The following is a 57,671-nucleotide window of genomic DNA, read 5'->3' as shown; positions in this document are numbered from 1 at the left end:
ACCGTGGTCGTCATTTCTTCGACAATAGTGCCCTCCCCCGACAGATGCGCGGTACTTTTCACACCCGATGCACGACGTACCGCGGCAGAGGTCGGCGGCCGCTCATCCCTGCGCTAGCCTTCGGTGCACCAAGGCCGAAGTTCATCGATCGAAAGCAGCCCCCATGACAACATCGACGAGCATCGATGACCTCGTCGAGGAGGTGTATCTGCAGCGTGGTCGCGCTTGGCAAGCAGCGCTGGTCACCACGCAGAACTTTCTCGAAACAATTGCCGACGAGATTCTCGACAATGTCGATCGCGATCGCCTCAATGCCCAGTCTGCGCGAATCAAGGACCCCGCCCGGGCCGCGGACAAGTTGCGTCGCAAGATCGCCGAAGGCCGGATCACCGAGCCCAGCACGGTGGATGAGGTCGTCGATGCCCTCGGTGACCTCATCGGAATCAAAGTCCTGTGCAAAAGCCCCCGCGATCTGCACGCGTTCGTCGAGGCATTGGAGTTGGCTTGTCGGGATCCCGATTGCTCGGTGCGCTTCGCAAAGGACCCGATGAATTACGTGACGTTTCCCAAACCCAGCGGCTATCGGGCGTACCACGCGGTGCTTCTCGTTCGAGTTGCAACGCACCAGGGCGACATGGATGTCAAGGTGGAGGTTCAGGTGAAAACCCGGCTGCAAGACGCCTGGGGCGAGCTGACCCACGAGGACATGTACAAGCCCGGTGAGGCACTCAAGCCGTCGAAGACTCATGAGAATCAAGCTCGACATATGGCCGATCTGCTGCTGCAGGTCGACCTGATGGCAGACGACCTCGCGGCACAACTCGATTCACAGACCACAGCTTCCAAAGATGTTGCCGCCGAACCGACTCCAGTGCCGAAGGATTCCGCGATCATCAGCGCGCGCGTGACCAGGACCGGTCCGCGCTACGCGTTGGCCGTGGGCCCCGACGGTCGACGCGGGCTCATCCCGGCCAGGTCGGTGAAGGCCGTCATCGGCGCCACGGACCGTATCGATGTCGACGACTACCTCGAAGTCGGGGATGTCGTTCAGGTCGTCGTCGAGGATTCCGAAGATGCGCTGTACTACCATCTTTCGTCTCAGCCACCGTCCCGTCGCTCCAGGCGCCGCCGACGCGGGAGGACGGGAGCGGAGCCTGCGGAGTGAGCAAGATAAGACGGGAGCGGAGCCTGCGGAGTGAGTTGGTTCGAGGTGTCAGGACTGTTCGCGTCGGGAGGTCTGTCTGGTGGGTTCGCGTCCGTCGAAGTATCGAAGGAGCGTTTCGTCTTGCGCGTCGGGGTACCAGCCTGGCGCAATTCTGGTCTTTTTTCGACGGCTCGGGGAGCGGCGTTCGCTGCTGACCACGGTGGCACCGATTCCCGCGAGTACGGCGCACGACCCGATTGCCAAGAATGCGATCACGGCTATCTGAAACAGATCCATGTGTTCGGTTCCCCCGCCCCCTGCGAACTCGTCGAACTGTCGTCATCCCGGTTTGCCTGCCCCACCGACCGGATTCGTTCAGCGATGATACTGACACATGTTCCACCGAAGGGGGAACATGTGGGTGCACTGCTACCACGCTGACGCAACAGCCGACGTGTTTCACCTGGGCTTTTCAGGTTTGTCCTAGGTGGGTCGGGTACACCTCTCTTCCTGTGGCAGCCACCGATTTTTCTCCTACTCCTAATGGCAGTAGTTGCCGAGGTACCGGCGATCGGGCGCGGCCGGTTGGGCGCAGAGAGTGTCGTCCCGGTCGCGGCGTTCCTCGTCCTGGCACCTCTGTATGCGACGTTTTCCGTCCTGGGGCATCGCCAACTTCGCATGTCCGGATTCGATCTGGGAATCTTTGTTCAGCAGATTTCGTCGTATGCGAATCTGCGTGCACCGACGTCGGGTCTACTTGGAACCGGTTACAACACCCTGGGGGATCATTTCTCTCCGATTACTGCGCTTCTCGCGCTTGTTTACCGACTGTTTCCTTCGGCTGAGACACTGCTCGTGGCCCAGGCCCTGTTGTTTGCGGCCGCTGTTATTCCGTTGGCGCGCTCATCGGTGTCGTCGTCGCGTCGGCGTACGGGTTGTCCTGGGGTGTGCAGGCGGCGCTGAATTTCGATTTTCACGAGATCGCTTTCGCGATGCCGTTGCTGGCGATGTCTCTGGTTTCCCTTGGTACACGGCGCTGGATGTCCGCGCTGGTCTGGGCCTTACCCCTTGTTTTCGTGAAGGAAGACATGGGCTTGACCGTTGCCGCTATCGGGCTTCTCGTCGCACTGTGGACTGCGGGAAGGACCCGACTTTACGGATTTCTGACTGCACTGTGGGGTCTCGGATGGGTGGTGCTCGCGGTAAAGGTGATCAACCCGCTGATGAGTGCGAACGACTCCTACGGACAGGGGTCGAAGATGCCGCCACTCGGGGCTGGCATTGCCGACACCGCCCACGGGCTCGTCGAAGGAGACTCACGGGCCGCAACTGCATTCCTCCTGCTCGCAGTGTCAGGGTTCGCCGCGATCCGATCTCCCCTGCTGCTGGTCGCACTCCCGACCGTGGCCTGGCGGTTCCTGAGCGACAATTCAAACTTCTGGAAGCCGATCTTTCACTACAACGCCATCTTGATGGTGATCGTGTTCGCTGCTCTCATCGATGCGCTGGTGCGTAGTCGACGTCATGGACAACTTACCGAGCGGGGCGTTCGGACGATAGCGGTCGCGGTTGCTGTTTTCGCTGTCGTTGCCTTGCCTTTTCTGCCGCTGGCTCGACTGGCTGGTGCGGACGGTTGGCGTATCGACCCGCAAACGACGGCAGCGCGTGTGATCTCGGATTCGATCCCCCGCGACGAGCGGATCGCGGCCTCGAACAATCTGGTTCCTCAGTTCGTCGCCACCCATGACATTTCGGTCTTCCCCCAGCGTCCGACCGACACCACGTCACCGGATTGGATCGTCGTCAACCGATCCGATCCAGCAGGCTGGCCGACGGACGAAGAGGGCGACTCGAAGGCGCTCTACGTGGCTTTGAACTCGGGGTACGAGGTCGGGTACGAGGCAAACGGCATCGAAGTTCTCCAGCGAACACCTCTGGGCAGGGATGCCGGGTGATGCTCGACTCTGCGACAATCCCCTCGCAGCGGAACCGAAATCTGGACCGGGCGGCCTATACTTCGCCGTCATGGAATCGGGGACACCAGTTACGACGGACCGGGAGGCGGGTCGCGATATCGACGTACCACTAGCAACCAAATCCACACCGAAACGCACTCCGTGGAATCGCAAGAACCCGTATCAGGCCACCGTGCTGACCAACCGTGTTCTATCCGGCCCGGGTTCGTCGAAGGAAGTCCGTCACTATGCCTTCGCTCTGGGCGACAGCGGTCTCGTGTACGAGCCAGGAGACGGGCTCGGAGTCCGGCCGATCAACAATCCCGAGGTTGTCGATGCGCTGGTCGGTCGACTCGGTGTTTCACCGGACACCACGGTCACGCTCAAGGGATCCGAGCAGCGCCTCGACGAGCTCCTCACGTACTCGTTCGAGATCGGCGTGCCGTCGATGGATCTCATCGAGGCCGTGGCCGAGCGAACCGGAGATGACGAGCTGGGGCATATCCTCTCCACCGGTGATCGCGACTCTCTCGACGCGTGGATCTGGGGCAAGGACGTCCTCGACGTTCTCTCGATCGATCCGAAGCTCGACGTGGAACCGTCCGAGCTCCTCGATTTGTTGCGGCCCTTGCAGCACCGCGTCTATTCGATCGCCTCGTCGCCGCAGGCGCACGAGGGCACAGTGCACGTCACTGTTGCGAGCGTGCGGTATCGGTCCTCGGAACGTAATCACGGCGGTGTCTGTTCGACGTACCTCGCGGATCGGGTCGGCGAAGGCGAGAGTGCCGGTGTCTTCCTCTCCCCCAACAAGTCGTTCCGGCTGCCCTCCGACGACGATGTGCCGGTCGTGATGATCGGCCCTGGTACAGGTATCGCCCCGTTCCGCGCATTTCTGCACGAGCGTCGGGCGCGCGGAGCGTCGGGACGGAACTGGCTGTTCTTCGGAGACCAACATCGACGTAGCGACTTCGCCTACGAGGACGAGTTGACCGGGTTGTCGCGCGAGGGTGTTCTGAACCGGCTCGATCTGGCATTTTCTCGTGATCAGACGGACAAGATCTACGTCCAGCATCGGATGCGCGAAAGCGGCAAAGAGTTCTACAGCTGGCTCGAGGAGGGGGCGCATCTGTACGTGTGTGGCGATGCGACACGAATGGCCAAAGACGTCGATGCGGCGCTGCACGACATCGTCGCCGAACACGCCGGTTGCTCTTCGGATCAAGCCGAGGACTACATATCGAAGCTCAAGCGCGACAAGCGCTATCTACGGGACGTCTACTGACCGGAGGAACCGGTCAGGAGGGTGCGGCGCAAGCCACTCGCTCGTAATACCTGACGCTCGACGCCTGCGCGTACCGCGGCCTCGGTCCCGATGATCCGAACATGCACACGAGCGCGAGTTATCGCGGTGTACAGCAGTTCCCGGGTCAGCAGCGACGACGCCTCGGCCGGCAACATCACCGAGACGGTGTCGTATTGGCTTCCCTGGCTTCGGTGGATGGTCATCGCGTAGACCGTCTGCACCGAAGACAAGACATTCGGATGAACCAACAACGGCTCCGATCCGCGCTGAAATGCTGCCATCAGCGCGCCGTCACCGGTGTCGATGACCACGCCGGTATCGCCGTTGTAGATCCGCGCTTCGTGATCGTTCGCCGTCACCAGCAAAGGTTGGCCGGGATACCACTGCGACGGATCGAGGTAGACACCGGACGATTCCGCCACCCACTCCATCGCCTGCCGCGCCCACCGCTGCACTCCGTAGGGTCCCTGCCTGTGCGCGCACAGCAACCGGTGGGCTTCCAACCCACCCAGAGCGGCCGTCGCGTCGCCCACCCTGGCAGCAGTGGTCACAGCGTCGGCAGTCCGAAGGAGGTCGGTCCGCAGTGCAGACAGGTCGGTGGGCGCATGGAAGGAAAGCTCCTCGCGACCATCGTTCAACAGGCGCATCACTTCCTCGGACTTTCCGTCTCGAACTGCCACTGCCAGTTCTGCTATCGCGCCGCCGAAGCGCCTACCTCGGCTCAGTCGTACGACTCCACTTCGGAGTCGGTTGCGTTCCGCTCCCGACAGCGCGGCCTCGTAAGGATCGTCGACAGCGTCTACGTCACGGCCGATCAATGCATCCAGTTCGGGGTCGGCTTCACCATGAACAGGTCTTGCCACGAGATCCGCCAGCACGGCTCCGGCATCGACCGAGGTCAATTGATCCGGATCGCCGACAAGTATCAACCGGGTATCCGATCTGACGGCTTCGAGCAGCCGACTCATCATTGTCAGCGACACCATCGACGTCTCATCGATCACAATGACGTCGAAGGGCAGTTTGTTCGAGGCATTGTGGCGAAATCGACTCTTGCTTCCACGTTGCCAACCGAGCAGGCGATGCAGGGTCATCGCGGTGAGAGTGTCGGGTAGACCGAGCTGTTCCGATTGCTCGGTCACCGATTCCTGTAGTCGCGCAGCCGCTTTGCCGGTGGGGGCCGCCAATCCGATGCGGATCGAAGGTCCGTACTGGCGGACGAACATCGCCAGCACACGCGCGACAGTATGGGTCTTGCCCGTCCCCGGTCCGCCCGCGACCACAGCTGTCCACGACGTGGCGGCGAGAGCAGCAGCGATGCGTTGCCGATCGGGCGCGGCAGTGGGTTCGCCGTGTTCGTCCACGAAGAGCGTGTCCAGCAGAGTCCTGACCTGATCGGAGTCGACGACCGGACGTGATTGGTCGCGTCCGGCGAGAACCTCGCGGATTGTTCGCTCCTGCAGGTAGTACCGATCGAGGTACAGAAGCTCACCCTCGTCGGTAGCGACGAGCCGAAGAGGCTTCAATGGACCGCGATCTCCGCCGCGTACCAGCGGACTCACACGGAGCGCGGAGGTGATGTCTGCCAGCTCCGGCCATGGGAGGGCATCGAGGTCGACATCCGATTCCTCGTCCACCGTGACCTCGCGAAACCGGTTCAAGTCCAGACATACCGAACCGGACCGGACAGCTCGAACCGCGAGGGCAGCCGCGAACAAAACGTGCTCCGACGGCTCACCGCCGAGGGCGCCCAACCGCAGAGCGACGTGTACGTCTGCTGCCGCCAGGACTCCCGCCGAATTGAATGTGCGCAGGATACCGGTGGCTCGTTGAACCAGTTGTGCGTCGGTCATGATACGGCTGATCCTGCCAGGAGATCGGACACGGACGTAACCAGTTCGGCAGGTGGATTCCATCCGAATACCCCACAACCCGGCGGTGTTTCGGGCCCGACCATGCCGCGTACGAAGTGGTATTGCACCCCACCGAGGTGGACCTCGGGGTCGTACCCGGGCTGGCGCCACCGCAGATATCGATGCAGCGCCACCGCGTACAGCAGCGCCTGCAGCGGATAGTGCGAGCGCAGCATCTCCTGTGCCATTCGTTCTCTGGTGAAATGCATGACGGTCAGATCACCGCGGGACAGCCTGTTCGTCTTGTAGTCGACGATGACGTACTTGGGCCCGGGTATTCGGAGGACGGAGTCGATGCTGCCGGTGAGATAGCCACGCAGCGGCTTCGATTCGAGAACTTCCAACTGATCTGCGTACGCGGCGAGCGCGTCGTCCGCGGGCAGATGAGTGCGGAGCAGTCGCGAAATTCCCCGCAGAGTCACGTTCGTCGTGCCGGGATCGTCGCCGCCGTTCAGCGGCATCTCGAAGTCGAGTTCGGCCAGATGGTCACGAGGAGCTATGTCCGCGAGCGTCCCGAAGCCGAGGGGAGTTCGCAGGACCGGCATCAACGCTGCAGCAAGTGCTGACGGGTCGATCTCGGCCGACCTCTCAGCGACCGCTTCGTTGCATCGAAGAAGCACTTCGGCGTCGAGATCGACCGCTGCGGTGTCGACGTGTTCGAGGATCTCGTGCACAAGCGTGCCGAAGTCGGCTCCCGCAGGCATACCGTTCATCGGAGACGGGATCCCCTCCAGCACTTCGTCGATAGGCCGCGCGTCCGCTGGCTCGTCGTCTTTCTCTGGTTGTTCGGGTTCGCTCGACACCCCCGGCACGTCGTGCGCTGCGGCGGTCAACGCGGAGTACGACGTACGACGCCACAGCATGTCGAGACTACGTGTGAACGTCGCGGCCGCAAGCTCTTCGGTCGTATGTTTCACCGCGCTCCACGTTGGGACTGCACTGCGCCGGCCTACTGTCTCGATGGAAATCCGGCCGCCCGCTTTACCGGCCCAGGACTCGAGCCTGCCCGCCACCGCAACGTCTTCGGGTACCTTGGCCTTCTCCTCGGGCTCGGCCACTCCTGACAACCGGGCGAAGATCAACCGATGCAACGGCGACGCTGCGGTGGAAAATGCCGGCGCCCACCATAGGACGACCTGGCACTGAGCTCTGGTGAGCGCAACGTAGAGCAGCCGAAGTTCTTCGCCCGCTTCTTCCTTGTCTCGAATCAATTTGCGAGCGGCGTACCCGCGACCGGTACGGCCTCCGACATCGAGGACACGCTTGCCGCTCTCGTCGTGCAGAAGGAGGGTGCTGGGATATGGATTCTTCGACGCATCCCACGCATACGGGATGTAAACGACGGGGAATTCCAGTCCCTTGCTCGCATGCACGGTGGCGATCTGTACCGCTGCTTCGTCGCTGTCGAGACGTCTACTGCGGTCGGCGATACTGCCCGATGTCGGATCGTCGATCCTGTCTGCGAGCCAGCGGGTCAGTGCACTCGGCCCGAAAGAGCCCTCGACGGCAGCACGATTGAGCAGTTGGGCTACGTGACGAAGATCGGTGAGGTGCCGCTCACCGGCTCGGAGTGCGAGTAGTCGACCTTCCAACCGTGTTTCGGAAGCGAGCTTTTCGAATACGGCGGCAAAACCTGCATGTGCGAACAACACTGCAAATTCCCGCAATCGAGCACTGACGTCGGATACGGCGTCGTCGCCTCCACTATCCAGCGTCTCCGCGGTCCATCCGAACAGCGGAGTGAGTGCGGCGAGGCGAACACGATCGGCACGGTGTGGCTGTTCGAGCGCCTGCAGAAACCACAACCAGTGGCTTGCGCTGAGCGTGTCGAACACGCTGGACCCGCCGGCCAGTACCGAGGGCACGCCGACACGATCGAGCGCATCACGCACCAGTGCGATCTGTGAGCGTGTCCGCACCAGTACCGCAATGTCTCCCGGAGCAACAGTATCTCCGCGCCGCGGCAGCGAAAGCGGGATCGCGGACTGGAGGAGCTCGACGATGTCGGACGCGACGTCATCGGCGACACGGTCACGAAGCATGCCGACCGCTGGAAACCCCGCTTTGTTGAGCGGGCCTGCACCTGTCCGAGGGAGGTAGCGAAGGCGCAGCGGCGGTACACCGGACATCCGAGAACCGTCGTGTGTCGAGTCCACGGGGTGAGCGATGATGTCGCCATGCCCGAGAGCTGCTCCAGCATAAACATTTTCGAGCGCACCGAGCAGACCGGAATCGCTTCGCCAGTTTCTCGTCAGTTCGAGGTGTCGATCGGCGAGCCCGACAGCATCGAGGTAACTGAGCACCTCAGCGCCACGGAACGCGTAGATGGCCTGCTTGGGATCGCCCACCAGTAGCAGAGTCGACCTGCCGTGAAATGCTCTGCGAAGAATGTCCCACTGCAGCGGGTCGGTGTCCTGAAATTCATCGACGAGCACTACCTGAAATCGCTCGCGCACCCTCGCACACGCGGCGTCACCGTGCTCGGGATCGACGAGAACACGGTGGAGCAAACTCAGTAGATCGTCGAAATCTCTTATCCCGCCTAGCTTCTTGCGACGATGTACTTCTGCACGCGCCTCTTCCGCGAAAATGACGCGATGGCCCGCTTCGGTGTCTTCATCACGCTCCGGGACCAGCTGGGCTTGTCTGTCCCGAACCGCTTCTCGAGCCACTTGACGAGCGTCGGCCGGCCCGATAGGCGGATCGAAGTCTGCACGACTGTATCGCCGCAGGTAGATATCGTCGACCACCTCGCTCGTCAGGTCGTCGACTGCCTCCACAAGAATCGCTTCCGGTTCACGTTCTCCGGTGATTCCCAACCCGTCGAGCATGCGCTGACAGAAGCTGTGGGTCGTCGCGATGGTTCCCGAGTCGAATTCGGACAATGCACGAAGCAACCGTGTGCGACGCAGGGAGACTTCTTCTTCCGTCCCCTCGGCCAGGTGACGGACGAGGGAGTCGCTGCTTGTCGACGAACTGCCCAGCCCTGCGGCGACCTCGGCGAATCGATTGCGCGTTCTTTCACGCAACTCCTGAGTTGCGGCCCTACTGAAGGTGACGAGCAGCAACTGCGAGACATCTGCCAGGCCCTCGGCGATGTACCGGGTCGCGAGACCGACGATAGCGAACGTCTTGCCTGTTCCCGCACTGGCCTCGAGGACAGTGGTCCCCTCGGGTAGTGGACCGAGGAGGTCGAAGTCGGTCATGGCTGGCCCTCCTTTTCCGCATCGAGCAATGGACACCACAGTCGGCTCGCAAGAACTCCGAAGAGCGTCGATTCCTCACCCCGGTGAAGATCTTCGGATCGCACCGGCGTCGACGTCAATACCTCCAGCGAGGCGCCGGCGCCGTACAAGTAAGCGATACTTCGGTCTTTCGCATCACCGAATTTGTCGGACCAGGTCTTCTCGGCCGCCGCGATGGCGTCGTCCACCGATGCACCGCGAAACCGCCGCTCTGCGTAGACCGACGAAGCCCCCGGCGCGATCGGAAGAGGTGACGACAAACCGAGGTCCCGTAGGGCCACGAGCAGTTCCAGTTGCGCGAGTGCGTCCACGGGTGCCGTGATCGTCGATCGCCAAGCCGCTCGGTTCCCTGGACCACGGCCCGTCGTGACAGCCTGCCACGGTCGCGAATCATCCTGTGCTGCAACGACGAGGAGGCGAACCCATGCCGACAAACGATGCTTCGGCGCAAGACGCGAGTACGACGTCCTGGCTATGGTGTCTCCGTGAATTCCGGTGACCGTCCCGCTCAGTCGTCGACCGGATCGCAGTTCGATGGATATGTCGAGTGCGCCTGCGTCACCGGCATGAACTTCTCGGGAAACGTCGACCAACGCGTCCACGGCGCGGGTGATGTCCTGCAATTGCTTTTCGCCGAGATGAAACGGCGGGAGGGTTCCGCGCCGCCATTCTGCAGCACGGAAGTCCGCGACTTCGGTGCCTGCAAGACGCTCGGCGAGCATGCGATCACCGATGTCCCACTTCTGCAGTCCGTCCAATTCGACGGTAAGTGAATCGGACAGATCGTCTTCGATCTCCGGCACGCGAATGCCCATGCGCTGTTTGAGAAATGCAGCAATGGGATGCTCGAGGAAGGCGACAAGATCGCCTAGAGCCACATCACCGTCGCCTCGTGTCGGGAGCGTCGAGGCGAGAAAGGGTGGTGGCGTGACTGGTTCGCGTTGACTCGCTCGCGCTCCGTCGAGCGAGGACTTGTCGTAGCTCAACGGATCCTGCCGATCGAAGTTTCGAGAGTCGAAGGGTTGCAGGGGATGTCGAGTGACCACATCGGCTCCGGCAGTTACCGCGACCACGTCGAGAAGTTCGGTGAGCGGAATTGCCGGTGGCTTCACCGAACCGGACACCGGGTCTGCACCCGTGTAGAACAACAGCAGCTTCTCCCCAGCCGACATCACTGCGTCGAGCAGTAGTTGACGGTCCTCGCTACGGACGTCACGCTCGCCGGGGGCCGGGTCACGAGAAAGAACGTTGTCGCCATCGACACTTCCCGTTCGTGGGAACGCTTCGTCGTCGAGGCCGAGTAGCACCACGATCCGATGCGGAACGGATCTCATCGGAACCATGGTGCAGATCGTCAGCTCGCCGGTACGGAAGTTGGCTCGCGAAGGCCGACCGGCAAGAGCGCGAGTGAGCATTGCTCGCACGTCGGCCAACCTGATGACCGAGTTTTCGCCGTGCTCGGTGGACTCGGTGAGTTCGCGAACTGCTTGCGCGCGCTGCCACGCGTCGGAGGGAGTAACCTCCGCGAGCAGATCGAGCGCTCGAAGGAGTGCGTGGCGCCATTCTGCCGTCCGCTGAGGTCCTTGTAGGTCACGCAGTGTCACCGCAAGACGATCGATGAACTCGGCGAATCGACCGGTCAGGTCGATATCGTTGCCGTCTACGTCGTCGACCGGCAGTGCCAGATCGAGCCACTCGTGCGCGGTTTCGTCCGCAGCTACGCCCAACAACAGACGGTCGACCGCACTGTTGAACGTGTTCTGCCGGAAGCCGCCGAGGCCGAAGCTTTCGCGTTGCCGCGAGTTGATTCCCCACCGAGCACCCGACACCTGCGTCCATTCACGGAGTCGTTCCACATCGTCATCGGAGAAGCCGAACCGAAGGCGAACCGGGTCGGCAGCGACGAGGTCGAGAAGCTGACTGGCCGTCACTCGACCCACAGCAAGGTCGAGCAAGGTCGCGATCACGGCGAGAAGCGGATTGGTCTGCCGTAACCCCCGGTCGGCCAGCCGGACGCGAAGGGTGTGACCGGGATGTGCCAGCCCACCCTGTCCGAAAGTCGCTCTGATCAGCGGCGCGTAGGTTTCGACGTCGGGGCACATGACCAGCACGTCGCGAGGTTCGAGCGTCGGATCTTCGTCGAACAGGTGCAGCAGGGTTTCCCGTAATGCCTCGACTTGACGTGGAGCACCGTGACACGCGTGAACGGCGACGGTTCCGTCCGGTTCGGCGCTCCTGTTCGGGGTCCTGTTGTTCGCGATATCGTGCTGCACTCGGCCCAGCAACGTGTCGGGAAAGCCTGCACTGGGTTCGACCATATCGACGAGGTCACCACCGAGCCCGAGGAGTCGCATCTGCAGTTCACGTACGTCTCGGGCAAGGCCGGCGAGCAGCGGGTGTTCGATCGTCACCGCCGATCGGTCCTCGGATCGCCTGCTGACGCGTTGCTGGTCGACGCGCTGTGTCCACATTCGATCGCTGGGATGCGGAAGCCACACGTGCACGTCGCGATGTTCGGCGATCGCGGCTATCACCTGCAGTTGATCGGTTGTCAGTCTCGTGGCACCGAATATCGACACCCGTTCGGGGAGGTCGAGTATCGACCGGTCGGCGCGAATGGCTGCACATGTATCGTCGAGAAGTTCGGCAGGACTCGCGTGTCCGATGCGGGCGCGTACCGCACGCCACAATTCGGCCTGCCAGCGCAGGTCCTCGGCCAAAGTGCCGCCGACGCCGTCACTGTCGATACCTGCCGACCAGTCGACGATCATCGACGGACGGTCCGCGGCGTAAGTCCGGAACATCTCGGACAAGTGGGCTGCCGTGGACCATCTACGTCCGGCCCGGTACTCGTCCGTTCCGTTACCGAGGTGTTTGGCGAGCACCGCGCACCACGGTACGGCCAGCGAGTCGTCGATGACGTCGAGCGTCGTCCACAGGACGCGTCCGCGTGACCACGGTTCCAGGAGGGGATCGCGTCCGAGGGCCGCCGATCGCGCGTTCTCGACGAGTCGGGTCGGCGAAGGAAACTCGATATTGGCACCGATACCGTCGGCCGATGCCCCACCCAGCGACATCGATAGACGCTGAATCAGCCAACGCTCGACTCCCTTCGCGGGAACCGAAATCACTTCGGCTGCAAATGGATCGGCCAGAGGGCTGGACATCACCTCAGCCAGTGCCGTTGCGAGCGAATCCCCGCGGGTGGCGCGATATAACCTCAGCACCACTGAAATGTCTCCTTCTGCGATCGCTCACTGCACGGACGGTTACTCGACCCTACTCGAGCCGACCGACATACTCCGGTTTCGACATCGACCTGCACGGCACCGACCCGATGAACGGTTCGACGACCTGAATATGTGGACCACCGCGCTGCGGTCGCTACAGTTGGACGGTGACCGACTCCACGGAACCCGAACGATCGACCGAACGCGACTCGACGTTGCGCATCACCGCACCCGACAACGGCAGTCGGGTGAGATAAGTGATTCCGAGATTGCTCCGAGGACTGTGCGACGACGCTACTCTCCTCCAGTCCGGCGACACTCCGCTCGATTCTGCCGTCCAGCAGCATCTTTCGTATCGAGACGCCGCATTCTCGGACCTCGTCGGCCCGTTGATGATCCCTATCCCCCGTCTCGACGAACTCACCTACGTGACCGAATCACTGTCGATATCGCTGATCGCGTCGGGTGGCCCCGCCACAGTCGAGGCCGCGCTCGATCGGATGTATGCGAAGTCGAATCTGACCGTCGCCACGATCGAGGTAGCACTGTCGGACGGGACCGACATCACCGCACTGGGTGCCGTCGACCCTGCTATCGACGTCTACGTCGAGATCCCACGCGGACAACATCGAGCCGAGGTGTTCGACGCCGTGGACGAGCGCGGCTACCACGCCACGTTCCGTACCGGCGGCGTCACCGCGGACGCATATCCTGGCGAGCAGGAACTGGCCGCTGCCATCCACGAGGCTGCGCGACGTGAAATCTCCTTCAAGGCTGTCGCGGGACTTGACCACGCGATTCGAAATACCAACGCTGACACAGGGTTCGAACAGCACGGCTACCTCAACGTCCTACTGGCCGCACAGGCTGCGCACAGCGGCGCCAAGGCCTCGGATCTCGTTACCATCCTCGCGTTGCGTGACCCCGAGGTGCTGGCCCAACACGTTGCGGCGATCGAGACCGAACGCGCTTTCCTCTCGTTCGACACCGGCAACATACGACAGTTGCTGGACGATTTGATTTCGCTGGGTCTCTTACCCCCGATGTAGCAACGAACAAAAGCCGCCGGTGGCAGGCCCTCATCACCGACAGCTACGACGCCGAACGCCGTCCCGTCGGCGAAGAGGTCGTCGGGATGACGGTCCGAAACGCTCGCGAGGGAATCGGTGCAGGCGAAAGCTCCGGGGAGACGGCGATGTGCAAGCAAGCTCGACTCCTGATCTCGTACGCCGAAAGCCCGTTGGTCTCCGAGTCCGACTCGAAAGCTGCTGTCGTCCAGCCCGGCGAACGCGCCCCGGATGCACGCGGAGCACCGTGACATGGTCACGTTCCCAATCCGACTGCGTTCGTCATCCGCCCCGACGGGTACCTCAGCCATCGGGGTCTCGAGGGAGTGATCGAGAACCTGAAGAAGACATCCGCGCGATGAGCTGTCCGATGTAAAAATTAAGGCAAGGGCATCGAGTCAGGCGAGATCGTCGTGAAAAGTACTCGAAGTAGAACAATTCCACGGTCCGACTGCGTCTTTCGATACCTTGCAACCAATCCACTGGCGACTGTATTAGTTCGACTCACATCGGCTGCGTCAGAGAAACTTTCGTACGTATTCGAGCATGCGCGCACACGACTGGCTTTTATTTTCTTTTGGGCTACAGTTTATAGAACTGATTGGACCGAAGGAGTGATTCTACCGTGAAAGCGGTCATGATGGAATTTAATTTTCGGGTATGCGCCTCGCCCGAACGACTTCGACAATTTCTCGAACAGGGGGAAATTGCTATAGATGCAGTGTGTCCGTTCCGCGTGCAGCGAGAACGGACCGTCGAAGAGGTGACTTCGCCCCTTCTGGCACGGCAATGGGACCGGCTCAATGTTTCCGGGTTGTTTTCTCCTCCGCAAGTGTGGGAGATCGGGTATGGCTTCTCCGACCCGACAGGTCGGCTGACCAGTGACAAACTCGAGTCGATCTCGAGAGATGTCACAGCCGATCTACAGCGCTCCAGCGCCGATAACTTCAGCGAATCCGCCCCCTGGATTCTGACGCTGGCGACCGATACCGACCGTGCCACACGCCAGACGATCATCAGCCGCTACCGAACGCTGGAGCTGGCCCGCTCGTCCTCCTGAAGCGCCGTGAGTCTCGTTGTGTCGACTCCCCGGTACCTCGATTCACCACAGCAACAAAGAGGTCGATCGTGAATATCACTCTCGCCGAGATCGCTACGTCGTCGCTGTCCGCTCATCGAACGGACAGTCCGCGAGCACGAACCACCGCCGCTGCACTTGTCATCGGACGGCCAATTCGACTTCACAAAGACCTGCGCAGCGGGCTCGTCGACCAGGGCGTCGAGGTGACTGTTCGTAATCCTTACGCACATTCGGACCAGCTCGGCGGCGTCGCGCAAGCCAACCGGTCAGCGCCGGACGGTGTTACCGTCGGCGGTCCGATCACGGCAGAAACCATCATTGTCTCCACCGAGGCGCTGTCGGGAGGACGCGGACTGGTCGCCCGCTGGCGCGAGTGCGCCGCTCAGTCCGAGGAGAACAACAGAATTGCCGCCGCAGTTGTAGATGCATCGTCGGAGTACAGCACGTGCCGACTCCTTGTCGTGTGCGACGGCCGAGCCGTCTCTCGAGCTGGGGCGGGGGTCCACAACGCGAAGCGACTAGCGCAGCGGTTGAAGTACGAAGTCGAAGTCGACGGGACACCCGTCGTATCCACCTCGTACCTCGTACTCGGCACCACTTCGCCGCTGCGCGAGTCGATCGAGGCAATCGCGCGGTGGTGTCGACGGGAGACTGCGCCGATCCTGCAGTGACAGCGCACATGGCGATGCCCGGAAAGTGGCTGAAACTGCTGTGACTGGAGTTTTATTTTTTTCGGGCTACAGTCAGAGAAAGACACGCGATGCGAAAGAAGGTGTGAACGCTGTGATTCCTATTGTTGTAGAGCTACGCGGTTGTTTATGCACCGCTCCGCCAGGGCACTAGGCTGTTCCACCTGCATTCGTCGATGCACCGAAAAACTACGTTGCACCGATCGTCGTCTGCCGGTCTTTTGACGCCACACCACTGATACCAGCTTTCGATTCACTGTTTGTGAACAATGAACACTGCACGATTGCAGCCCTTCGTAACTAGTGTTGGTCCGCGGTACATCTCTGAACGCCGAAAAGCGGGTATCGACTCGATGCCACATTTTTTGCTTATTGCACCTGACGTGTCGAGCCATGCTCGCCGCGTCGATACCTGTATTTCCACGACCTCGGAATGGGACGACCGCCGAGTTTTAGTGCAAGGAGAAATTCCATGACAACCGCTGAACTTATCGTGACCGCAGGTGCCGCATCAGAAGAGGCCAGCGAACTGTCTGCCTTGCACATTCGGCGCACCGAAGTCGCAGCCGATGTGATCGAGTTCCGCAACATGGGCGATCTCGAGAACAACGATCCCTACCATCGCTCTCGCGAGGAATTGTCGAGCATCGACCGCCGCATCGCGGAGGTCCAAGAGTTGGTGACTGCTGCCGCTGCGGTGACCGACGACGGCACCGTGCGACCGTTTTCGCTAGTCACAGTCATGTTCGATCGCGACCCCGATGACGTCGAGACGTTCGTGTTGACTGCGGCCACAGGGAACTCTGCGGACGAAATAGCGACATGTTCGCCGCTGTCACCGCTCGGCAGGGCATTGATGGGGTGCCGCGTCGAGGACGAGCGCACATATGTCCTCCCGACAGGCGCCGAGAGTACCGTTACCGTTCTCTCGATTGCCGCAGGTCTCGAACGACGACTACTGGAACCTCGGACAGCCGAATAGTCTGCGAGTCTCCGATCGGATTGCCCCGTGCAGGCCACTGCACGGGGCAATTTCAGCGTCGGCTCAGATCACGCCGAGCGAGATCATGGCGTCGGCGACCTTGACGAATCCGGCAATGTTCGCCCCGTGAACGTAGTCCCCTGGCATCCCGTAGTCCTCGGCGGTCTCGACTACGCGGCCATGGATTCCGGTCATGATACGAGCCAGTCGGTCATCGGTGTACTCGAAACTCCAGGAGTCTCGAGATGCATTCTGCTGCATCTCGAGAGCCGATGTAGCGACTCCGCCTGCGTTGGCAGCCTTACCGGGGGCGAAGGCAACGCCTGCGTCGCGGAAGACCTGCACCGCTTCCGGTGTCGTCGGCATGTTGGCGCCTTCGGCGACTACGACAACGCCACCTTTGACGAGGGTGACGGCGGCGTCCTCGTCGAGTTCGTTCTGGGTTGCCGCTGGTATCGCGACATCACACGCGACATCCCAGATGGAACCACCGGAAGTGAAGGTTGCATGCGTGGCGGTCTCGACGTACTCGCAGATGCGGGCCCGGCGCGACTCCTTGATGTCCTTCAACAGCTCGAGGTCGATGCCCTTGGGGTCGACGATGTAACCCGAGGAGTCGGAACAGGCGACGACGACGCCGCCGAGCTGATGAATTTTTTCGATTGCGTAGATCGCGACGTTGCCGGACCCGGAGACCACGACGGTCTTGCCGTCCAGCGAAGACTTGACAGTTTTGAGCATCTCGGCGACGAAATATGCTGCGCCGTAACCGGTTGCCTCTTTGCGCACCTGAGAGCCACCCCAGTTCAAGCCTTTTCCGGTCAACACTCCGGATTCGTACGAGTTGGTCAACCGCTTGTACTGCCCGAACAGGTATCCGATCTCTCGACCGCCGACACCGATATCACCGGCCGGAACATCTGTGTATTCGCCGATGTGACGATGAAGTTCGGTCATGAACGACTGGCAGAATCTCATGACTTCTGCGTCGGAACGACCCTTGGGGTCGAAATCAGATCCGCCTTTGCCACCGCCGATCGGCAGACCGGACAACGCGTTCTTGAAGATCTGTTCGAAACCTAGGAATTTCACAATCCCTAGATTCACGCTGGGGTGGAACCGCAGACCGCCCTTGTACGGTCCGAGCACGCTGTTGTACTGAACGCGAAAACCTCGGTTGACCTGCACCGCACCCGTATCGTCTACCCACGGGACTCGGAAGATGATCTGTCGTTCCGGTTCACACAAGCGCTCGACGAGTCCACTGTCCGCATAATGGGGATAGCGTTCGAGGACGACATGCAACGATTCGAATACCTCTGCAGCAGCTTGATGAAATTCAGGTTCACCGGCGTTGCGCTGAAGAACTTGTTCATAGATCGCTGCCACCTGTTCACGCGCAGACACCGTATTCACCTACCTGTTTCGCAATAATTCGACGTCTTCACGGCAGCAACCATGCGATGGTGCCGTAGGCAATCGTAGTTTCGAGAACGACTGCGCATCGCAGCTTACGGCAGTATAATCCTCGACAATCACGACCCAGCCCGTGGATCCGATACACACGCAGGTCAGGTATCATTTGGCACTCGGCCCGGGGTCTATTGCAGGTGGTTCGGTTCGTTATTCGTCCGATGGGTCGTCGAAGATCGGCAATTCGATTGTCGGCCCCAGCCTCTGGAGTTCATCCCGGTGCATCGCGCTCAGCCGGACGAGTGTCAACTCACCGTCGCTGGTGAGCTCGACTCTGACCGTTCGGGCGTCGGACGGATCAGCTGCCCGGCGAACCAAGCCTTGCTTCTGCGCGCGATCGACCAGTTCGACGACACTGTGGTGACGCAGCTGCAGTCGCTCCGCCAACTCCCGCATCGCAGCCCACTCACGGCCCGGAAAACCCTTCAGTGCGAGCATTAGCTGGTATTGCTGCGGGGTGAGTCCATGGGACCGCACGGTCTCCTCACTGAAGCGAAGGTAACGACGAATTCCAAACCTGAAGCGCGCCAAAGATTCGAATTCCCGCTTTGTCAACGGCACCGGTTCCTGTGGTTCGCCGGAGGACACAGTGGAAATCTCCTTTTTCGATGAGTTCCGTTGGGGCAGTGCAAGAATGGCGAGTACGCGACTCGCCGCTCACTGCCTGCGTGATGAGCGAGCGCTAGGCAACAACCTCGCTATTGTTCTCGATCCAGGCAATCGTCACGGGATCTTCGCTCTCGAGGCGTTGCATTTCTTCGTGTCCGTCGCAGCTGCACAGGGCCACCGTTGCCTTCGTGGCGGTGCGCGATATCAGCCGCCACGTGCCGCCGCAGTCGGTCCAACGGGTCAAAGTCGCAATGAAGTTTTCCCCTACGTCACCGAGGGAGCTGTGTAGTACGACCCGTCCCATCTCGAGACGGTAGGTCAACCCTACGACCGCCAGTGCACCGCGCTCTATTCGGTCGGCAATCAGCCTGCTTCGAGCGGTGATCAGCTGTACGGTCTCCTCGACATGACGCGCCTCGAATTCGTCGATTCGACTCAGGCCGATTCTGCGTCCGGCAAGAATGCTCGGAGTAACACGCTCGACGATGTCGCGGATGTAACCGCCCGGCATCGCGACACCGTCTACCGCGTCCACACTCGCTCTGACGGCACCGCAACTGTCGTGACCGAGGACTGCAATGAGTGGCACATCGAGGATATCGACCGCGTACTCGATCGAACCCAATACCGATGCGTCGACGACGTGCCCGGCGGTTCTGACGACGAACAGGTCTCCAAGGCCCTGGTCGAATACGATCTCCGCCGCCACACGAGAATCGGAGCACCCGAACATCACCGCCTTCGGGCGCTGGACGTCGACCAACCGAGTTCGGTCATCGATTCCTTGGCGGGGATGCCGACAGTCGCCGGAGACGAAGCGCTCGTTGCCGGCGCGGAGTTCGCCCCACGCCTGCGCTGGAGTCGGAGACAGCGCACTGATCGGGTCCATCGGATCCCCTTCCTGGTGTCGGCCATAGTCGCCGAGACGGTCCGAGTGGAGGTCCGAGACATACGAGCCCGGAGAGACCTCCGATCCAACTATATCGTGAAACGATACAAATAGAACGTGCGGCTCGAGGGCAACTGGTCCGACCCGACCGCAGTGAGGCCCGTTAGGCTATGGGCCATGGGATCCAAAGGGCCGGCAAGCCGAGGCCAGAAGCGAGCAGCAAAAACCAAGGCTCGGCAGAAACGGCAGAACCCTGCGGGCAATCAGCCCGCATCGATCCCCACTGATCTGCTCGTCGATTTCGCCACCTGGCTCGAGCAAGGAGAGATGGCCGAACACGCCGGACGAGTAGCAGGACTCACCGGCACCACCCTCACTCAGATGGCCAAGGCCAACCCAGCCTTCTCCGTCACCGCCTGGACGCCGAGCGACGCGCACTACCTAGTCGATGCCGCCGAACGGGTCGAGGATTCCGACCCCGACAACGGGCATGCGGCCGCGCTCAACATTGTCCTCTGCGTACTCGAGTTCCTGGCGTTCCTCGACGAGACCGACGCCTGGACCGGTTCGGAGGACGATTTCGCGCACTGCATGGAAGACCTCAACGACTTCGTGTACAACGATCCCGACGTGCTCGAGCCCGATGACATCGAACTGCCCGAGGTCACCGCAGAGGAAGAGTCTGCAGCGCTGGCGATACTGCCCCTGATCTCAGGTGTCGATGCTCTGGTGGCACGGGTCGGTTCCTCGATCGCCCTCGCCGACATTCCCGACCTGTCGGCTGCACTGGCGAATGCGGACGATGCGACGGACGATCCGGCCGCAAACCTCACCGAATTGGACTACTGGGCGGCAGCCATCGCCTCGGAGGTGCTCGAGGTCAAGAGCAGCAACGTGGTGCCAGGCAAGAATGTGGACGCCTTCGGATTGCGCAAGGTAGACGCGCTCCGAGATGTGCTGACACACCACATCCGTCATCAGCTCACCTCGGTCGAGGACGATGTATCGATGGCACTGTCCAACACATTCGCAATTCAGACACTTCTCGCGGCAATGACGGATGACCTCCCCATCGACAATGCCGAAGAAGACTACGAGGGACTCGAGGGCGAGGATCTGCGTACCGCACAGTTGATCGACTATCGCGTCCGTTCCCTCCAAGACCAAACAATTCTCATTACCGCCGAAGACGCCCTCGAGGTACCGACAGCGCTGCGACCTGCAGTTCTACAAGGCATTCGCCTCGCGGAACCCTTCGGTGAGTACGATCCGATGGAATCGTCCTGATCGGCAGGTAACAAAGAGGGTCGTGCATCCGACAAGGTCTTCGTACCAGCAGCCACCGCGGATGTGAGTATCTGCGGCGCCCGCTTCCGGCGAGTGCACCCGTTCGCGGACAAGTTCTCGTGGCCCGCCCCTCTAGTCCGATCCGAGGACCGCACGATGACCGAGCCCTATAATTCCGAGCCTTATGTATTTCCCGGTGCCGCACGTCCAGAACGTCCCCGCCCACTGCTGGGCAAGATCGTGGCCTGGATATCTGTTGCCATCGGCGTTCTGTTTCTGTTCGCCTCACTTGTCGACATCTCGTTGGCCGGCCTCGTTGCGGGCGCGTGCATCACTGCCGCCGGTGCGCTCTACGTTTTCGGAAAGCCCTCACGTGGTCGGGTGCCATGGGCAACCCCGGCCGTTGCGGCACTACCCGCATTGGTAGCTTTCTCGATCATGACCCCGCCGCCCGCGTCGGATGAGGTGGGCAGCTCACAAGCCTTCTCTGCCCCAGCGGTGGCCCAGGTGACAACCTCGACGCCGAGCCCCAGGACCACGGGCGCTCCTCGCTCGACCATGACCAGTCCGACCACGATTAGTCCGATCACGACGATTGCACCGACCACTGTCGTTCCGCCAGTGCCGGAAACTATCTACGCTCGACCTCCGGTGTCGACGACAACGCAGTACGTCCCGGCTCCGGCACCTGTGTACGTTGCCGAGCCGGAACCGGTGTTCGTTCCGCCCGCGCCCTTGGTCGCGGTACCCGATGCCCCTTCCGCTGTCAGCTACGCGAATTGCACCGCAGTCCGGGCAGCAGGAGCGGCACCGATCTATGCCGGCGAGCCGGGATACAGCTCGAAGCTCGATCGCGACGGAGACGGCGTGGCTTGCGAAACCTGAAGCGCAGCTGGGCTTCCCGTCCATAAAGTGTCGATTACCAAGCGTTCGTCGACACAGGGGCGGTTCAGGACTGCCGTTCTTGTCGTACCCCATCGATACTGTCCTTCTCGTCAGCCGGATTCGGCCGCCTGACGAGAAGGAAGGCGTCATCGTGTCGGACAATCGCAAGATCGACCTTCAGGACTCCATCGACGAAGCATGGTCGTCGTACGCCCAAGATTTGATGTCGTTCGTATCGGACATGACACTCCGTGAAACCCTCACGCTCACTGCCGAATCCGGCCTCGATCGCGGTGACGGGGACAGCCCCTGGATCGCGCTCCAGGCCCAACACGACGGCACCATCGCCTGCACTGCCGTTCTCGACAGCTATCTCTACGAGGATGTGGAACCGCCTGCCGGTGACGACCCAGCACTGTTCGCTCTGGGGTGGGTCACTCCGGCGACACAGACGGAGGTCGGCCAGCTCGTCAGCCGTTCGATGATCGGTCATCGCGACAACGCCGAAGAGCTGTCGCGGTCGATAGTCCGCGCGTTCCGCGAGGTCTGGAACGTCGCGCATCCGGCGTTTCTATCGGCTTTGACCGAGGGCGGAAATGGTCGACAGTTCCGTACTTCCGTCGATTGCCGCCAAGTAGATGGCACGGCAGTGATCCCTCTCGACCTCGATCATCTGCGTGCTCTCATCGTGCAGACGGTCGACGCCCACTTCGATTTCACACTTGAATCGAACAACGATATTCGGGTAGACGGGTTCGCATTCCCTGTGCACGTCTGCTTCGATCACGATGCGACGTCGGTCCGCATACATGCACCGCTGGTCACCGCGGTGTCACAATCTGCGACGCTGTCGCGGATGATGTCCTCGCTTACCAGCAGATGGAAGAACATCACCTTCGTCGTGGCCGGAGATCAACTGTTCGCCGGTGTTTCGATCGATACGCGGACCTTCATCCCCCGCCAATTGACTGCGCAGCTCTATCGATTCGGGCATTTCCTCGAAGGTATCGACGCACGGTTCGCCCTTGGTGTCGGTGGGACGTTGTTCGATCCAACTCATCGCCACGTAGATCCGTATCCACCAGTATCGTGGTCCGACGACGGAGGAACTCTCGGCACGCTCCGTGCAGCATGCGAATTGACCGGCGGTCCAGTAGATTCTGCGACAGTCGACGCCCTCTGCCGACGCCAGGATGTCGGGGAGCTGGCCCAGCGCGCACAGTGGACAGCCCAACGCTTCCGCGATCACGCACATCGACTAGGAGACGAACGACGCGTACGTGCAGCCGTCCTATGCGACTCGTTCGCGCTGAGCTGGACCTATGTCGCCGAGAGCCTTCGCCGAACGCATCGACCCGCACGACAACTCACTCCCCGACCTGAGCAGTTTCAGCTCTTCGATTCGCTCGAAGAACCCGCACTGTTCGATATGGAATAGCTCATAGGGATAACTCAATAGTGCGCTAACCTGGGCGGGTGGCTACTCAGGATCATCCCGACACCCCACTGACGGATTATCCGCGGCCGTCGGTTGCCGTCGATGTCGCAGTGCTGGCGGTACGAGACAACACGCTGTGCGTCGTCGCCGTACCGTCACCTCGGGGTCGTGCGCTACCTGGAACCTTCCTACATCCGGGCGAGCGACTGGCAGACGCCGCCGAACGCGCCCTTCGCTCCAAAGCGAGCCTCAGCGGCCTGTCGTTTCATCAGATCGGAATGTTCGACGAGCCGAACCGAGACGATCGTGGATGGGTGTTGTCCATGGCGCACGGCGCAGCAGTGGCCTATGAAAACCTGGGCACCGCAGTCGATCTCGTCGAGATTCGCAACGGATCGCCGACCTCTGAACTCGCGTTCGATCATAACGCCATGGTGGCGCTGTCGGTGGTAGATCTGCGCGAGCGATACGGTTCGAAGGTGGACCCGGCCCACCTGCTCGGATCCACCTTCACCTTGCTCGAGCTCAGGAGAGTCTATGAGGTCATCTACGACAAGGAGCTTCCCAAAGACACCTTCAGGCGGCATGTCGCGGGTGCGCTGATCGGCACCGGCGATTCCTCGACCACGGGCGCCGGCAGGCCGGCCGAGCTGTACCGCAGAAACCCTGACGCTCGGCTGCCCGAGTCCGCTGCGGCCCTCTTCAAGAGCTGAGGCCCGGCGTGGGGTTAGCTCAGCAACCGGGTTGTCAGCTTTGCGCCCCGTGCGGAAAAGGCCACTACCGATACCACCTCGACTCGAGTGTATGCACCGACGATCGCTGCAAGCTGTTGCGCTATCGCATCTTCCAGCGGCCAACCGTACGATCCCCCGGAGATCAACGGAAAGGCCACAGTTCGCGCACCGAGCGAATCAGCGACTGCGAGACTGCGTATGTACGCAGCCCGCAAGATGCCGGAGCGATCCTCGTGCGCCGAATAACGCGGACCCACCGCGTGAATTACCCACTTGGCAGGCAAGAGACCTGCCGTCGTCGCGACTGCCCCACCGGCCGCAAGACCGTTCGGTAGGGACGTATTCCGCAGAACCTTGCACTCGGCAAGCACGTCCGGCCCACCTGATCGGTGGATGGCCCCGTCCACGCCTCCCCCACCGAGCAGCGCCGAGTTCGCCGCATTGACGATGGCGTCTACGCGCACTCTGGTGATATCGCCTTCGATGACATCGATGATCGTCATGGTGTGCCTCCTGAATTGGCTACGATATCGTCGGCAATCGCGACGAGATCGTCAGCGGTGAGTTGGGGATATCCATGGAGCAACGCCCGCCAACGCGTCGGCACAGCCGACGCGCCCCATTTGGCACCTAGCAGTCCGCCCGCAATTGCTGCAGTCGTGTCGGTGTCGCCACCTGCAAGAACACACAATTCTAGGGCTTGGACAAGATGCTGTGGTCCGCCCTGGTCTGCTCTCACAATCGCCCACCATGCAGTCTGCAGCGCGTGGACGACCCAGCCGTTGTTCGGAAAGTCCGACGGTTCACCATGCTCCGCCTCGTCGAGCAGCGGCCCCCAAAATGCTGCCGATTCCGCAGTGTCGACCCACAGCCGAATGCCGTCGAAGTTTCCTTCGAGCACGGCATGGCGGATCGCGAACGACCACATCTGACACGCTTGGGCGGCGCGAGGGTCGGAGTGTGTCAGGGCGCTGATCGCGGCGGCGGCCTCGACACACCTCTTTGCATTGTCGAGATAGCGGAGTGCGACGGGGGCTGTCCGCATCAACGAACCGTTTCCGCCGGTTCGGCCGGTGAGCGCGCTTGCACACCTGGTCATCTCGGACGCACTTGCGCTACGGCGTCGCAGCACAGCCCGCGTCTGGTTGCCGATATCTGCTGGTTTGGTGTCGTACCAGGCGAGGAAGTTCGCGGCGACGGCATCGAGCCCGTCGCCGGTTCCGACATCTGCGCCCTCTCGTGACGCCAGAGCGATAGCAGCGGCCATTGATGTGTCGTCGGTCCATTCCCCCGGGGCCCAATCGAATGCGCCGCCTCCGATCATGTCGACGACAGTGTCCGGTGACGGATGTGTGAACTCGTATCCAGCTCCGAGTGCATCTCCTGCGGCGGTGCCCAGTAGGACCCCTGCGGCGCGATCAGCTTGTAGCGGCGTAACTTTCACGGACAACTCCCTTAGCTCGACTCTGCGCTTACTTTAGCGCATAAATGCGCTAATCGCTAGTCGGAGCCGGCCAAGAGGCGGAAATTACAGGAAGCCAGAGAGGGTACTTCCATTTACTGATACGGCAAGTTACATTAACTACCACTTTCGAACCAACCAAGGAGCAGCGATGACACTTTCGTCCGCACCGCGCACGCGATCGGCCGACACCGACGCGGAGGCCGAGCAGTACAACGAGACGCTCCGTCTTCTGTCCGAAGGATCCGTGGACAAGCATTTCGATCCGTACGTCGATATCGACTGGGATTCTCGCGAGTTCGAAGTCACCAAGGGCGACCGCCGATGGATACTTCCGGCCACAACCGACGCGCTCGGCAGCCACGCCTGGTACCAAGCCCTGCCGGAAGACCGACAAATCGCTATCGGCATGTGGCGCCAAGCCAACATCGCCAAAGTTGGACTGCAATTCGAGAACATCCTCATTCGCGGCATGATGCAATACGTATTCTCACTGCCGAACGGCTCTCCTGAGGCTCGCTACTGCACCCACGAGTCGATCGAGGAGTGCAACCACACCCTCATGTTCCAAGAGATGGTCAACCGCATCGATGCAGACGTGCCAGGTATGAACCGTCCGATGAAGTTGATCTCCCCGATCATCCCATTGTTCTCGACGCTGTTGCCCGAGCTGTTCTTCGTCGGGGTCCTCGCCGGCGAGGAGCCGATCGACCACATCCAAAAGTCGTTTCTACGATCGGGAGCAGATATTCATCCGATCATGCAGAGCGTCATGGTCATTCACGTCGCGGAGGAAGCCCGTCATATTTCGTTCGCGAACCAGTTGTTGCGTCGCCGGGTGCCACAGATGTCCAGGGTCGGACGCTTCTTGCTGTCGTTGGCATTCCCCATCACCATGCGGATCCTGTGCGACGTCATCGCCATTCCACCGAAAAAGTTCTGGAAGAAGTTCGATATCCCGAAGTACGTGAAAGACGACCTGTTTTGGGGCACAGAACAATCCCAGCACAGGTTGCAGGACTATTTCGGCGACGTTCGTATGCTGGCCACAGACACCGGAATGATGAATCGCTCGGCAAAGCTACTGTGGAAGGCGTGCGGAATCGACGGCAGAGCGTCGCGTTACCGCAGCGAACCCGATCGCAGCTCCAGTCACTTCGCAGCCTGAGCCTCGAGTTCACCTCTCCCCACTGCCGGGTCGCCAGTCAGGAAGTCCATGCCCCACATCGTTACTCAATCATGTTGTAGCGACGCGTCATGCGTCTACGCGTGCCCCGTCAACTGCATTCACCCGACGCCGGATGAGCCCGACTTCCTGACTGCCGAAATGCTGCATATCGACCCGTCCTCGTGCGTCGACTGTGGCGCGTGTGTCTCGGCGTGTCCGGTGGATGCAATCGTACCCAAGGCCAAGCTTACCGACGCGCAGTTGCCGTTCCTGCAGATCAATGCAGATTTCTACAAGCAGGAACGGCCTGCGCGTCCGTTGCTTGCACCGGTGTCACCGGCTCCGGCAGTCGCCAGGGAGCGCCAGCCGCTTCGCGTGGCCATCGTCGGATCGGGACCTTCGGCGATGTATGCGGCCGATGAACTTCTCACCCAGCCTGGTGTGAAGGTCGACGTCTACGACCGACTGACCCAGCCGCACGGCCTGGCACGATTGGGCGTAGCGCCGGACCACGAGAAGACCCGTCAGGTATCTCGGCTATTCGACACCATCGCTGCGCAGCCTGGATTCCGGTTCCATCTAGGTGTCGAGGTGGGAAAGGACATTACGCACCAGCAGCTGTTGGATCAGCATCATGCCGTGATCTACGCAGTCGGTGCGTCTTCGGATCGGGAATTCGCGATTCCTGGTGCGAGACTTCCCGGTCGGGGGTCGGCCACCGACTTCGTCGCCTGGTACAACGGTCACCCCGACCATGCCGAGCGCCACTACGACCTGTCCCACAAACGGGCGATCGTCATCGGTAATGGCAACGTGGCCCTCGACGTGGCCCGGATCCTGACGATCGATCCCGAACGTCTGGCCGGCACGAACGTGCCCCCTCACGCACTGAAAGCATTGCGGGAGTCCAGCATCGAAGAGGTTCTGGTGGTCGGCCGGCGCGGCGTCGCACAGTCAGCTTTCACAGTTCCGGAGTTCGCCGGTCTGCTCGGCACCTCGGGGGTGGAGGTTTCGACTCACCGCGACGAGATCGTGCTCGACGCAGCCTCGATCGCCCTGATCGAAACCGACGAGCTCCCGCACTCAGTAGTTCAGAAGTTGCGCCTGCTGCAGAGATTGGAAGACTCGGAAAGTAGAGGCGGTAAGCGAATCATGCTGCGCTATCTCCTCTCCCCCAGGCGAATTCTCGGTGATGCGGCCGTGACCGGTGTCGAGTTCGATCGCATGACACTCGATACCGGCATCGACGGCACGGTTCGCAGCATCGCGACGGGTGAAGTCGAGACCGTCGACACCGGACTGGTATTGACGTCGATCGGCTACCGTGGCGTGGCGATCGAAGGTGTGCCGTTCGACGAACAAGCAGGAATCATTCCCAACCACGATGGCCGCGTCCTCGAATCACCCGGCGGTGCACGGTTTCCCGGAACCTATGTCACCGGCTGGATCAAACGCGGGCCGTCAGGATTCATCGGTACCAACAAGTCCTGCGCACAGGGAACAGTGTCCAATCTGGTCGCCGACTTCAACAGCGGCACGCTCGGCGACCTCGACTCCCCTGCGCCCCTGAGGCGGCGCAGGTGGCTGCGCCTCCACTGACGATCCGACCGAGCCTAGATAATCCCGTGATGCAGTTCGGCGACGTCCGGGTGCGCTCGCGTACGCGACTTCCAGGCATTGGCACCATAGGTGTCGAAGATCGGATTGTTCGGATCTGCCTCGACCCCTGTGGACTTCGCCGCCAACTCCTCGGGCAGCGACACGATCGGAATGACGGCGTCCAGCGCGGGGCTCAGGAAGAAGGGGATCGAAATTCGGTCGGCGCCGGCTCTAGGTGCTTGCACTCGATGTCGCGTCGCACGCAGATAGCCTTGCGTCGCAACTTCGAGCAGTTCGCCGATGTTGACGATGAATGCGCCGTCGACGGGAGGTACGTCGATCCATTCACCCGCCTCGATTTCGACCTGCAATCCCACCGAGTCCGGTTCGACGAGGAGGAGAGTGAGGACGCCGGAGTCCTTGTGTGCACCGACGCCCTGCGGATTGTCGGCGCTTCCGGGGTACCGGACGATCTTGATCAAGGACGCTGGGCTGTCGGCGAACGCGTCGTCGAACACGTCTTCGGAAGCGCCGAGTGCCGACGCCCAATGCCGCAGGACTCGCAACCCGAGTTGGGACATGATCGCTTCCCAGGATTCGAACGCGGGCTCGAGAGCTGGGAGTGCAGACGGCCAGAGGTTCGGTCCTTGGAGATTCCAATAGCCCTCGGCGCCGTCGATAACAGGCCGTTCGGGGCCGATATCTATCTGTTCACGCCAATCGACTTCACCGTTGGTCAGCTCGCCCCCCAGGCGTGAGTAGCCGCGGAAGTGTGGGCTGTTCAGCTGCGAGATCTCGTCCTTCTCCTCCGGCGCGAGGGCGAAGAACGAGCGAGCGAGTCGAAGGACTTCCTCGCTGCGAGCCGTCGGCACACCGTGGCCCACCAGGTAGAAGAAGCCGAATCGATGTGCAGCGTCCAACAGGGAGGCCCGGAAGCCGTCCGGATCGGTGTCGACGAGTGACATATCGAGAACGGGAAGCATGCATTCCATTATCGACGCTTCCGCCTACTCTGTCAGACGCTCGATGCCTGCCGTGCCTCTTCGAGGAGATAGTCGCCCATGTCGGCGCTGTGGGTCATTTCCCAGTAGTCGACGATGCGCCAGGGCAATGTCGATACGACCCGTCCAGCGTCGTTTCGGTACCAGTTGTCCATCCCCGGGTGCGTCCAGATCATGCGCGAGTGCGCCTCGTCGTGACGTCGTACGTAGTCTTCTTCGACTTCGGGCTTGCACTCGACAGCGCCGATTCGGTTGTCCGACATGTATTTCAGGACATCCACGATGTAGCGGACCTGACATTCCGCGATGGTGATGTAGCTACCGCCGTGCCCGAGGACGGTTCCGGGCCCGCAGGTCAGGAAGAGGTTGGGGAAGTCCGGCACGGTGATGCCGAGGTGCGCATGAGCGTCCTCGGGACCCCACCCGTCGCGGATCGACCTACCAGAGCGGCCGCGAACGTCGATGGGTGTCAGCAACTTGTGCGTCTCGAAGCCGGTTGCCAGGATCACGACATCGACCTCTACCTCGGTCCCCTGCTGTCCCCGCACGGTGTCGGCACCGATCGAGGCGACACCCTCGGCCACGAGGGTGACATTGTCACGGCGAAGGGCAGCGAACCACCCGTTGTCCAGCAACATGCGCTTACCGAACGGGGGGTAGTCCGGCAGCGACTTCTCGATCAGATCCGGCCTGCCTTCGAGCGCGTTCTCCAGGTATCGGGTGAACACTCGGCGGTGCGCGTCGTTGATCGCGTTGACCGACTGTGCGGGGTTCTCCCACTCCGGATCGACCTGCAGCGACGGGTGGACGCGGTCGTTGAAGTTCCATGCGAGCCGCGCTCGGTACCAGAGCCGATACAGCGGAACCGTCTCCATCAGGTAGCTGACGTCGTCGTCGATGGGGGCGAAATAGACGTCACTGGACGCGACCCACTGCGGCGAGCGCTGGAACACTGTCGCGTGGCCGACCGTCGAGGCGATGGCGGGAAGTACCTGCATGGCGCTGGCCCCGGTGCCGATGATGGCCACGCGTTTGCCGGTCAGATCGAGCCCCTCGGGCCACTCGGCGGTGTGGAAGATCGGGCCACGGAATGCGTCGAGCCCCGGTATCGGGGGAACCTTCGGGCGATTGAGTTGGCCGGTAGCGGTGATGACCACATCTGCGGTGAGGACTTCGCCGCTCGTCGTCGTGACGGTCCATAGTTGCCGCTCCGCGTCGTATACGGAGGTGGAGACCTCGGTGTCGAATCGGATTCGGTCCCGGAGATCGTGGTCGGTGGCCACATCGCTGAGGTACTGCCAGACCTCTTCACGCTTGCCGAAATGTGTGCTCCAAGACCGTGGGGCGAAGGAGTAGGAGTAGAGGTGGCTGGGTGTGTCGACACCCGCCCCTGGGTAGGTGTTCTCGAACCAACCACCCCCCACGTCGGAATTCTTCTCCAGCACAACGTGATCGATTCCGGCTTCACGTAGCTTGATGGCCGCGAGCATGCCCGACACGCCTGCCCCGATGACGATGACCGACAGGGCACTGGCGGTGACTGCCTGTGCCTCGGCAGAGACGAATCCCATGTCCTCGGCGATCATCGAGGCAAATTCCGGTGGCACCGACTCGCCTACCGCGGCGCTGATCATCTCTACGAGTTGATCATTGGACGGCGACGGGATTGCCGGCGGCGTACCGTACGTCCACTCGGAGATGGCGGCGAGAGCGGCCGCCCTGATCGTCTGCGCGACGTCAGGTGCAAACCCACCGGCATCGTTGTCGTCCATGCCACGACTGCGGGTCGGCAGGTAGGGGGCCTCGAGCCAGACATGGTCGCCGGTGAGTTGGTAGAGCACCGCGACCAGGCTCGGCATGTTTGCCGAGTCGAGCGCCCGAGCCAGCCGGTTGCGGTCGACAGTATTCACAGATGCACACATGAAGAACCTCTTTCAGCGCCCGAGAAAAGCGAACTCCCTAAAAACTAACCACAGTTAGGCAAATATTCGCAAGGACTTCGGCGAATCCGCACTAGATGCAAAGTTGCCACTTGACAATGTGGCATACACCACACGATGCTTCAGGCACTACCTAACAGTGGACAGGCGAAGGGATTCGACATGGAGCTCACCGAGGCAATGCGCACAACCGGAACCTGCCGGCGATACCTCAGCGATCCGGTCCCCGACGAGGTGTTCAGAAAGGCCTTCGACGTCGCCCGCTTCGGACCCCAGGGCGGCAATCGTCAGCCGGTGCGATGGATCGTTGTCCGCGAGCAAGCCCGCAAGCAGGCACTCGCCGACCTGTATCTGCCGATGTGGGATGCCTACTTCGCCGGCATCACCGGCGGGACAGTAGCCGTCGGCGCCCTCCCGAAAACAGTGCAGGACGCCGACTTCTTTGCCCGCCACCTAGCCGAGGTACCCGCAATTGTCGTCGTGTGCGCGGCAGTGGACGGACTGCACCCCACCGATCACGAACTCGGCAGACTCTCCGTAGTCGGTGGCGCTTCGATCTACCCGACTGTGCAGAACCTGTGCCTGACCTTGCGAGATCAAGGTGTGGCCACCGCGGTGACCACACTGTTGTGCGCAGAAGAACCCAAAGTACGCGAACTGCTGGAAATCCCCGAGGGCTACATCACCGCCGCCCACATCGCCGTCGGATACCCTGAGCGGCCATTTCCCAAGAAGCTCACCCGCGATCCCGTCGAGCAGATAGTCGCCCTCGAAACGTTCACCCAACCGATGTTCGACGCCACCCTGTCCCCCTCGCTCTGAGCCGACCGAACATCTTCAGGAGAGACATAGTGACCGGCACTGCCCAGCATCACCGTTCGTTGATCGGCCGCGCCACCATCGGCGATCAACTTCGTCGACACGCGCGAACGCAGCCGCACAAGACCGCGTTCATCAGCTACCGATCCGACGGCACGCGCCTGGTCACCACATACGGAGAGCTCGACGCACACGCGAACCGATTCGCCAACCTCCTCCTCGATCTCGGGGTGCGGCACGGTGACCGAGTTGCGTCGATGGCGCGCAACAGTGTCGACGTGGTCATCGCCTACTACGGCACACTCAAGATCGGCGCCGCGTTCACCGGCATCAACGTCATGTATCGATCAGCAGAAGTGCAGCACCAACTCGAACACGCAGAGCCGACCGTGGTCGTCGCCGATGCCGAATTCGCCGACACGGTCGCCGACGTCAAACCGGAGTCGACGACGCTCGTCACGTTCGGCGCGCACTACGAGGAGCTGACGGCGCAGTTGCCCTCGTCCGACCCCGAAGTCGACATGGACGAGAACGACGTCGCCATGGTCATCTATACCTCCGGCACCGAGGCCGCACCGAAAGGTGTGATGATTCCGCATCGCAACTTCCTGATCTCCACGGCGCCCGCGTGGAGTTGGGGTCTGCAAACAGGTCCCGAGGACACCTGGCTGTTCGTCATGCCGTTCCACACCATCGCAGGCCTCGGATCGATGACAACTCTGACACTGATGGGTGCCACACTCGTGTTGCCTGCAACCGTCGAACCGGCACTCTCGCTCCGGATCATCGCCGACGAGAAGATCTCGGTCATCGCCCAAACTCCGACGTTCTACATGGCACTCGCTCGCGACTCCACTTTCGGGAGCACCGCCGTCGGGCAGGTCCGGCGTTGTCTCACCTACGGTGGCCAGGTCTCACCCCACACCATCGAGGCGTGGGCGAGTGCGGCACCGGAAGCAATCTGGGGCACGTATTGGGGACAGTCGGAACTTTCCCAACTGGGATCGGTCGGCTGGTTCTCCACCCTCGACGACATTCCCGGTGGGGACGCGTCGTGGATCGGTAAGCCGGTCACGCACCTGGAGGTCAAGGTCGTCGACGCCGAAGGCAACGACGCCGAGATCGGCGAATTGGTTTGTCGCACTCCGTCGGTGATGCTCGGATACTTCAAGGACGAGGAACGAACAGCCGAAGTCTTCCGTGGCGGCTGGGTACACACCGGCGATATGGTGCGCGTCGACGCCGATGGAAATCTGTTCTTCTACGATCGCATGAAGGACATGATCAAGACCGGGGGAATGAATGTATCTTCGCAAGAGGTCGAACGCGCCATTCACACACACCCGGAGGTGCTGCGGGCGGCCGTCGTCGGAGTGCCCGATCCCTATTGGTCCGAGGCAGTGACTGCCTTCGTCATCGCGCGCGAGGGGTGCACCCCCGATCCGCAGGCCATCATCGAGCACTGCCGGATCGAACTGGCGATCTACAAGGCTCCGAAGTCGGTGTACATCGTCGAAGAACTACCCGTCGACGCGCAGGGCAAGATCCTCAAGAGGAACCTTCGAACCATGGCCACCGCAGCGGAGGAGCCCGTATGACCGCACCCGATCGAGAAGCCGTCGTCCCACGCCAGATCCGAACGCAACGCCGCCGCGAGGACATCGCGTCGAAAGCGGCAGAAATCTTTGCGCGCGACGGGTATGCCAATGTCGGCATGCGTGACATCGCCGATGCTGTCGGAATACGCGGAGCGAGTCTGTACCATCACTTTCCCTCCAAAGAAGACATCCTCTTCGCGGTCTGCCTCACCGTCACCGAGGAACCGTCCGAAGAGAACCTGCCGCTGCTCGACGCACCGGGTACGCCCACACAAAGGTTGGCGTCGCTGGTGCGGGCGCATCTCGTTCATCTCAACCTCCGACGCGTCGAGTACATCGTCGGGCTCCACGAGCTGGCGTCGCTGACGCCGGAACACCGAGCCACGATCGAGGACTATCGGCGTCGCTACCAACGACGCGTGCGCGAGGTCATTGCCGCCGGTATGCACACCGGGGAGTTCACGGTGTCCGATGCCCGCGTAGCCGCCTTCGCGGTGACGGACATGCTGAACGGAATAAGCAACTGGTTCCATGACGGAGGGGATCTGAGCATCGAAGCCGTCGCAGACACCTACGTCGACCTCGCCGTGCACCGACTTCTCGGTGCGCCGGGCAATGATTGACGGCGACTGGGACCCGGGCTTCCGTCAGGTTCGCGACGCGTTGGCGGACGGCATCGACTCGGGTGCGGAACTCGGCGCCTCGATCGTCGTAGATATCGACGGCCGTCGTGTCGTAGACGTCTGGGGTGGCCACTGCGATTCCGCTCGCACCCGTCCGTGGGTTCGAGACACGATCACCAATGTCTGGTCGACGACCAAAACAGTAACCAACCTCGCCGCATTGATGCTGATGGATCGTGGACTGCTGGACCCCTATGCACCGGTTGCGAAGTACTGGCCCGAGTTCGAGGCCAACGGCAAACACGACATCGAGGTGCGACACGTGCTGTCGCACACATCCGGTGTCTCGGGCTGGGATGCGCCGTTCACCACCGAGAACATGTACGACTGGGAGTTGGCCACCAGTCGATTGGCTGCGCAGTCGCCGTGGTGGGATTCGCGCACCACATCCGGCTATCACGCCGCTACGCAAGGACATCTCGTCGGCGAACTCGTGCGCCGCACGACGGGTAAGACGCTGGCGCAGTTCGTCACCGAAGATATCGCGCGCCCCCTCGGTGCCGACTTCCAGATCGGTGCTCGCGAGCAGGACTGGGGACGTATCGCCGCCGTCGTGCCGCCACCTGTAAGCACTTCGCCGAAGATTGCCGACCCGTCGAAAGTGCGACGCCGCACTTTCCTGGGCCCGCCGATCGACGCCGAGTCCGCCAACACCGCGCCGTGGCGCCGCGCCGAACTGGGTGCGCTCAACGGTCACGGTAATGCTCGCTCCGTCGCAACGATCTTGTCCGCGCTCTCACTCGGCGGAACGGTCGACGGCGTACGTCTGCTCGGACGCGACGCGGTGGAGCTTGCGTTCGACGAGCAGAGTAACGGAGTCGATTTGGCCTTGGGTGTGCCACTGCGTTTCGGAATCGGATTCGCACTGCCGCAGCTCGAGACGGTTCCTTACATTCCCGAGGAGAAAATATGTTTTTGGGGTGGATGGGGTGGGTCACTGATCGTCATGCATCCCGAAAGTGGAATGACGTTCTCCTACATGATGAATCGCATGGGTGAGGGGATCATCGGATCCGACCGGGCCAGAGACTGTTTACAGGCCACGTACGCCGCGCTGAGCGCAAGCTCATGACAAGAAACTCGACTAGTAGAGAACAGGAAGAGACGCGATGACCGTCATCAGCACCGACAGGGATGAGGAAAACCTCGTCTTCACGATCGTTGCCGAGTTCGACGCGAAAGTCGATCGCGTCTGGCAGATCTGGGCAGACCCACGCATGCTCGAACTATGGTGGGCTCCAGCTACTTCGCCGGCGACATTCGAGACCCATGAGTTCGAACCAGGCGGGGTGGCCCACTACTACATGCTCGGTTCCCACGGGCAGAAAGTTCGGGGGCGGTGGTCGATCACATCAATCGACGCACCGCGAACTTTGTCCTTCGACGACGGGTTCGCCGACGTGAATTGGGATCCCATCGAAGACATGGGCACTGCGCATGCCGTCGTAGAACTGATGGACCTCGGCGGTCGGACCCGGATGACTACGACGATGACCTTCGATACCGCGGAACAGATGCAACCGATGGCCGAGATGAAGATGGATGAGGACTTGGTGACAGCAATATGCCAAATCGACGGGATCCTTGCAGGGCCGGCTGCCCCGTAGATCGCCGGGCGGGCATGGTGTTCCTTTCGCGACCAGAGTGCGCGAGAACCCGCTTGCTCAGCGCGCAAGTGGTACATCCTGCTCACACTCCATGTGAGAATATCCGCCATGACCGAGAACATGCATCACCGACTGAACTACATCGAGTTTTCCGTGACCGATCTGCCTGGTGCCCAAGCGTTCTACCGCAGCGCATTCGGCTGGGATTTCAACAGCTACGGCCCTGGGTATGCGGGGATCGTCGGTGCTGACGGCGATGAAGTGGGCGGCCTGGCTCTGGTGGACGAACCTGCACCGAGGGGAGGTCCACTTGTGCTCTTGTATTCCGATGACCTCGACGCGACGGTGGAGTCGGTCAGTGCAGCGGGTGGCGCGGTGGTGAACGGCCCGTACGAGTTCCCCGGCGGTCGACGCTTCCACTTCGCCGATCCCAGCGGCAACGAACTCGGAGTCTGGGGCCCCTGACGCACATCGGGGCTATCCGCGGTATGAATTCGGATCCTCTGGCACTGCAAAGACCAGGTCGGCTCGCTCACGTTCTCCTGCAACAATATTCGAATTCGGAAGATCCACTTGTTCGGTCCACATACGTGCATCCGCGAGCGCTTTTCCGTGACGACGCTGTCTGCTGATCAATCGTTCGGTGAGAATGTTCTGCGCGACGTCGAGATACCACACCTCATCGAGTACCGGTCGGACACGCTGCCAACCCCCACCCGTGGACAGCAGGTAGTTGCCTTCGGTGATGATCAAGGCCGTGCTGCGCATGATCGGCACTGCTGATCCGACCGATTCCTCCAATCCGCGATCGAATCGGGGTGCGTAGATCACCTCGGAGTCCTGCTCGCGTAGCCGCCCGAGCAATGCGACGTACCCGTCCACATCGAACGTGTCGGGAGCCCCTTTGCGGTCGCGTCTGGAGAGCCTTGTCAGCTCGCTGTTCGCGAGGTGGAATCCGTCCATCTCGACGATCGCGGCGCTCGCTCCGAGCACCTCGCCGAGAGCCTTGCACACCGTCGACTTCCCTGAGCCGGGAGGACCTGTGATACCCAGGATCTTTCGTTCGCCGGAGCTGACCGAGTCGCGAGCTCGCTCGGCCATGTACTCGAGCATCCGATCGAACGACTCCGCGCGATACACCGATTGTTGCTTGCTCACTCCAAAACGTTCCTCTCGGGCGCGCACGCCACCGCCGAAATACCACGTACACATTCATCGTTCCCTGCACCGCTGACGCCACCTTTCGGCTCCCCGAGCTTGACGATCACAACCCCGAGCAGAATGAGGCCGCCGCCGCACACCTGAACGAGCCGCGGTGTCTCACCGAGCAAAAGCCAGGCGAACACGAGAGCGGACAGGACCTCGGTGAGCCCGACGAACGAGGCGAGGCGCGAGCCGAGTCTGCGGATCGCAGCGATTCCGCAGACGTAAGCGAGCGCGGCGGTGACCACGCCCAACAAGGCGATCGACACCCACCAGGGCACGGTTGCACCGGCAAGGATCACATTCGAGGTAGTGGCGGCGAACGGCACGATCCCGATCAGCCCCGCCAACATCAGGATCACTCCGCCGCACAACAGCCCGCCGGCTGCGAGGGCCAACGGCGGTAGACCGTGTCCTTCTTCGGCCGACATGATCCAGTAGACGGCTGCTCCGGCCATCGCACCGAGCGCCCATAGAACTCCGATCGGGTCGATCGCTGCACCCGAGATCAAGTCGAGCACGAACACCAGACCGACTGCCGCCACTGCCGCGCCGAAGACGGTCTTGACCGTCGGACGTTGCTTGTGGCGCAACCATATCCAGCCGATGACTGCGACAGGCGAGGTGAATTCGATCAGCAATGCAACACCTACCGGCATGTAACCGACAGCGTTGAAGAATGCGAGCTGACATCCCGCGACGGCGATCGCGCCGTACGCCACGATGGTCCCCAGGCTGCGGGGTACTAGATTCCAGCGACCCCGCATAGCCAACGCACCGGGTAGCGCAAGGACTGCGGCCGCAATCAGAACTCGCGCGGTCACCGCAGCCCCAGCAGTCCACCCGGCGTCGAGAAGCCCCTTTGCCAGTGGCCCGGAGAGACCGAACGCGGCCGAGGACACTGCGGCCAAGCCGAGCCCCGAGGCCAGCCTGGACGTTGGCTGCACGCGGACGTCATCAGTCAAACTCGTCATGGCACCTTACGTTAAGGATCGCGATGTAAGGTGTCAACATGATTTTCGCTCATGACACCGAAGGGGCGATGCTGTCCGCTGTCGTCTTGGTGAACTCGGCAGAGGATCCGGACACGATGACGACGCTCGCGCAACTGTCAGCGTTCTTCGTCGAGCAGCGCTACACCGGCCGATTCGACGGCGATCTCGCCGAACTCGACGCAGTCCGCGCGCTGCGGCCACTGTTGCGAACACTGCTCATAAGCGACCGCGACGGTGCCGTGGAGATCGTCAACCACATCCTCGCCGACGCCGAAGCACTGCCGCGGCTGGTCCGACATGGAGACATGGACTGGCATCTGCATGCGGTGAGCGATGACAGGCCCCTGGCCGACAGGATCGCCGTCGAGACTGCCATGGCGATGATCGATGTGATTCGTGCCGACGAACTCTCACGGCTCGACGTCTGCGCGGCCGACTGCGGCGGCATCGTGTTCGACCTTTCCCGCAACCGTTCCCGAAAGTTTTGCTCTACCTCTTGCGGAAACAGGACTGCTGTCGCGGCCTATCGCGCCAGGCAAGGCAGTTGATGCCGGTCGTCCGAGCCCGAATCTTCCAAGGAAGTAGATTTCCTTTCGGGCCGATGTCGATCGGCGCTCGACCCGTTCGACGTGTAAGCAGAGGGACCGAAGAGTCGTCCCAGCAGCGGAGGAGAACCGAAATGAAGTACATGCTGATCATGCGCACCACCGACCAGGCCATCGAAGCGTCCAAGGACATGGACTTCGCCGAGATCATCAACGCCATGGGCGCGTACAACGAGTCGCTCCTCAAGGCCGGGGTGCTCCTTGCGGGTGAAGGTTTGGCGGGGCCGGAAGAGGGTTTCATCGTCGACTTCGATGCCGAAACACCGATCATCTCCGACGGCCCGTATGGAGAGACCAAGGAGTTGTTCTCGGGATTCTGGATCATCCAGACCTCGTCGAAGGACGAGGCCGTCGAATGGGCCAAGCGTTGCCCGCTCGGCCCCGGAGTCAAGCTCGAGGTCCGTCGAGTCACCGAGATGGAAGAGTTCGATCAGAGCAACGAGTACGTCCAGAAGGAAGCGGGTTGGCGTGAAGAACTCGGCACCGATCGACCTGTCTCCTCCTGACACATGACCGAAGATGTTCGACGCGAGGTCGCGGCCGTGTGGCGGATCGAGTCGGCGAAAATTCTCGCCACGCTCACCCGAACTGTCGGCGATCTCGACCTCGCCGAGGACCTGGCCGGGCAGGCCCTGCTCGAGGCCGTGGAGCAGTGGCCCACTTCGGGCGTTCCCCGCAACCCGGCTGCATGGCTGACGTCGGTCGCGAGAAGGCGCGCGATCGACGGGTGGCGCCGCAAAGCTCGGCTCGACGAGCGTTATGCGCACTTTGCCCGCGAGTTGGAGAACGGAGCCTCGATTGTCGAAAACGAACCGTGGGATCCCGACCGTATCGACGACGACATCCTGCGGCTGATCTTTATTGCGTGCCATCCGGTTCTCAATCGAAAAGCGCAGGTGGCGTTGACGCTTCGGATAGTCGGCGGACTGACGACCGAGGAGATCGCGAAGGCGTTTCTGATATCGACAGCGACCGTCCAGCAGCGCATCGTGCGGGCCAAGAAGACGCTCACCTCGGCGAAGGTGGCCTTCGAGGTGCCCGAGCGCGCGGAGTTTGCCCGCAGGCTCGGCGGGGTCCTCAGCGTTGTGTATCTGGTGTTCAACGAGGGATACGCGGCCAGTTCGGGTGAGGAGTGGATGCGCACCGACCTGAGCAACGAAGCGCTGCGGTTGGCACGCATCCTCGCCGAACTGGTTCCGCAAGAGCCCGAAGTGCATGGCTTGGTAGCACTGATGGAACTGACTGCGTCGAGGTTCGGGGCCCGCACCGACCCCGACGGTGTACCAATTCTGTTGTCCGAGCAGAACCGCACGAAATGGGATCGTGGCCAGATCACCCGAGGCCTGGCATCTCTGGCGCGCGCCGATGCGATCGGGCGTGGTCGCGGCCCGTACAGCCTGCAGGCAGGGATCGCGGAATGCCACGCCGTCGCAGCGACTTTTGCCGATACCGACTGGAAGCGAATCGTGTTGCTGTACGAGGCATTACAGCAGCTCGCACCCTCGCCGGTTGTCGATCTCAATCTAGCGGCAGCTGTCTCGATGGCCTACGGCCCGGTCATCGGCCTGGAGTACGTCGACAAGCTCGTCAGTGCGGGGACGCTCTCCGGTTACCACCTGCTGCCGAGTGTGCGAGGAGACCTTCTTGCCCAACTCGGTCGAATCGACGAAGCACGCATCGAATTGCTGGAAGCCGCAAGGTTGGCGGGCAACGAGCGTGAGCGGGCGGTGCTGACCGCCAAAGCGGCAGAACTTGGAAGTGCTCAGCGGTGATTGGGCGGGCGCCGGCACCACGTCATCGAGATTTCAGCTCGGATACTATGGCGCACAGCATAGTACTGAACACACTTCTGGGAGCCCCATGACCGACACGCACCCCTTCGACGACGCGTTGACACTGGAAGCCGTCCGCGACGGCGTCGTTCGAGGTCACACGTCCACTGCATACAAAAACATGGTCGGACCGTTCGGTGGTCTCACCGCGGCAACGTTGATTCGCGCTGTCGAAAAGCATCCCGACCGTCTCGGCGAACCGATTTCGATCACGATCAACTTCGCCGGTCCTGTTTCCGACGGCGCATTCGAGATTTCCACTCGTGCCGTGCGCACCAACCGCAGCAATCAGCATTGGTATCTCGAACTCTCACAGGGCGGTGTAGTCGCCACCACCGCAACGGCCGTGTTCGGGTCGCGCCGGGAAACGTGGAACGACGTCGAGGCATCTTCCCCTGCCGCACCGGCGCCGTCGGACCTCGAAGCCGGTGGTTTCCCTGACTTCATCGCCTGGGCAAAGAACTACGAAATGCACTTCGCTGCAGGAAAACTCAGCGAGGAAGAAACGGTCGACTCGACCGCGACATTATGGGTGCGCGACGCTCCTCCTCGTCAACTCGATTTCGCGTCGCTGACCTCGATGTGCGACGTCTTCTATCCGCGCGTGTTTCAGCGTCGCGGCAAATTCGTTCCGGCAGGGACGATTTCACTCACCATCCACTACTTCGCGACAGCCGCAGATCTAGCGACACAGGCCGAAGGTCATCTGCTCGGCACGGCGCATTCACGACGGTTCAACCAGGGGTATTTCGACCAGTCGGCCGAACTCTGGGGTACCGACGGCAACCTGCTCGCGACAAGCCATCAGGTCGTCTACTACAAGGACTGACCGCGCTGCAGGCGCCTACTACGCCATTTGAACGCCGGCGATTTCTTCGACTCCACCCTTGCCGTCGAAGGACAGTTGCCGGAACGCGACCTTTTCGACGAAGAACCTGTCGTGGCTCACGAGAATCACCGCTCCCGGGAACGCCATCAATGCCCGTTCGAGTACCTGGGTGCTCTGCAGGTCGAGGTGGTTGGTCGGCTCGTCGAGCACGATCACACCGGCACCGAACAGCAGGCACTGCGCCAACGCCACGCGCGCTTTCTGCCCACCGGACAGCACGCCGATACGCGTTTTCAGGTCCATCTCGGAGAACTGCAGCAATGTCAGGAAGCGATTGACTTCCTTCTTCGTCGCCGTCAAGGCCAGACTGTCGGGCATAGCGTTGACCGAATGGGTGACCGTGTCATCGAGATCAAGGTCGGCGAGCACCTGGTTGTAATAGATGAACGCTGGGGCCTTGGTCTTCCATTTGATCTTTCCGCTGTCCGGTTGTTCCGAACCGGTGAGGATGTCGACCAACGTCGTCTTGCCGCAGCCGTTCGGCCCGGTGATGGCGATGCGGTCTCCGCGATGAACAGTGAAGGACACGTTGTCGAAGAGTTGTTGGTCGCCATAGCTTTTCGAGATTCCGGAGATCTCGGCCAAGTTGTCGTGCACATGGAGTCCGCCGTAGATAGCGGAGACTACGGTGTCCACTGGACGCGGCGCTTTGCTCTTCTTGATGTTCGCGAGACGTCGTTTGAGCACACCACTCGGGTTTTTGACAGCTTCTTTTCGGTCGCTGATCGCCTCTTGTTCGTAGGCCAGCAATTGCTGTTCGTTGCTGAACTCGCGTTCGAGGTTCTTGAGCCGAAACTGTTTCTGCTGAACGTAATCCGAGTAGCTGCCTTCGTACGTCTGCAGGTGGTGGTTCTCGATCTCGACGATGCCGGTGACGACCTGTTCGAGGAATGCACGGTCGTGTGAGACGACGAGCAGTGCGCCACGGAAGTCACGCAACCACCGCTCGAGCCAGGCGATGCCTGCGACGTCGAGGAAGTTGGTCGGCTCGTCGAGCAACAACACATCCGGGGCTTCGATCAGAATCTTGGCCAACGCTGCTCTGTTTCGCCAACCGCCGGACAACCGGTCCACCGGCAATTCACGGCGTTCGGCGTTGAATCCGAGCATCGAGAGCACGGTGTCGATTTCCTGGTGGTACGTCCAGCCGCCCTTGTGCTCCATCAGGTCCAGCAGTTCGGCCTGACGGTCGACGAGACGGTACATCTCCTTCTCATCCAGGTCTCCCCCGAGCTTGCCCTCGACCTCGGCGAGTTCGAGTTCGATCGCGTGAACCTCGGTGAACAGCGATTCCAGCTCGGCCTGGATGCTGCGCTCGCCGTCGAGTTCGGAAAACTGCGAGAAATAACCGATCCGCGCGCCCTCGGTGACGTCGACAGTGCCCGAGTCCGGGGTCTCACGACCGAGCAATAGCTGCAGAAGGGTGGTCTTGCCGGTACCGTTCCGACCGATCAGGCCGACGCGATCACCGTCTGCGAGGCGGAAGAAGACCTCGCGCAGCATCACTTTCTGGTCGTACCCCTTGGCAACGTCGTTCAAGCGGATCCAGCTCAACGAAAAAACAACTCCTGGGATACGGGGTCAGGTTCAGTGTTGAACCAGCCCGCCCACTGTACCGGGCTGAGCACAGTGAGCTGGCTGTGACGTCGGCGCTGGTCTCCGTTCTGTCAGACCTTCTCGGCGACGATCCGCCAGTTGAGGTCCGCGATCTTCGCGCGCTCGGCCTGATTCCAGGCCTCAGCTCCGGTCTGCAGCAGTTCGAGCGACTCTTCGACCCATGGCGGCGCGACCTTCACTTTTTCCAGGCCGCGCACTGCCTTGCGTCCGCGGCGAATGAGGTTGGCTTTCTCATCGCACAGCGGCCATGCTTCGCTCTTCGACGGAGCCGACAGCACGATCCTGAAGCCTGCTCGCTCGAGGGCCGCGCACACATCTGCCGGGTACATCGACTGAGTCGCTGCAAGCGTGGGCAGGAACAACTTGTGCAGGGTGACGTGTTCTTCGTTGTCCCAGTCGAAGTACGGCGTCAGCAGGTACTCCGAGCAGGCATAGCGGCCTCCGGGCTTGAGGACCCGGTACATCTCCTCGGCGTGGGCATCGAGCTCGTCCTTCTTGAAGAACGGCCAAACTGCCTGGACGGAGAAGCAACCGTCGAAAGACTCGGACTCGTAATCGAGCGGCTTGTGGTGATCTCCGAACTTGAAGTGCAGCCGATCACTCATGCCACACCGGGCCGCCCACTCGTCGGCATTCTCGAGCTGATTGGGGTCGATGTTGTAGCCCGAGATCTGTCCGCCGGTCAGCGTGGCCAAGTGGTGTGCAATTCGGCCGCGACCGCAGCCCATGTCGAGTAGGTGGGATTGGGCGGCGTCCTTCAGCGCCAACTCTTTCAGGAGCGCCTTCTCGAGCAGGATCTGGTTGCCGTAGAGCCCTTGCTTTCCATCGAGCATCGGCGGAATGTAGAGCTTCTCCAAATCGAACACCGACAGCATGTTGTTGAGGACCTTGTAGTAGTCCGCGACGGCCTTGGTCTCGTCAGCTGTGTCGGTAGCTTCACCGGCTTGCATGCGTTGGAAGAACTGAAATGCGTCGATGGCCGACTGTTTGTCCTCGGCCGAGAGAGTCGCGAGCCTCTTGATCCCCGTTGCTGCGGTCTTGATCCGGTACCAGTCCACTTGTACGCCTTTCGAAGTCGGCAATCCTCGACCTCAAACTAGTACACGTTCCAGTTTTACATGTCCGAATTGCGACTTCGTCGAACTGGCAGATATCCGCCCTATGCCGGCGGGGTCGCCAGATGCCAGTCGGTGCTCTGTTGATAGCGCAAGCCCACCTCGAACAGTTGGCGCTCCTGATGCGCTGCAGCCGTGAGTTGCGCACCGACCGGCATCCCCGAAATGCTGTGAAATCCCACGGGCACAGCCAGTGTCGGCCCATTGTGAAGTGACCACGGGTAACTGAACTGACCCATCCGTCTCGACTGCTCGACAACGTCGTCTCCACCATCGATGAACGGCACGTCGACGGGCATGGTCGGGGTCAGCACGACGTCCACTTCGTCGAATACCGACTCGAGACCAAGACGGTATTCGACGCAACCCGCCTGCGCCGAATCTCGTTGTGCATCGGTAATGTTCAGACCCAGCGAAATGCGCTCGAGTGTTGCGGGCTGAAACAGTTCCGGCGCCTGTCGGATCCGATCGCGGTGCTCGCGGGCGAGGTCGGAGTAGATCAAGGTGTACACGATGTCCTGGGCTCCTGCGGCGCCGAGAATGTCGATGGGAACCAATTCGTAGCCGAGGGCCGACAGTTCCCGAGCAGCGGCATCGACAGCCTCGGAAATGGCAGGGTCGACGTCGTCGGTGATGAACACCCTCGGTACTCCGATCCGGCGCGCCGGGCGCGAACTCGAGTAACTGTCCGTAGAGAGGACGTCGAAGATCCGCGCGACGTCGGCAACAGACCTCGCCATCGGCCCGACGGTGTCGAACCCCGCACTGACGGGGAAGACGCCGACGTTGCTGATCGAGCCCCAGGTCGGCCGGAGTCCGGTGACCCCACAGGCGGATGCGGGAAGGCGGACCGATCCGCCGGTATCGGTTCCCAGCGACGCATCCACCAGGCCTGCTGCCACTGCTGCACCGGAACCTCCACTCGACCCGCCTGGCACGCGGTCGAGATTCCACGGGTTGCGGGGGGCAGCGGCGGCGGAATTCTGCGAGGTGACCCCTACCGCAAACTCCGCCATATTGAGCTTGGCGGTCACCTGAGCGCCGGCGCTGAGCAGTCTTGCGACCACGTCGGAATTCGACTTCGCCACAGTGTGCTCGAAGAAACGCGAAGCGCATGTTGTCGCTGTTCCGGCGACATCGATGTTGTCCTTGACTCCGATGCGCATACCCGCCAGTGGGCCTCCACAAGGAGCATCCGTCTGATCGATCCACGTGATGACACTGGCGAGCGTGCGGTCGAGGTCACGCGGGGACAGGGCACGAGAATTCGTGCCCTGTCCCCCATTGCGTGTCAGGCGGCACTCGCCGCGCGCAGGGACGCTGTCGCATCCTCGTCGACGGTCCATGCCTCGGTGTTCACGATGACACCGTAGTCGCGTCGGGCATCTTCGGCGGTGAGGTACTCGTCCCACACATCACTGAGCACCTGAAACGGATCACGCTTGAACGGGTCCCCGAATCCGCCGCCCGAAGGCACCTTGATCTCGAGGGTCTCACCGGCTCGGATGGTCTCCTGAGTGACCTTGGAGTACAACACTTCTTCCCGATCGGTACCCGCGTTACGTGTGAACGAGCCCGAGACTCCGTCGTGTCCGCCGAGCGCGCCTGCAGGCGGATCCGACCGGTTGTCAGCCTCGGAGCCGAGGAAGGTATCGGTCTCCATCAGCCATTTGCGCACACTGCCTATACCGCCGCGCCACTGGCCCGGAGCCGGCGCTTCGTCGCGAAGTTCGTAGCGCAACGCCCGCATTGCGTGGTTTAGTTCGAGTTCCTCGATGGGATTGTTGCGGGTGTTGGCCATCAACGCGTCGACGGCGTCCATCCCGTCCTTGCCGTTGCGTCCACCGTACGAGCCCTCGTTGATCTCGATGTACACCCAGTAGGACTCACCGTCCGGCGCGATACCCGAGTACGCGATGGCACACAACGCTGCCGAAGAGCCCGCGATCGCGCGGTCGGGAAGTACCGGCGCGAGAGCAAGGTTGATCGAGTCGAAAATTCGGTTCACCTGGGAGAAACGCGCAAAGCACGAGGCCGGGAAGTCGGGATTGAAGATCGTTCCCTCCGGCGCGTACGCCTTCACCGGACGGAAACATCCATCGTTCTGCGGAACGAATTCCTCGGTGAGGTCCTCATCGAGAAGAATCGTACGAATGGCCGATACCGCAACGGGGAGGACCGATCCCTCGAACGGCACGTTGAACGCTGTCGGGACCTGACTGTTGGAGCCGGTGAGGTCGATGAGGATGTCCTCGCCCTCGACCTGTACGCGCACGGCTACCGCCAACGGCTCCCCACGATTCTTGCCGTCGTCGTCGAGATATCCGACGGGAGCCTCGTAACTACCGTCGGGGATCTCACGAATTTTGCTGCGCAGCATATTCTCCGAGTAATCCATCCAGCGCTCACCCGCACTCATCACGGTATCGAGGCCGTACTTCTCGAGCAGTTCGGTGAAACGCTTCTCCCCGATTCGAGAGCATGCGATCAGAGCCTCTAGGTCGCCGCGATTCTGTTCCGGCGTACGAACGTTGTCGAGAATGTGCTGAATGAGGTATTCGTTGCGGACGCCCGCTTCGTAGATCTTCATCGAGTCCATGAGCTTGCCCTCGGCCCACACGTCGACGACGTCCATGCACAGGCCCGGGAAGTTGCCGCCTACGTCGGAGACGTGGCCGGTGCACCCTGCAAAGCCGATGTGCTCGCCCTGCCAGAAGATCGGAATGATGACGCCGTAATCCGGTGAGTGTGCCGCGCCGTGGTACGGGTGGTTGTGCAGAACAACGTCGCCGGGCTTGTACGTGCCGGCGAGCCGACGATTGACGCCGCGAATGTAGGCGGGGATCGAACCACAGTGCATCGGCGTGGAATCGGATTCACACAGTTCTCGTCCATTGACGTCGAAGATGCCTGCACCGAGGTCCTCGGACTCGCGAATGAGGCTGGAGTACGCCATGCGGTAGAGCACCTGCGCCATTTCCTTGGCCATCGACTGCAGTGCACCGCCGATGACCCGCAGCGTGATCGGATCGACATCGACGTCGTTCCAGGTACGGTTCGCCTCGCCTGCGAGAGACACTCCGGTTTTGGGCATCAGTGTCTTGCTCATGCGGGATTCCTCTCGATGATGATGTGGCCGACTGCGTCGACGGTGGCGTGCTGATTCATGCCGATGATGGTCGTCGAATCGAACTGTTCGACAATGGCAGGTCCAGCGAACTTGTTACCAGCCAGCAGAAGTGACCGTTCGTAGACAGGCGTCTCGATCCACTCCGGCTTCGCCGCTTCGTCTTTCCAGAAGAGTGCCTGCGTGGTCGTCTTCACCGCAGCCGAAGCGTCGGCACTCCCCTTTTCGATCTCCGCGATGCGTACGTGCGGCACCGCACCAACACCCGTGACACGGATATTGATCAGCTGAACTGGTTTGTCGTCGAATCGCTGCGAGTACGTGCGTCCGTGGGCCTCGTGAAATGCCTCTGCCGTCGCTTTGACCCACACATCGTCGATCGGACCGTCGGGTGCCGAGACACGAAGCTCGTATCCCTGACCGACATACCGGCAATCCGCGCTGCGCTCCAACCTGATGTCCTCCGCGGCAACACCATCGGCTTCGAGCTGTGCGGACGCTTCCCTCGAAAGACGTTCCATCTGCTCACTGATCAACTCCACGTCGGGATCAGCGGAGGACGTCCACACCGTCGTCGGCACTTCGTAGCGAATGTCGGTCGTGAGCAAACCCACGGCCGAAGTGATGCCGGGATGACCAGGAACGATCACTCGCGGGATACCGAGTTGGTCGGCAATCTGCCACGCGAACAGCGGCCCGGCGCCGCCTTCGGCGATCAGTGAGAAGTCTCGTGGGTCGTAGCCTTTTCGGACCGAATGCAGACTGATTGCCTCGGTCATCGAATGGGCCAAAATCTTGAAGATTCCCATCGCGGCCTCGTCGAGCGGGCTGTTCAACTTGTCCGCGATATGGGTTTGGATGGCCTCGCGGGCCAGTTCCGGCTTCACTTCCATGGTTCCCGACAGGAAACTGTTTTCTCGCAGCCACCCCATCATCACCATCGCATCGGTGGAGGTCGGTTCGGTACCGCCATTGTCATAACACGCGGGTCCCGGCACGGCGCCTGCACTTCGCGGTCCGACACGGAACATTCCACCGTCGTCGACAACCGCGATCGATCCACCACCGGCACCGATGGTGTCGACCTCGGCCATCGGAACCATGGCGTGATAGTCGCCGATTCGAGTATCGAGTAGATGCTTCATGCGCAGCGCACCATCAGGGGCAACTCCCACATCTGCCGACGTACCACCGACGTCGAGTGTGATGACGCTGGGGAATCCCGATGCCTTGCCGATCGCGCATCCGCCCAGAAGTCCTGCTACGACACCGCTGGTCAGCAGGGATATCGGGATCTCACTGGCGCTGCGCGAAGTGACGAGTCCACCGGAAGAAGTCATCAAATGAACGTCCTCGCCGACCTGTGCCGCACTGGCCTTCTGCGCGAGGTTCTCGATGTACTTCGATGTTTTGGGTCCGATGAAAGCGTTGAGGGCCGCCGTCGAGAAGCGCTCGTACTCGCGATATTGCGGAGCCACTTCACTCGAGAGGGAGATGAAGACCTCGGGGAACTCCTCGAGGATGATTGCCTTCACACGACGCTCGTGTGTCGGATTCCGATACGAGTGGAGGAACGCGACCGCGATTGCTTGCACTCCGCGCTCCTTGAGCAGACGAACCTGTTCACGGACCGCATCTTCGTCGAGTGGGGTCAGGACGTTTCCTGCGGCATCGATACGCTCGGGCACTACGCGTCGGTTCCGTCGGGGCACCAACTGCCACTTCTGCCACGGAAGGTCCTGGTAGTTCGAGTAATTCAGCGGACGCTTCTTGCGAGCAATGTGCAGAAGGTCGCGGAAGCCTTCGGTGGTGATCATGCCGACGTCGCAGCCGTTGTGTTCGAGGACGATGTTCGTCGCCACCGTGGTTCCGTGGAAGAACATGTCGATCTCAGAGGGGTCTATGCCGGCGCGCTTGGCAAGCACCTCGATGCCTGCCATCGTTCCGATCGACGGGTCATGGTTGGTCGACGGCGTCTTGTGCACGTCGACCGTGCCGTCGTCGTCCCACAACACCAGGTCGGTGAACGTACCGCCGACGTCGACTCCAATTCGTTTCATCAAGCTTCCATTTCTGTGGGCGCCCACGAAGGAGCGGAAAGGGACGACCGAGGCGAATCGCCATCTTGCGAAAAGTTCGAATAGCCAACCGATCAAGGTGACAGGAGTCATAGTGCTTGAGGACCGCCAGAATTGCAATACCTCTGATGTTTAAAGCCAAAATTGACCTGATCGCCCCGTCAGGCGTACGAGACCGAGCGGTTTTTACTCTAAAGAGCGGATGTATAGCGATCCAGTGCCCCCACTCGATCATCCGGGCCGCTCGCCGTGTGGCACGTTAGGCTCAGTCTCCTAACACCCCACCGACGCACGACGAAGGACGACGAACCGTGACCGATTCGACGCCGAGTGACGCCTCCAACAAGAGCTCGCCGGCCTACGCGGTACTGGCAGCCAACCTTCGCCGACGAATCCTGTCCGGCGAGCTCCAACCCGGCACGAGACTCCCCGGGGAGGCGGAGTTGACCGCCGAGTACGGCGTGGGCCGAAGCACTATTCGCGAAGCTCTACGCTCTCTGGCCAGCCAAAACCTCATCAATACAACACGGGGCGTCACCGGCGGAAGCTTCGTGGCCACCCCCAGCGTCGGACACATCAGCGCACACCTCGAAACAGGTGTTGCGTTGATGGCTGCGGCTGAGACAGTCACAGTCGACCAATTGATGGAGGTGCGCAACTTGATGGAGGTGCCGGCGGCCGGTATTGCCGCCTACCGGCGCACCGAGCTGCACCTCGAACAGCTTCGAGCGGCGATCTTCGATCCCGAAGGCGCTGAGGGACCCGAGACCTATACGAAGAATCAAGAATTTCACCTGGTGCTACTGCGCGCTACCCAGAATCCATTGCTCGAACTCATCACCGCTCCGGTATTCCGCGTCTTGTCCAGCAGATTCGGGCGTGACCACGCGCCGGAGGGCTTCTGGCAATGCGTCGACCACGACCATCGCGCGATTCTCGACGTCGTTTCGGCGGGTGATTCCATGACCGCGATGGACCTGATGCGCACACACCTGGACCATCTCGGTGATTCCTACCGCCAGATGGACCGGCTGCGCACCGACTGAGCCTAAACATCTGCTATTTAAGCCCCTCAGTTCGATAGCCATGCCGTTCGACCTCAAGAATTCGCCTCTTGACTCCTGAAACATCTGATGTTTAAGTTCAGGTGCAGGCACTTGCCGAACAAACATGAGGAGACGCGATGGCAACCCATCCGGCCGTTCTTGGGCGCTTTTTCGAGGACTACGTCGTGGGCGACGTGTATCAGCATCCCCTCGGCCGCACGATCTCCGAGGCCGACAACACGTGGATCACGTTGTTGTCGATGAATACGAACCAGAATCACTTCAACGCGCACGCCGCGTCGCAGAACCCGATAACCGGTGGCCGCATCCTCGTGAACTCCGGCTTGACCGTCGCAGTGATACTCGGCATTTCGGTTCTGGACATGAGCCAGAATGCGATTTCGAATCTGTCGTTCACCGACATCGAGATGTCGAACCCTGTCTATGTGGGCGACACGCTCTACGCGGAAAGCATCTGCACCGCACTTCGCCTTTCCAAATCACGCCCGTACGCAGGCATCGTCTCGATGATCACACGTGGTCTGAATCAGGATGGCGTTCAGGTCATTTCGTGGAAGCGTTCCGTGATGGTCGCGACCAGAGACAGCGGCATCGGCCAGAACTACTTCCCCGAAGCGACGAGCGGCCCGCTCGAACTACCGGCCACGAAAGGCATCGAGGCATGAGACCACTCGAAGACGTACGCATCATCTCGCTCGAGCAGTACGGCGCAGGCCCGTTCGGAAGCCTGCATCTGGCGGACCTGGGTGCCGATGTCATCAAGATCGAGGACCCCAGAGTCGGTGGCGACGTCGGCCGCTATGTCCCGCCGTACAACGAAGGCGAGGACTCGTTGTTCTTCGAGACCTTCAACCGGAACAAGCGCAGCCTCTCCCTCGACCTCTCGACACCGTCCGGTCGAAGCGTGTTCGAGGATCTCGTACGAACCAGTGACGCGGTGTACTCCAACCTCCGCGGAGATGTTCCGGCAAAGATCGGCATCACGTACGACGATCTGAAACATCTCAACCCAGCCATCGTATGCTGCAGCCTCACTGGGTTCGGCATGACCGGCCCGCGCGCGAAAGAGCCTGGCTACGACTACATTCTGCAAGGTCTTGCCGGATGGATGAGTGTCACCGGCGACCCGGATGGGCCTCCGACGAAGTCGGGTCTTTCCCTCGTGGATTACTCCGGTGGATTCGTCGCGGCGATCTCATTGTTGGCGGGCCTGCATGCAGCTCGGCGAGACGGGGTCGGTGGCGACTGCGACGTGTCCCTGTACGACACCGCGATGTCCCTGCTAACTTACCCGGCGACATGGCATCTCAACGCCGGATTCGAACCCGTGCGTACCAAGAACTCTGCGCATCCCTCTTTGGTCCCGTTCCAAGCTTTCCAGGCCAGCGACGGGTGGCTCGTCGTGGGATGCGCGAAGGAGAAGTTCTGGGAGAGATTGGTTGTTGCAATCGACAGGCCCGAACTCGGCACCGACCCCCGGTTCACGAGTTTCGCGCTACGCGGCACGAACCAGTCCGAATTGCTCCCGATACTCGAGGAGGTGTTCTTGAGCCGCACGGTCGATCACTGGCTTTCTTTGCTCGGACCGGCGGGCGTGCCATCGGGACCGATCAACGACGTCGCCCAGGCTCTCACCGAACCACACACTCTCGCAAGAAATCTGATCGTCGAGACGACCCATCCCGTCTACGACACGGTTCGCCAGGTCGCTTCACCGGTGAACTTCGGCTCCGAACCACCCCAGTATCGTCGTGCACCCACCCGCAACGAGCACTTCGACGAGGTCATCCGCGAACAGCTCGGGTACGACGACGACCGTGTCGCGGAACTCAGCGCTTCGGGCGCTTTCGGCACTGCCGAACAGGCGGTACACCCGTGACCTCGGCGGTGCTGGCGGCGTGGGCGCACGGTCTCACCTTCTCGGATCTCCCCGAGACCGTCCGTCACGCCACTGCCCGCCACCTCCTCGATGGCGTCGGAAATGCAGTGGCTGCAGGACGACTCGGCTCCGGTGCGGCCGGTTGGGCCGTGGCCGACTCGCTCGGCGGGCCCGCTGAAGCAATTCCGTTGACTGGAACACGCAGCTTGTCCGCACCTGCCGCTGCAATGGCGACAGCGGTGCGAGTACATTCCTTGGACTTCGACGACACCCATGCCGGCGCCCTCGTGCACCCCACCGTCGTGTCGTTGCCTGCGGCGTTCGCAGTCGGTCAGCAGGTGGGTGCTTCGGGATCGGAGATACTGACCGCTGCCACCATCGGTCTGGAAAGTGCATGCAGGTTGGGCGCGGTCAGTCCACATGGATTCCATGCACGCGGGCTCCACGCCACTGGTGTCGTGGGACCACTGTCCTCTGCGCTGGTCGCCGGATACCTGTACAAACTCCCCGTTCCGCAATTGGTCGACGCTCTGGGGATCGCCGGGTCGTCCAGTTCGGGACTACTCGAGTTTCTCGACACCGACGCAGACACCAAGGCATTGCATCCGGGATCGGCGAGCTTCAACGGAATCCTCGCGGCGCGACTAGCAGCGGCCGGTGCAAGCGGTCCGTCCTCGGTACTCGAAGGAAAACGTGGCCTCTATGCTGCAATGTCTTCTCGCGCAGCCGATTTCACAGCATTGACCGATCAACTCGGCGATCACTGGGAAGCGACACGCATCGGTATCAAGCCATACCCCAGTTGCCAGCTCATGCACGTGACACTCGACGCCGTCTCCGCAGCACTCGATACCGAGGTAGACCCGACCCGCATCCGCGATATCGAGGTGTACGTGCACCCGGATTCCATTCCGATCGTGTGCGGCCCGAACGCTGGAACCGCGGCTCCGCGTAGTACCTACGACGGTAAGTTCGATCTTCCCTGGAGCGTCGCCGCCCTGATACACGACGGCGCAGTCACCGTGGAGACATACACCCCCGAATCGATTGCCCGGCCTGCCGTGCTGGACACCGCACGCATCGTGCGTGTCACCGAAGTCGTGTCCGACGGTCCCGCCGCGTCGGCACCAGGTCGTGCCGTGATCACGCTCGAAGACGGCAGGGTCCTCGACGGCCAGGTTGCCGGCAGTCGAGGTTCCATCGCGCTACCCCTGGACGACAGCGAGCTTGTCGCCAAGTTCGCCGGCAACTGCGGCGAACACCCGCAATCGCGGGAGCTTGCCGACCGACTCCTCGGTCTCGCCGACGAACCGAACCTCTCCACCGTGCTCGCCCTTGCCGCTCGTGTTGCACAACCGAACTGAAGCCCCTTAGGAGCCATCGTGGATTTCACGTACAATGAACAACAGCTCAATTTCCGTAAAGCACTGCGCCACTTCGTCGACAAAGAAATCATCCCCGTCGCGAACGAGTGGGAGAAGACCGGCCGCTACCCCACCGAAATCGTCGAGCACATGAAGGCAATGGGACTATTCGGAATCACGACCCCCGAAGAATACGGTGGTATCGACCTCGACAAGGTGTCGTTCACCCTCGTCTACGAGGAACTTGCTCGCGGCTGGATGGGCGTCGCAGGCATCCTCGGCAGCCATAATCTCTCGTGCTGGATGATCAACAAGCACGGCACCGAAGAGCAGAAGCGAGCGTTGCTCCCCAAGCTGGCGAGCGGTGAGTACCGCACCGGTGTCGGCCTCACCGAGCCCGGCGCAGGCACCGACCTACAGGGAATCAAGACCACCGCCAAACGCGACGGTGACCACTACATCGTCAACGGTGCCAAAACCTGGATCACCAACGCTCGCCATGCCAACGTGCTGCCGGTACTCGTCAAAACCGACACGAGCACCACGCCTGCCCACAAGGGCATGAGCCTGTTGTTGATCGATACGGACACCGATGGTTTCGAGGTCCAGCGGGATATGGGCAAGCTCGGTTACAAGGGCACCGAATCGTGCGAGATTGCACTGACCGACGTACGGGTGCCGGTCGACGCCTTGCTCGGCGGCGTCGAAGGCCGTGGGTTGCAGCAGGCATTGTCCGGACTGGAAATCGGGCGCCTCAACATCGCCGGCCGAAGCGTCGGTATCGCGCAAGCCGCATACGATGCAGCGCTTGCATACGCCAAGGAACGCACCGCTTTCGGTCAGCCCATTGCCGAGTTCCAGGCCATTCAGCTCAAGATCGCCGATATCGCCACACAACTACAAGCTGCAAGGCTCATGACGTATTGGGCTGCATCACAGGCTGATTCGGGCAAGCGAGTCGACATGGAGGCCGGCATGGCCAAGTACTTCGCGTCCGAAACAGCCATCACTGCCAGCTTGGAGGCCATGCGCATACACGGTGGATACGGATACTCCACCGAGTTCGTCGTCGAGCGTTTGTACCGCGATGCACCGCTGATGGCGATCGGTGAAGGCACCAACGACATCATGCGGACAGTCATCGCCAAGTCCCTGGTTGCCGGAACGGGAGTCATCGGGTGACCACCGCGCTGACGTACCTGTACGTTCCTGGCGATGTACCGAGTCGCTTCGACAAGGCCCTCGCATCCGGTGCGGATGCGGTGGTACTGGATCTCGAGGACGCGGTTGCCGTCGCGAACAAAGACTATGCACGTGCAACGGTGGCGGAATGGATTGCGGGGTGCGATCCAGGCGGAGTCGAGATCTGGGTTCGGGTCAATCCTGGATCTCTCGACGATATTCGTGCGGTCGCCCACCCACATGTGACCGGAATCTGGCTACCCAAAGTCGAATCCGCGACAGATGTCGAGGTTGTAGACGCGCTGTTGAGGAGCATCGCTCCCCACGCCGCTGTGTCGGCCTTGATCGAAACCGCGGGTGGATTGTTCGAGGCTCTCGCGATTGCACGTGCGCCTCGAATGAAGTTCTTGCAAATCGGTGAAGTCGATCTGGCAGCAGAACTTGGCATCGAGGTCGGCGACGGTTCCTCACTGCTGGTCGCGCGCAGCCACATCGTCGCGGCCAGCATTGCCGCCGGCATCTCCCCGCCACCTGCAGCGGTGTCCAGAAACTTCCGCGACGAAGCAGCATTCGAGGCCGATACCGCGACATTGGCAGGTCTCGGCTTCATCGGGCGAGCATGCATCCACCCGGCTCAGCTCGCGCCTACTCGGCGCATCTTCACACCCACGGCTGAGGCCGTTATGGAGGCCGAAGCAGTATTGAGCACACTCGACTCGGCGGCCTCCGGCGTTGCCACCGATGCACGTGGATTCCTCATCGATGAGGCCGTCGCGAAGCGTGCGCGCCGAATCGTAGAACGCGCACGGAGCTGAGCGAACTGCCGCTTCGTCAGCCCCGGGACGCCGCTGTGAGCGATTCGTCCGGGGGCGTGACGACGGCGGGCGGGCGCCCGGAGAGTAGGTCGAGGACCGCTTTGGGGCGGGCCAACCACTCGCGCGCATAGTTCCGGACGACTGCCAGCCAGTTGCATTCGCAGTCGGCGTCGATCCCGTGCGCATCGATCCCTGCGTCCCGGCACAGTGCGACGGCACGTGACACGTGCAGACCCTGGCTGACGATCAGTGCCCGGCTGACACCGAACGTGTCCGACGCACGGGCGCAGGTGTCGAAGGTATCGAGACCGTAGTCGTCACCGACGATCTTGTCGCGATCGATTCCGGCGTCGACGAGATACTCTGTCATCGCCGCGATCTCGTTGCCCGAGTGGCCATGTGCGTCGCCGGACACCAGAATCGCCCGTGCTCTCCCGGAGTCGTAGATCTCGATGGCGGCATCGAGCCGTCCGGAGAGAAACTTCATCGGCTTGCCGTCTCGGACTTGCGAGCCGAGCACGATGACCACCGGCGCATCCGGTGCGTCCGCGACATCGTGAACACGGCCGAACGACACTGCAGCGACCCAGGCGGCCGATGCCAGGACGATAGCGAGGACCACTCCGATCGCCGCGATGACCGCACGAATCATCGTGCGGCGAAACGTTTTCGATCGCCGTTCGTTGTTCGCCCTGCTCACCAGACTCCGATCGTCACCGCGCACGTGATGTCTCACGTATACCGAAGCCAACCTACCTTGCCAGGATCGGCACGCTTCTGTCCGAAAGGTGCTAGATCCAGCGTGCGGCGAATATAGCTACCATCGGCGTACATGGAACCGAAGAGCTATACCTCCGGCGAGCGAGTGTTCGGACCACCCCGCGGAACCTTCGACGCAGATTGGGCGGCAACGGCGCTGCGCTCGAACCGCCCGGAGCTCGACTTTACGACATCGGTACGTGCCGTCGAACAGGCCTGGGATCTCCTGCGAACCCGCGATCTCAGAGGCGCAGAACTGGCGAACGCGCTCGATATGGAACCCGGTCTCGCGTCGGCGGTGGCAGCCGTCGCGACCGAGATCGCAGAGTTCTACCTCGATCGGCCCTAGCGCGGAGACAAGTCCCGGCTCGACCGTCAGCACCCACTACTCCGAGCGGGCCGACGCCGAGAAGGAACGAGCCGGGAGTCATCGGGATCCGGGTGCGATTTCTACCTCCCGGTGACCCCGGTGACCCCGGTCAGCTCGTTGGGCGTGTGGGCCAGTTCGCCGGAAGTCGAAACTTCGCCGGTTGCCAGATCCACTGCGTGGACTGCGTTGCCGGCCGGATCCGACACATACGCGATGCCGTCCTGCACGAACAACGCCGGACGCGGTTCCTGCCACTTGACGGGCTCTTCCCAGGCATCGACGACCGGTATCGTCTCGGCGACGGCCTTCGTGTCGACGTCGATGATATGGAGCGCTCCGTCGGTGCCGAGCACGATCGCTTCCCCGTCCGGTCCGCGGCCGAGAGAACGGAAGGTGTAGCTGGTGCCGAGGTCTACCAGCGTGAGCTCACCCGAGGCGGTGTCGGTCAACGACACGCGGGTCGGACGCTCCAGCTCGGCATCAGGATCGCTCTTGTAGTCACCGAGCAGGATCGGTGAGTCCTCGTCGCCGGCCTGATTTCCGATTCGGCCGTAGGCGTCCGGACTCTGTACCTTGCGAATTTCGCCGTCACGGTAGATGAGCACGCCGTCCTCGCATCCCACGACTACGGTCTCATCAGCGGCAACAGCTTCACCGTGCACGCCCGGGCATTCCTCGTTCCGGGCGATCTCCTTGCGATCGGCATCGAGCACGACGATGCCCGCGCGCTCGTCTTCATTTCCGATGGTGGTGAGCAGTGAGCCATCCGAGAGCGCCACGGCGACACCATGATGAGCCTCCGGCGTCGTGTAGCTCTCGACTTCGGGCTTGCTGCCTTTCAGCAGCGCGGCCGACTCGAACATCTCGACCTTGCCGGTGCCGTCATCGAAGAGCACCGTCTTGCCGTCGTGCCGCACGACGTGTCCCGGGGTGGTTGCATCGAATTCGATGTCGGTCAGTGCGGGCGTGGACG

Annotated in this window: 47 protein-coding genes and 5 pseudogenes (2 of these 52 only partly in view); 31 read left to right on the top strand and 21 right to left on the bottom strand. The window is 61.6% G+C overall.

Going from position 1 to position 57,671, the window contains the following annotated elements; translation table 11 throughout:
• Positions 1-14 carry the 5' end (the start) of a sigma-70 family RNA polymerase sigma factor gene (locus tag E5720_RS17210; protein WP_136171657.1) on the bottom strand. The gene continues 961 nt to the left of window position 1, outside the view, so the window shows 14 of its 975 coding nt (coding positions 1-14); the start codon lies at positions 12-14; its stop codon lies off the left edge, out of view.
• A gap of 149 nt (positions 15-163) precedes the next feature.
• On the opposite strand from E5720_RS17210, the gene E5720_RS17205 reads away from it, so the two are divergent.
• Complete coding sequence (locus E5720_RS17205; protein WP_136171656.1) at positions 164-1,165, top strand: RelA/SpoT protein; 1,002 nt, start codon at positions 164-166, stop codon at positions 1,163-1,165.
• Positions 1,166-1,213: 48 nt separating this feature from the next.
• Here the strand turns inward: E5720_RS17205 and E5720_RS17200 are convergent, their stop codons facing one another.
• Positions 1,214-1,441 carry a DUF2510 domain-containing protein gene (locus tag E5720_RS17200; protein ID WP_136171655.1) on the bottom strand — a complete coding sequence of 76 codons (228 nt, stop codon included), beginning with the start codon at positions 1,439-1,441 and terminating at the stop codon, positions 1,214-1,216.
• Positions 1,442-1,687: 246 nt separating this feature from the next.
• Here E5720_RS17200 and E5720_RS17195 point away from each other — a divergent pair.
• Both E5720_RS17195 and E5720_RS17190 read left to right on the top strand, forming a co-directional pair.
• Positions 1,688-3,099 (top strand): annotated as a pseudogene (locus E5720_RS17195) (DUF2079 domain-containing protein).
• Positions 3,100-3,250: 151 nt separating this feature from the next.
• A pseudogene (locus tag E5720_RS17190) lies at positions 3,251-4,381 on the top strand (sulfite reductase subunit alpha); the annotation flags it as partial.
• Here the strand turns inward: E5720_RS17190 and recD are convergent.
• Genes recD through recC form a run of 3 tightly spaced genes read right to left on the bottom strand, consistent with a single transcriptional unit; the run spans position 4,375 to position 12,787 of the window.
• The gene (recD, locus tag E5720_RS17185) at positions 4,375-6,255 is read right to left on the bottom strand and encodes an exodeoxyribonuclease V subunit alpha (protein ID WP_136171653.1); all 1,881 of its coding nucleotides are present in this window, start codon (positions 6,253-6,255) and stop codon (positions 4,375-4,377) included. The pseudogene E5720_RS17190 and the gene recD overlap by 7 nt on opposite strands.
• Positions 6,252-9,521, bottom strand: a complete 3,270-nt coding sequence (locus tag E5720_RS17180) for a UvrD-helicase domain-containing protein (RefSeq protein ID WP_136171652.1) — start codon at positions 9,519-9,521, stop codon at positions 6,252-6,254. The genes recD and E5720_RS17180 overlap by 4 nt, the downstream gene beginning before the upstream one ends.
• The gene (gene recC, locus E5720_RS17175; protein WP_136172775.1) at positions 9,518-12,787 is read right to left on the bottom strand and encodes an exodeoxyribonuclease V subunit gamma; all 3,270 of its coding nucleotides are present in this window, start codon (positions 12,785-12,787) and stop codon (positions 9,518-9,520) included. Before recC ends, E5720_RS17180 begins: the two co-directional genes overlap by 4 nt.
• A 260-nt stretch (positions 12,788-13,047) precedes the next feature.
• On the opposite strand from recC, the gene E5720_RS17170 reads away from it, so the two are divergent.
• The 5 genes and pseudogenes from E5720_RS17170 to E5720_RS17150 all read left to right on the top strand — a co-directional run bounded on the left by E5720_RS17170 (position 13,048) and on the right by E5720_RS17150 (position 16,609).
• On the top strand, positions 13,048-13,839 hold the full coding sequence (locus E5720_RS17170; RefSeq protein ID WP_247596021.1) for a hypothetical protein: 792 nt from the start codon (positions 13,048-13,050) through the stop codon (positions 13,837-13,839).
• A 26-nt stretch (positions 13,840-13,865) separates the two neighbouring features.
• Positions 13,866-14,099, top strand: a pseudogene (locus E5720_RS17165) (pentachlorophenol monooxygenase); the annotation flags it as partial.
• Positions 14,100-14,482: 383 nt separating this feature from the next.
• Complete coding sequence (locus tag E5720_RS17160) at positions 14,483-14,917, top strand: hypothetical protein (RefSeq protein WP_136171651.1); 435 nt, start codon at positions 14,483-14,485, stop codon at positions 14,915-14,917.
• A 68-nt stretch (positions 14,918-14,985) separates the two neighbouring features.
• Positions 14,986-15,609, top strand: coding sequence for a hypothetical protein (locus tag E5720_RS17155; RefSeq protein WP_136171650.1), 624 nt, complete (start codon positions 14,986-14,988; stop codon positions 15,607-15,609).
• A 490-nt stretch (positions 15,610-16,099) separates the two neighbouring features.
• The gene (locus E5720_RS17150) at positions 16,100-16,609 is read left to right on the top strand and encodes a GreA/GreB family elongation factor (RefSeq protein ID WP_168708371.1); all 510 of its coding nucleotides are present in this window, start codon (positions 16,100-16,102) and stop codon (positions 16,607-16,609) included.
• Positions 16,610-16,672: 63 nt separating this feature from the next.
• Here E5720_RS17150 and gdhA read toward each other — a convergent pair whose 3' ends face one another.
• The 3 genes and pseudogenes from gdhA to E5720_RS17135 all read right to left on the bottom strand — a co-directional run.
• Positions 16,673-18,016 (bottom strand): NADP-specific glutamate dehydrogenase, encoded by a 1,344-nt coding sequence (gdhA, locus tag E5720_RS17145; protein ID WP_136171648.1) that lies wholly within the window; start codon positions 18,014-18,016, stop codon positions 16,673-16,675.
• A gap of 216 nt (positions 18,017-18,232) precedes the next feature.
• Positions 18,233-18,670, bottom strand: a complete 438-nt coding sequence (locus E5720_RS17140) for a helix-turn-helix domain-containing protein (protein ID WP_136171647.1) — start codon at positions 18,668-18,670, stop codon at positions 18,233-18,235.
• Between the two features lie 280 nt (positions 18,671-18,950).
• A pseudogene (locus E5720_RS17135) lies at positions 18,951-19,580 on the bottom strand (carbonic anhydrase); the annotation flags it as partial.
• A gap of 177 nt (positions 19,581-19,757) precedes the next feature.
• Here E5720_RS17135 and E5720_RS17130 point away from each other — a divergent pair.
• The 4 genes and pseudogenes from E5720_RS17130 (at position 19,758) to E5720_RS17115 (ending at position 23,903) form a co-directional block, all read left to right on the top strand.
• Complete coding sequence (locus tag E5720_RS17130) at positions 19,758-20,867, top strand: hypothetical protein (RefSeq protein ID WP_247596020.1); 1,110 nt, start codon at positions 19,758-19,760, stop codon at positions 20,865-20,867.
• Positions 20,868-21,620: 753 nt separating this feature from the next.
• Positions 21,621-21,752, top strand: a pseudogene (locus E5720_RS22355) (excalibur calcium-binding domain-containing protein); the annotation flags it as partial.
• A 79-nt stretch (positions 21,753-21,831) separates the two neighbouring features.
• Entirely contained in the window at positions 21,832-23,190 is a 1,359-nt protein-coding gene (locus E5720_RS17120; RefSeq protein WP_247596019.1) for a hypothetical protein, read from the top strand.
• 38 nt (positions 23,191-23,228) lie between these two features.
• A complete protein-coding gene (locus tag E5720_RS17115; RefSeq protein WP_136171644.1) occupies positions 23,229-23,903 on the top strand; it encodes an NUDIX hydrolase in 675 nt (224 codons plus the stop codon).
• Between the two features lie 14 nt (positions 23,904-23,917).
• On the opposite strand, the gene E5720_RS17110 is transcribed toward E5720_RS17115, so the two are convergent.
• Entirely contained in the window at positions 23,918-24,427 is a 510-nt protein-coding gene (locus tag E5720_RS17110; protein WP_136171643.1) for an O-acetyl-ADP-ribose deacetylase, read from the bottom strand.
• Positions 24,424-25,368 (bottom strand): ADP-ribosylglycohydrolase family protein, encoded by a 945-nt coding sequence (locus E5720_RS17105; protein WP_136171642.1) that lies wholly within the window; start codon positions 25,366-25,368, stop codon positions 24,424-24,426. The genes E5720_RS17110 and E5720_RS17105 overlap by 4 nt, the downstream gene beginning before the upstream one ends.
• A gap of 169 nt (positions 25,369-25,537) precedes the next feature.
• On the opposite strand from E5720_RS17105, the gene E5720_RS17100 reads away from it, so the two are divergent.
• Both E5720_RS17100 and E5720_RS17095 read left to right on the top strand, forming a co-directional pair.
• Positions 25,538-26,554, top strand: coding sequence for a diiron oxygenase (locus E5720_RS17100; RefSeq protein WP_136171641.1), 1,017 nt, complete (start codon positions 25,538-25,540; stop codon positions 26,552-26,554).
• A gap of 48 nt (positions 26,555-26,602) precedes the next feature.
• Positions 26,603-28,153, top strand: a complete 1,551-nt coding sequence (locus tag E5720_RS17095; RefSeq protein WP_210729892.1) for an FAD-dependent oxidoreductase — start codon at positions 26,603-26,605, stop codon at positions 28,151-28,153.
• Positions 28,154-28,167: 14 nt separating this feature from the next.
• On the opposite strand, the gene E5720_RS17090 is transcribed toward E5720_RS17095, so the two are convergent.
• Both E5720_RS17090 and E5720_RS17085 read right to left on the bottom strand, forming a co-directional pair.
• A complete protein-coding gene (locus E5720_RS17090; protein WP_136171639.1) occupies positions 28,168-29,136 on the bottom strand; it encodes a 2-oxoglutarate and iron-dependent oxygenase domain-containing protein in 969 nt (322 codons plus the stop codon).
• A gap of 32 nt (positions 29,137-29,168) precedes the next feature.
• A complete protein-coding gene (locus E5720_RS17085; protein ID WP_136171638.1) occupies positions 29,169-31,076 on the bottom strand; it encodes an NAD(P)/FAD-dependent oxidoreductase in 1,908 nt (635 codons plus the stop codon).
• A gap of 180 nt (positions 31,077-31,256) precedes the next feature.
• Between E5720_RS17085 and E5720_RS17080 the strand changes: the two genes are divergently transcribed.
• The 6 genes from E5720_RS17080 (at position 31,257) to E5720_RS17055 (ending at position 36,266) form a co-directional block, all read left to right on the top strand.
• Entirely contained in the window at positions 31,257-31,916 is a 660-nt protein-coding gene (locus tag E5720_RS17080; RefSeq protein ID WP_136171637.1) for a nitroreductase family protein, read from the top strand.
• Between the two features lie 29 nt (positions 31,917-31,945).
• Entirely contained in the window at positions 31,946-33,511 is a 1,566-nt protein-coding gene (locus E5720_RS17075) for a class I adenylate-forming enzyme family protein (RefSeq protein WP_136171636.1), read from the top strand.
• Positions 33,508-34,134 (top strand): TetR/AcrR family transcriptional regulator, encoded by a 627-nt coding sequence (locus tag E5720_RS17070; protein ID WP_136171635.1) that lies wholly within the window; start codon positions 33,508-33,510, stop codon positions 34,132-34,134. The genes E5720_RS17075 and E5720_RS17070 overlap by 4 nt, the downstream gene beginning before the upstream one ends.
• A complete protein-coding gene (locus tag E5720_RS17065; RefSeq protein WP_136171634.1) occupies positions 34,127-35,266 on the top strand; it encodes a serine hydrolase domain-containing protein in 1,140 nt (379 codons plus the stop codon). The genes E5720_RS17070 and E5720_RS17065 overlap by 8 nt, the downstream gene beginning before the upstream one ends.
• Positions 35,267-35,303: 37 nt before the next feature.
• Positions 35,304-35,801: an SRPBCC domain-containing protein gene (locus tag E5720_RS17060; protein ID WP_136171633.1), complete on the top strand. Its 498-nt coding sequence runs from the start codon at positions 35,304-35,306 to the stop codon at positions 35,799-35,801.
• Positions 35,802-35,909: 108 nt separating this feature from the next.
• Positions 35,910-36,266: a VOC family protein gene (locus E5720_RS17055; protein WP_136171632.1), complete on the top strand. Its 357-nt coding sequence runs from the start codon at positions 35,910-35,912 to the stop codon at positions 36,264-36,266.
• A 12-nt stretch (positions 36,267-36,278) separates the two neighbouring features.
• On the opposite strand, the gene E5720_RS17050 is transcribed toward E5720_RS17055, so the two are convergent.
• Positions 36,279-36,959: a nucleoside/nucleotide kinase family protein gene (locus tag E5720_RS17050; RefSeq protein WP_247596018.1), complete on the bottom strand. Its 681-nt coding sequence runs from the start codon at positions 36,957-36,959 to the stop codon at positions 36,279-36,281.
• Complete coding sequence (locus E5720_RS17045; RefSeq protein WP_136171631.1) at positions 36,956-37,978, bottom strand: DMT family transporter; 1,023 nt, start codon at positions 37,976-37,978, stop codon at positions 36,956-36,958. The genes E5720_RS17050 and E5720_RS17045 overlap by 4 nt, the downstream gene beginning before the upstream one ends.
• Positions 37,979-38,016: 38 nt before the next feature.
• Between E5720_RS17045 and E5720_RS17040 the strand changes: the two genes are divergently transcribed.
• The 4 genes from E5720_RS17040 (at position 38,017) to E5720_RS17025 (ending at position 41,265) form a co-directional block, all read left to right on the top strand.
• The gene (locus E5720_RS17040) at positions 38,017-38,547 is read left to right on the top strand and encodes a CGNR zinc finger domain-containing protein (protein ID WP_136171630.1); all 531 of its coding nucleotides are present in this window, start codon (positions 38,017-38,019) and stop codon (positions 38,545-38,547) included.
• Positions 38,548-38,678: 131 nt separating this feature from the next.
• Complete coding sequence (locus E5720_RS17035; protein ID WP_136171629.1) at positions 38,679-39,110, top strand: YciI family protein; 432 nt, start codon at positions 38,679-38,681, stop codon at positions 39,108-39,110.
• A 3-nt stretch (positions 39,111-39,113) separates the two neighbouring features.
• On the top strand, positions 39,114-40,376 hold the full coding sequence (locus tag E5720_RS17030; RefSeq protein ID WP_136171628.1) for an RNA polymerase sigma factor: 1,263 nt from the start codon (positions 39,114-39,116) through the stop codon (positions 40,374-40,376).
• Positions 40,377-40,464: 88 nt separating this feature from the next.
• Positions 40,465-41,265 carry a thioesterase family protein gene (locus E5720_RS17025; protein ID WP_136171627.1) on the top strand — a complete coding sequence of 267 codons (801 nt, stop codon included), beginning with the start codon at positions 40,465-40,467 and terminating at the stop codon, positions 41,263-41,265.
• Between the two features lie 18 nt (positions 41,266-41,283).
• Here the strand turns inward: E5720_RS17025 and E5720_RS17020 are convergent, their stop codons facing one another.
• From E5720_RS17020 to E5720_RS17000, 5 genes are all read right to left on the bottom strand, one after another.
• On the bottom strand, positions 41,284-42,879 hold the full coding sequence (locus E5720_RS17020; protein WP_247596017.1) for an ABC-F family ATP-binding cassette domain-containing protein: 1,596 nt from the start codon (positions 42,877-42,879) through the stop codon (positions 41,284-41,286).
• Between the two features lie 113 nt (positions 42,880-42,992).
• Entirely contained in the window at positions 42,993-44,000 is a 1,008-nt protein-coding gene (locus E5720_RS17015) for a class I SAM-dependent methyltransferase (RefSeq protein WP_136171626.1), read from the bottom strand.
• A 101-nt stretch (positions 44,001-44,101) separates the two neighbouring features.
• The gene (locus E5720_RS17010; RefSeq protein WP_247596016.1) at positions 44,102-45,223 is read right to left on the bottom strand and encodes an amidase; all 1,122 of its coding nucleotides are present in this window, start codon (positions 45,221-45,223) and stop codon (positions 44,102-44,104) included.
• 125 nt (positions 45,224-45,348) lie between these two features.
• Entirely contained in the window at positions 45,349-47,166 is a 1,818-nt protein-coding gene (locus E5720_RS17005) for a hydantoinase B/oxoprolinase family protein (RefSeq protein ID WP_136171624.1), read from the bottom strand.
• Positions 47,163-49,244, bottom strand: coding sequence for a hydantoinase/oxoprolinase family protein (locus E5720_RS17000; protein WP_136171623.1), 2,082 nt, complete (start codon positions 49,242-49,244; stop codon positions 47,163-47,165). Before E5720_RS17000 ends, E5720_RS17005 begins: the two co-directional genes overlap by 4 nt.
• A 329-nt stretch (positions 49,245-49,573) precedes the next feature.
• Between E5720_RS17000 and E5720_RS16995 the strand changes: the two genes are divergently transcribed.
• From E5720_RS16995 to E5720_RS16970, 6 genes are all read left to right on the top strand, one after another.
• Complete coding sequence (locus E5720_RS16995; RefSeq protein ID WP_136171622.1) at positions 49,574-50,308, top strand: FadR/GntR family transcriptional regulator; 735 nt, start codon at positions 49,574-49,576, stop codon at positions 50,306-50,308.
• Between the two features lie 137 nt (positions 50,309-50,445).
• Positions 50,446-50,994 carry a MaoC family dehydratase gene (locus E5720_RS16990; RefSeq protein ID WP_136171621.1) on the top strand — a complete coding sequence of 183 codons (549 nt, stop codon included), beginning with the start codon at positions 50,446-50,448 and terminating at the stop codon, positions 50,992-50,994.
• Positions 50,991-52,208, top strand: coding sequence for a CoA transferase (locus E5720_RS16985; RefSeq protein ID WP_136171620.1), 1,218 nt, complete (start codon positions 50,991-50,993; stop codon positions 52,206-52,208). Before E5720_RS16990 ends, E5720_RS16985 begins: the two co-directional genes overlap by 4 nt.
• Positions 52,205-53,572, top strand: a complete 1,368-nt coding sequence (locus tag E5720_RS16980; RefSeq protein WP_136171619.1) for an MmgE/PrpD family protein — start codon at positions 52,205-52,207, stop codon at positions 53,570-53,572. Before E5720_RS16985 ends, E5720_RS16980 begins: the two co-directional genes overlap by 4 nt.
• An 18-nt stretch (positions 53,573-53,590) precedes the next feature.
• Positions 53,591-54,754 carry an acyl-CoA dehydrogenase family protein gene (locus E5720_RS16975; RefSeq protein WP_136171618.1) on the top strand — a complete coding sequence of 388 codons (1,164 nt, stop codon included), beginning with the start codon at positions 53,591-53,593 and terminating at the stop codon, positions 54,752-54,754.
• Positions 54,751-55,569 carry a CoA ester lyase gene (locus tag E5720_RS16970; RefSeq protein WP_136171617.1) on the top strand — a complete coding sequence of 273 codons (819 nt, stop codon included), beginning with the start codon at positions 54,751-54,753 and terminating at the stop codon, positions 55,567-55,569. Before E5720_RS16975 ends, E5720_RS16970 begins: the two co-directional genes overlap by 4 nt.
• A 16-nt stretch (positions 55,570-55,585) precedes the next feature.
• Here E5720_RS16970 and E5720_RS16965 read toward each other — a convergent pair whose 3' ends face one another.
• Positions 55,586-56,221 carry an ElyC/SanA/YdcF family protein gene (locus tag E5720_RS16965; RefSeq protein ID WP_136172769.1) on the bottom strand — a complete coding sequence of 212 codons (636 nt, stop codon included), beginning with the start codon at positions 56,219-56,221 and terminating at the stop codon, positions 55,586-55,588.
• Between the two features lie 180 nt (positions 56,222-56,401).
• Between E5720_RS16965 and E5720_RS16960 the strand changes: the two genes are divergently transcribed.
• Complete coding sequence (locus E5720_RS16960) at positions 56,402-56,677, top strand: hypothetical protein (RefSeq protein ID WP_136171616.1); 276 nt, start codon at positions 56,402-56,404, stop codon at positions 56,675-56,677.
• A 101-nt stretch (positions 56,678-56,778) separates the two neighbouring features.
• Here the strand turns inward: E5720_RS16960 and aztD are convergent, their stop codons facing one another.
• A protein-coding gene (aztD, locus tag E5720_RS16955; RefSeq protein ID WP_136171615.1) for a zinc metallochaperone AztD crosses the window boundary here: on the bottom strand, positions 56,779-57,671 show its 3' portion. It continues 358 nt past the right edge of the window; 893 of the gene's 1,251 nt are visible here — the last part of the coding sequence; its start codon lies off the right edge, out of view — the gene reads right to left on this strand; its stop codon occupies positions 56,779-56,781.

The organism is Rhodococcus sp. PAMC28707, assembly GCF_004795915.1.
GTDB lineage: Bacteria > Actinomycetota > Actinomycetes > Mycobacteriales > Mycobacteriaceae > Rhodococcoides.
This window is presented reverse-complemented; position numbering and strand designations above follow the sequence as displayed.

Bases quoted from the DNA above. Each gene is read 5' to 3' on its own strand.
- E5720_RS17205 (WP_136171656.1), top strand. From the start codon at position 164: ATGACAACATCGACGAGCATCGATGACCTCGTCGAGGAGGTGTATCTG.
- E5720_RS17010 (WP_247596016.1), bottom strand. From the start codon at position 45,223: ATGCGCATCGGAGTCAAGGACAACATCGATGTCGCCGGAACAGCGACA.
- E5720_RS16985 (WP_136171620.1), top strand. From the start codon at position 50,991: ATGAGACCACTCGAAGACGTACGCATCATCTCGCTCGAGCAGTACGGC.
- E5720_RS17005 (WP_136171624.1), bottom strand. From the start codon at position 47,166: ATGAGCAAGACACTGATGCCCAAAACCGGAGTGTCTCTCGCAGGCGAG.
- E5720_RS17070 (WP_136171635.1), top strand. From the start codon at position 33,508: ATGACCGCACCCGATCGAGAAGCCGTCGTCCCACGCCAGATCCGAACG.
- E5720_RS17200 (WP_136171655.1), bottom strand. From the start codon at position 1,441: ATGGATCTGTTTCAGATAGCCGTGATCGCATTCTTGGCAATCGGGTCG.
- E5720_RS17110 (WP_136171643.1), bottom strand. From the start codon at position 24,427: ATGACGATCATCGATGTCATCGAAGGCGATATCACCAGAGTGCGCGTA.
- E5720_RS17180 (WP_136171652.1), bottom strand. From the start codon at position 9,521: ATGACCGACTTCGACCTCCTCGGTCCACTACCCGAGGGGACCACTGTC.
- E5720_RS17000 (WP_136171623.1), bottom strand. From the start codon at position 49,244: ATGAAACGAATTGGAGTCGACGTCGGCGGTACGTTCACCGACCTGGTG.
- E5720_RS16990 (WP_136171621.1), top strand. From the start codon at position 50,446: ATGGCAACCCATCCGGCCGTTCTTGGGCGCTTTTTCGAGGACTACGTC.
- E5720_RS17055 (WP_136171632.1), top strand. From the start codon at position 35,910: ATGACCGAGAACATGCATCACCGACTGAACTACATCGAGTTTTCCGTG.
- E5720_RS17130 (WP_247596020.1), top strand. From the start codon at position 19,758: ATGGGATCCAAAGGGCCGGCAAGCCGAGGCCAGAAGCGAGCAGCAAAA.
- E5720_RS17065 (WP_136171634.1), top strand. From the start codon at position 34,127: ATGATTGACGGCGACTGGGACCCGGGCTTCCGTCAGGTTCGCGACGCG.
- E5720_RS16965 (WP_136172769.1), bottom strand. From the start codon at position 56,221: ATGATTCGTGCGGTCATCGCGGCGATCGGAGTGGTCCTCGCTATCGTC.
- E5720_RS17060 (WP_136171633.1), top strand. From the start codon at position 35,304: ATGACCGTCATCAGCACCGACAGGGATGAGGAAAACCTCGTCTTCACG.
- E5720_RS17040 (WP_136171630.1), top strand. From the start codon at position 38,017: ATGATTTTCGCTCATGACACCGAAGGGGCGATGCTGTCCGCTGTCGTC.
- E5720_RS17035 (WP_136171629.1), top strand. From the start codon at position 38,679: ATGAAGTACATGCTGATCATGCGCACCACCGACCAGGCCATCGAAGCG.
- E5720_RS17095 (WP_210729892.1), top strand. From the start codon at position 26,603: ATGCCCCACATCGTTACTCAATCATGTTGTAGCGACGCGTCATGCGTC.
- E5720_RS17045 (WP_136171631.1), bottom strand. From the start codon at position 37,978: ATGACGAGTTTGACTGATGACGTCCGCGTGCAGCCAACGTCCAGGCTG.
- recD (WP_136171653.1), bottom strand. From the start codon at position 6,255: ATGACCGACGCACAACTGGTTCAACGAGCCACCGGTATCCTGCGCACA.
- E5720_RS17100 (WP_136171641.1), top strand. From the start codon at position 25,538: ATGACACTTTCGTCCGCACCGCGCACGCGATCGGCCGACACCGACGCG.
- E5720_RS17030 (WP_136171628.1), top strand. From the start codon at position 39,114: ATGACCGAAGATGTTCGACGCGAGGTCGCGGCCGTGTGGCGGATCGAG.
- E5720_RS17090 (WP_136171639.1), bottom strand. From the start codon at position 29,136: ATGCTTCCCGTTCTCGATATGTCACTCGTCGACACCGATCCGGACGGC.
- E5720_RS17085 (WP_136171638.1), bottom strand. From the start codon at position 31,076: ATGTGTGCATCTGTGAATACTGTCGACCGCAACCGGCTGGCTCGGGCG.
- E5720_RS17150 (WP_168708371.1), top strand. From the start codon at position 16,100: ATGACAACCGCTGAACTTATCGTGACCGCAGGTGCCGCATCAGAAGAG.
- E5720_RS16960 (WP_136171616.1), top strand. From the start codon at position 56,402: ATGGAACCGAAGAGCTATACCTCCGGCGAGCGAGTGTTCGGACCACCC.
- E5720_RS17080 (WP_136171637.1), top strand. From the start codon at position 31,257: ATGGAGCTCACCGAGGCAATGCGCACAACCGGAACCTGCCGGCGATAC.
- E5720_RS17025 (WP_136171627.1), top strand. From the start codon at position 40,465: ATGACCGACACGCACCCCTTCGACGACGCGTTGACACTGGAAGCCGTC.